The following is a 54,437-nucleotide window of genomic DNA, read 5'->3' as shown; positions in this document are numbered from 1 at the left end:
CGTCTCGCGCCCGATGCCCGACTGCTTGTAGCCGCCGAAGGCCGCATGGGCCGGATAGGCGTGGTAGCAGTTGGTCCAGACCCGGCCGGCCTTGATGCCGCGGCCCATGCGATAGCAGGTATTGGCATCGCGCGACCACACGCCGGCGCCAAGGCCGTAAAGCGTGTCGTTGGCGATCTCCAGCGCCTCGGCCTGGTCCTTGAAGGTGGTGACCGAGACCACCGGGCCGAAGATTTCCTCCTGGAAGATCCGCATCTTGTTGTTGCCGCGAAAGATCGTCGGCTCGATGTAGTAGCCGCCCGAAAGCTCGCCGCCCAGGTCGGCCGCCTTGCCGCCGGTCAGCACCTCGGCGCCTTCCTTCTTGCCGATGTCGAGATAGCTGAGGATCTTTTCCTTCTGCTCGCTCGACGCCTGCGCGCCGATCATGGTGTCGCTTTCGCGCGGATCGCCCTGCTTGATCGCCTGTACGCGCTGGACCGCGCGTTCCATGAACTTGTCATAGATCGATTCCTGGATCAGCACGCGCGACGGGCAGGTGCAGACCTCGCCCTGGTTCAGCGCGAACATGGTAAAGCCTTCCAGCGCCTTGTCGAAGAAATCGTCATCCTCGCGCGCGACATCGGCAAAGAAGATGTTCGGAGACTTGCCGCCCAGTTCCAGCGTCACCGGGATCAGGTTCTCGCTGGCATATTGCATGATCAGCCGGCCGGTCGTCGTCTCGCCGGTGAAGGCGATCTTGGCGATGCGGTTCGAGGATGCCAGCGGCTTGCCGGCTTCCAGCCCGAAGCCGTTGACGATGTTCAGCACGCCCGGCGGCAGCAGGTCGCCGATCAGGTTGGCCCAGACCATGATGCCGGCCGGGGTCTGCTCGGCCGGTTTCAGCACCACGCAGTTGCCGGCGGCGATCGCGGGGGCCAGCTTCCAGCAGGCCATCAGCAGCGGAAAGTTCCAGGGGATGATCTGGCCCACCACGCCCAGCGGCTCGTGGAAGTGATAGGCGACGGTGTCGTCGTCGATCTGGCTGATCGAGCCCTCCTGCGCCCGCAGCACGCCGGCGAAATAGCGGAAATGGTCGATGGCCAGCGGCAGGTCGGCGGCCATGGTCTCGCGGATCGGCTTGCCGTTGTCCCAGGTCTCGGCGGTGGCGAGCAGCTCCAGGTTCCGCTCCATCCGGTCGGCGATCTTCAGCATGATGTTGGCGCGCTCGGCCGGGCTGGTGGCGCCCCATTTCTCCTTGGCGGCATGGGCGGCGTCCAGCGCCAGCTCGATGTCGCCGGCCTCCGAGCGCGCGATCTGCCCGATCTCGGCGCCGGTGATCGGGGTGGTGTTGGTGAAATACCTGCCCGAGACGGGCGCCACCCATTCGCCGCCGATGAAATTGTCGTAGCGTTCCTCGAAGGGCAGCGCGTTCACGCCCCGGAAGGGATGCGTCTGGTCGTTCGGCATGATGTTCCTCCTGTCATTCCGGCTCCTCCAGCCGGTTGCACAAGAGGGTGTGCCCTGGGACCGCCTCGGGTCAACGCGGCCAGGCGCGCCGCTGCCCCGATGTGTTTCAGGGGCGAGACAGTTTGCCGGGATTTTCGTCGATGCCCAGCCGCGCCATGCGGCGATAGAGCGTCGCCCGTCCCACACCCAGCGCGCGGGCGGCGGCCGAGACATTGCCCTCGGCCCTGGCCAGCGCGCGAATCACGGCGGCGCGTTCGGCGCGCTCGAACCCGGTGGCGTCGTCCTGCCGGCCCAGCAGGTCCGAGGCCGGGCGCGGGCGCAACTGCCCCTCTTTCTCCAGGCCGAAGGCGCGGCGGGCGGCGCGGTTCGCACCGATGGCCAGGTCGTCCTTGTCCACCGCGATCAGCAGTGTGCCGTCCTCGGCTCCCTCGGCCTCGGGCGCGATGATTCGCGCGCCGGGGAACGAGACGCGGAAGAACGCCGCCTCGATGGCCCGGGCGCTATGCGCGACCTGCGCCGCGATCAGCGCGTTCAGCCGCTCGGTATGGTCGGCGCGGGCCGAACTGATGTCCAGCGCCGCAATCAGCCGCCCGTCCGGTCCCCAGATCGGCGCGTCCATGCAGGAAAGCCCGGCGTTGCGGGCATAGAAATGTTCGTCGCGGTGGATGGTGACCTGCCGCCCCTCGGCCAGGCAGGTGCCGATGCCGTTGGTGCCCTGCACCGCCTCGGACCAGTCCATGCCGCGCCACAGACCCCAGCCGCGAAAGGTGGCGGCGTCGCCCTGGCTGACGCGATGTTCCAGAACGATGCCCTGCGCGTCGGTCAGCAGCAGGTTGCAGCCGGTCGGGCAGACCAGCTGGAACAGCTGGTCCAGCTGCGGCCGGGCCACGGCGATGAAGCGGTCCATGCGCTCGACGCGCTCGGACAACTCGCGCTCGGTCAGGCGGCGCGGCTCGGGCGGCCGGGACGGGTCCAGCCCGTGCTTGAGCATCGAGCGGCGCCAGCTTGCCGCCAGCCGGGTGACGGCGCCGGGCGATTGCGAGGCCTGCACCACGCGGTCCTCGTGGCGGGCTGCGGATGGCGTTACCGGGCGGGTCTCGGGCAAGGCGTCCTCCCCTTCCTTACGCGATGGCGGGATTATTGCCCGTCCGGGCGCCGCGGGGCAAGCAATGCTTTCGTGAAGCGCCCGCAACGAAGCACCCCGGCCTTTCGGGGGCCGGGGTGCAGGGGTCGGGTGCCAGGGGTCCGGTTCCGGCGGTTCAGGGCGTGACGGCGACGGTGCCGCTGTCCGACCAGGCGCGGAACTCGGGGCGATACATGTCCTCGACGCTGGCGGCAGGATGGCGGAACTCGCCCGGCGTCACGGCGCGCACGATATAGGCCAGCCGGAACCGCTCGGCCGAGGTCCAGGTCAGCGCCGCCGCAAAACGGTCGGCGCGGAACTCGGTCATCTCGGCCGAGGTCTCGGCCTCCAGCCAGTCCAGCGCAGAGACGTCGCCGGCGCGCAGCAGGTTCGGGTTGTCGATCTCCCACCCGGCGGGCAGGGGATCGGCGATGACCAGCCGCCCGCCGCCCTCGGATTGCGGCGCGATCTCCAGCTCGACCACCATGCGCGTGCCCTGTTGCAGGCTGGCGGGGTCCAGCGCCTCGCCCTCCATGCTGTAATAGCGCCGTGCGATGGTATAGCCCTTGCCGCCGGACGCGACCGGACCCGCGGGCTTGCCGGTCGCGGTCAGCGTCACCTCCAGCGCCTGCGTGCCGGTATTGGCAAGGCTCGCATCCGCCGGCAGGCTGGCCACCGGCTGGCTCAGCGCCACGCCGTTCAGCGTCGCGGGCGGGGTCGAGGTGAACAGCGATTGTGCCGCCAGCACCGTCCAGACCGATTCCTGGGTGGACAGGCTGCGGCCGTCCTCTTCGGCCCGCGCGATGCGCTCGGCGATCCGGCTGGTCAGGTCGGTGGTGTCGACGGCCTGCGTCTTCGCCTCGGCCGCCAGTGCCAGCAGCGCGGTGGCGTTGCGCAGCTTGGTGCCGTAATCGGCGCGGAAGGCATGCGGCTCGGGCGCGTCGAGGTTCAGCAGGTTCCGCGCCTGCGTGAACATGCGATCCGCCCGGCTCTGGTCGCCATAGGAGGCCAGCGCCGCGCCCAGATGGGCCGCGCCCATCGGGGTCGAGAACGATCCCGCGGCGGTATCGGCGTAATAGCGCAGGTCGCCCACCGTCGCCGCCCGCTCTCGTGCCAGCACCGCCAGCGCATAGGCCAGCGCCGCATTTTCCTCGGCCGAGGCGGCGCCGGGTTCGGTCGCGTAATTGGCGCGGTTCCTGAGGTTGTCGATGGCCATGCGGAAGGCGGTGTCCGGCACGCGATAGCCTGCCGCCCGCGCCCGCGACAGGAAGTCGGTGACATAGGCTTCCAGCCACAGATCGCCCGAATCGGCATACCACAGCCCGAATCCGCCATTCGAGCCCTGGCGGGTCAGGATCTCGGTGATGGCCTTCTGGACCTGCTCGGCCGTGTTTTCGCTGGCCACCCCTTCGACGGCGGCAAGGCCGGGCATGTAGATCAGCGGCATGGCGCCCGAGGTCAACTGCTCGGTGCAGCCATAGGGATAGCGTGCCAGCCGCATCAGCGCGCCCGCCACGTCCAGCCGGGCATAGGGGCCGATGGCGACGGTGATCTCGGCCCCGGGCAGCATGGTTTCGGTCAGGCCGGCGGGCACGGTCAGGCTTTGCCCCGGTTCGACCACCAGCCGGTCGCGGCGCTGGATGTCGGCCTCGTTCAGCGCGACGGGAATGGCGATGTCCTTGGTCAGCGCCTGCCCGTCCGGCGTGGTCAGGGTCAGCCGCAGATTGGCCAGCCCCTCGGCATCGCCCGCCGCGACGGGCATCTGCACCTGCGCCTCGGCCTTTTCGGCCAGGGTCACGGTGTCGGCCGGCAGGCTGGTGGTCAGCGGTGCCTCGCCGCCCACCTGCTGGACCGAGAGCCGCATCTCGCCGGCCGGACCCGAGGCATGGGTCAGTCGCAGCCCGACCTGCGCCCGGTCGCCGGGCGCGAGGAAGGCTGGCGCGGTCACGGTCATCACCACCGGATCGCGCACCAGGACCGAGGCATCGGCCTGGCCCAGCCCCTTTTCGGACCAGACGACGGCCATGACCCGCACCTCGCCGTTGAAATCGCCCACCGGCACCTCGATGGTCGCGGTGCCGTCCGCGCCCACGGTCAGGGGCCCCGAGAACCAGCTCATCAGCTTTTCGGTCGGCGGCGGCGCCTCGGCATTGCCGGCAAGGCTGGCATCGCCCCCCTCGCGCAACGCGCCGTCGGGGGCGCCGGTCGGCAGGATCAGCCGCCCGTAAAGATCGCGCAGGGCGACGCCCAGCCGGCGCTGGCCGAAATAATGCTGCGAGGGGTTGGGCGGCTGGAACCGGGTCAGGTTCAGGATGCCCTGGTCGACGGCGGCGATGGTGGCATGCACCGTTTCGCCCGCCGCGCCCTCGACCTTCAGCGTCACCGGGATCGTGCCGCGCGGGCGGGTCTCGGCCGGCGCCTCGATGCTGGCGGCAAGCCTGCGGTCGCCGGGATCGACGGCGGCATGGGCCAGACCCAGCGCGCGCACCGGCTGGCGGTCGCCGGGCTGCGCCTCGCCCAGCGGGCGGATGGCGCTGACGGTGACATAGACGCCGGCGCCCCAGTCGTCGGTCACCGGCAGGTCGATCCGGATCTCGCCCGCCTTCAGTGCCACGGTCTGCATCGAGACCAGCCGGTTCGACAGCACCGAGACAAGGCCCAGCCCGTCGCTGGTCGCCTCGACCTGGACGCGCGCGGTCTCGCCGCTGCGATAGGCGGGCCGGTCCAGCGCCACCTTCAGGCGGTCGGGCGTCTGGGTCCCGGAATTCGCCACCGCGCCCCAGCCCGAGTAGAACTGCACCGAGCTTGGCCCGCCCTGGCCCGAGGCCGGCTCGGCCACCAGCTCATACTGGCCCCATTGGACCTGGACCGCGACCTCGGCCGCGACCTCGCCCGGCTCGGCCACGCCTTCGGCGATGCGGGTGCGCGAGGTGATCACCTCCCAGTTCCACTGCCCGCCCAGCGAATACCATTGGTAGTCGGTGTCGACGCGGTTCAGAACCCAGCGCAGCGGCTCGGCCGCCGGTTTCAGGTCCGGGCCGACGGCGATGAGCGCAAAGCGCGCCTCGGCGTTTTCCGAAACCGTATCGCCCTCGAACAGCGGCCTGATGCCGACGGTCGGGGCCTCGGGCATGACCACGCGGGATTCGCTGCGCTCGACCGGACGGCCGGCGCCTTCGCGGATGTCCAGCACCACCTCGGCCTCGACCGGGCGGGGGCCGAGTTCGCCGGCGGGCGGCAGTTCGATCCGCGCCTGGTAATTGCCCTGTGCGTCGGTCACCCCCGCAGGCAGGCTGTCGGTTACTGGCGCGCTGTCGTCGTCGTGCCGGCCGAAGGCATAGCCGTCGAAACCGTCCAGGCTGCGGGTGGGCGACAGGCGCAACAACCCCTCGACCGGCAGGTTCGCGGCCGGCGCGCCGAACAGCCAATGCGCCGAAAGCGACAGCTCCAGCGTGCCGCCGGCGCGCGCCGGGCCTTCGGGCAGGCGCGGGGTGAAGTCGATGCGCTCGGGCAGGAAATCCTCGACCAGCATGCGCGCGGTGGCCAGCGCCGGGCCGTCCGCCTCGGTGCGCAGCTCCATCCGCCAGGTGCCGCGCGGGGCGTTGCCGGGGATCTGCCAGTTGACCACGCTGCCGCCGGCGCCGGCATCCTGCGCGGGCAGGCGCGTCGCCTCGACCCCGTCGGGACGCAGGATCACCGCGGTCAGCGGCAGGTTTTCCAGCGCCCGGGCCTCGGCATTGCGGGCCAGCACCGTCGCGTTCACCGTCTCGCCGACGCGGTAGGCGCCGCGGTCGGTGGTCACGAACAGGTCGATGGGCGGTGCGGGGGGCTGGCCCTCGACGCCGCGGTCGGAAAGGTCGAATTCGGGGTCCGAGAGCGACAGGAAGGCCATGTCGCGGGGCGCACGCTCGGCGCCCTCGCCCTGCCATTCGGTCGCCGTGACCAGCGCCGGCGCGGCGCCTTCCTTGCCCATGGCGAGGCCCGGCGCGAAATGCGCGATGCCGTCCGCATCGGTCGCGGCCTTGGCCAGCACCTCGTTCGAGCGGCTGATCAAAGCGACCTCGGCCCCCGCCTTGGCCGAGGTGTCGGCAAGGCTGCGCACGGCGACGGTCAGCCCGTCGGCGCCCGAGAAGGTGGAGATCCCGAAATCCGAGATCACGAACCATTGCGTGGCAAGCCCGGTATCCGAGACGTTCTGGTTCTCGATGCCGGCCTCGACGATATAGATGCCGGGTTCCAGCGGGCCGGCCTCGGCGGGAATGGCGAGGCTGGTGGTCAGTTCCTGGTTCAGGGTTTCCTGCCCCATCGGCCTGGCCACCTGCGCCGAGCCCTTCCAGACCTCGCGCGCCATGCGATCGCTGAAATAATCGGCGCGCCAGCTGTCCAGCGGCGTCGCGAACATGTCCTCGGCCATGGCGCGGATCAGGTTGCGGTCGGAAATGCGCAGCAGGCGCAGGTCGATCGTGTCGGCATTGACCGTCACCATGGACAGCCGCTGGTCGCCCGAGGCCGGCAGCACATAGGCGCGGCCGGGAAAGCGGACCGAGGGCGCGCGGTCGCGGACATAGCCTTTCAGCGTCACGTCGCGGGCCAGCGTCTCGCCATCGGCGGCGGGCAGGCCGGCGCGCAGGGTCAGCTCGACATCCTGGCCATGGGTCAGGCCGGCGACGCAAAGCCGTTCGCCATCGGCCTCGACGGTCAGGTCGCGGCCGGGCAGGCGCAGGAATTGCGCATAATCGGTGCCGGAGGAGAGTTCGCGCGACATCACCGCGCAGAAGCGCGGCATCTTGCCCTCGGCTTCGACCTGGGTGTCGGTGACGCGCAGCCCGTTGCGGGCCTGCGATTCCTCGAGCGCCTGGGCGATGGCGTCGTCGCCGGGCGAAAGCCGCGCCGCCAGCCGCAGCGCCGACAGCGCGTCGCGACCGCGGTCCAGCCGCTCCCACGCCATGGCGAGCCAGGACAGCGCCCGGGCCGCCACCGCATCCTCGCCCGCCCGCAGATAGCCGTTGATCGCCATCGAAGCGATGGCGTTCGATGCCTCGCCGTCGCCCTGGTTGCTGGTATAGAGCGTCAGCCGGGCGAGATTGGTCCAGTCGGCGGGCCGGTCATAGCGTGCGACCTCGGCGGCGGTGATCCGCGCCGCCAGCGCCAGTTCGCCCGAGGCTTCGGCAGCCTGCGCGCTGCCCTGCGGATAGTCCGCGCCCAGCGGCGGGTGCAGGGCCGGAAAGGATCGGGCCAGCGATTGCGCGGCGGCCAGATCCTGCGGCGCGACGAAGGGGGCGGCCTTGGCACGGGATTCGGCGCGCAGCCGTTCCTCGGCCGTGGTCGCCACGACATGGCCCGACAGCGCGCCGGCAAAGGCGGTCGCGGAGCCCGTGCCCTCACCCTTGGGGAAGCAGGCGCGGGACCGCTGGTTGTAGGTCAGCGCGCGGCAGTCGTCATTGCCCAGGCATGCCTGCACGCAGGCTTGCAGCGTGGTGTCGAAGATCGGCCCCAGGTCGCCGCCCGGCAGGTCGGTATCGGCCTGCAGGGACAGCCGCCGTTCGGGCAGCGGTGCATCCTGTGCCAGAGCCGCGCCGGTGACGAGAAGCCCGCCCAGGGCCGCCGCGATGAAACCGTGCCAGACGGGATGTGCCATGGCCTTACTCCTATCGTGCTCGGCATAGTTGTGGCACCGGCGCGCGGGCGAGGCAATCTATTCCCATTCCAGTTGCGCATAGGCCGCGGCGGCATTGCGCGCGGTGGTGCTGCGGAAATCGGCCCAGCCTTCCGAGACCGGCTGCATCGCCGCGACGATGGCCGGGATCGCCTGCGACAGCGGCAGGCCGGCGCCGATCGCCTCGCGCGTGGCGTCGCGCAGCGCGGTCAGGTATTGGCGCTGGGGCGTGACCGCCTCGTCCCAGCTTTCCACGACCGGGCCATGGCCGGGCACGATCAGCGCCGGCTCGGGGTCGGGCGGCGCGGCGATCCAGTCGAGCCAGCCCGCAAGCGAGCCGTCGAGCGAGGGCGTCAGGCCCAGGAACACCAGGTCGCCGGTGAACAGCGTGGCGGTCTCTTCGTCCAGAACGGTCATGTCGCTGCCGGTATGGGCCGAGGCGACCGGCGTCAGCCGCAACTGCCGGTCGCCCAGCGACAGCGCCTGCGGGGAATCGACGGTCTGGTCCACCGAGGCGATCCTCGTGCCGGCAAAGGCCGCCGCGCCGATCTGGCGCGGGACCGAGGCCATCCAGCTTTCCGCCCGCCGCGCCACCGCTTCGGGCAGGCGGGCATCGGCGACGATGGTGGCGCCGGCTTCGGAAAACACCTCGGCGCCCAGGATGTGGTCGGGATGCATATGGGTCAGGATCAGGTGGCTTATCGGCCTGTCGGTCACCTGCCGGATCGCGGCGTAAAGCGCTTCGCCCTCGGCGCGGCTGCCGCCGGCGTCGATCACCGCCACCGTCTCGCCGATGACGAAGGACAGGTTGGCGATCCGCCCGCGGTTCTGCGGCGAGATCTGCGCCATCGCGCCCTGATGCACATGGACGCCCGGCGCCGCCTCCTGCACGGTCAGGGCGGGCAGTGCGGCGGTTTCGACGCAGCGCGGCCCGTCGCCGGTCAGTTGCGGATGCCGGGCCAGCCAGTCGCGGGCGACGGGCGCGGCGCGCGCCTCGCAATCCTCGCGCGTGGGGGCGTCGCCGGCAGGCAGCAGGCGGGGCTGGCAGGTGGCGGGCTGGGCCGCCAGGCAGGCGGCAAGGACCAGATGGAACATCCGCTTTCCTTTCGCGCGGCAAGGCTAACACAAGCCCGCGACCCGTGCCATCTACGACCTTTGGCGTGTTGACTGAACGCCCAAGCGGCTTAGCATCGAAACAGCCGCATTCATGCGGTGACCTTGAGGAGGAGGACTCATGGCCTGGACCAAACCCGCGCCGAAGGAAATCGCCTGCGGCATGGAAATCAACATGTATGCCCCGGCCGAGGACGAGCCGGTTCTGTTCTAACCCGCCGGCGATATTCCCCGGCCCGGTCCCCGGCAGCCGGGGGCCGGGCCTGCCGGAGCCTTTCCCATGCGTATCGTGATTCTCGGCAGCGGCGCCGGCGGTGGCGTGCCGCAGTGGAACTGTGGTTGCCGCAACTGCGAGGCCGCGCGCGCAGGACGCATTCCCGCCATGAGCCAAAGCGGGATTGCCGTCTCTGCGAATGGCCGGGACTGGGCGCTGGTCAACGCCTCGCCCGACCTGCGCCAGCAGCTGGCCGCGACGCCGGCGCTGCGGCCCGGGGGGCTGCGCGGCTCTCCGATCCGCTCGGTGCTGGTGACCAACGGCGATATCGACCATGTCGCGGGCCTGCTGACCCTGCGCGAGGGGCAGGGGTTCGACCTGTTCGCGACCCCCGCCATCCATGCCGTGCTGGCCGCCAATCCGATGCTTGCCGCGCTGGACCCCCGGTTGGTCGCCCGGCGCGAGCTGGCGCTGGAGGAAAGCTTCGAGCTGGCGCCCGGCCTTGTCGCGCGGCTTTTCGCCGTGCCGGGCAAGGTGCCGCTCTACATGGAGGGCGAGCAGGTCGAGACCGACCTGATGGGCGAGCAGACCGTGGGCGTCGAACTGGCTGCCGAGGGGCGGCGGGTCTTCTATATCCCCGGCTGCGCCTCGGTTCCCGACTGGCTGTGCGAACGGATCTCGGGCGCGGATGCGCTGCTGTTCGACGGCACGCTGTGGACGGATGACGAAATGGTCCGCGCCGGCCTTGGAGCCAAGACCGGGCGGCGCATGGGGCATGTGCCGGTATCAGGCCCCGACGGCAGCCTGGAGGGGCTGCGCGACCTGGCGCTTGGTGCCCGCATCTATGTGCATCTGAACAATTCGAACCCGCTGGTCGATCCGGCCAGCCCCGAGCGTGCGATGGCGCAGGCGGCGGGCTGGCAGATCGGCCATGACGGTATGGAGATCGCGCCATGAAACTTGCCGACCACCGCGTCCAGACCCGCGCCGAGTTCCACGAGCGCCTGAAGCGCATCGGCGCCGAGCGCTATCACGACCGCCACCCGTTCCACAAACGCCTGCATGGCGGGGAATGCACGCCCGACGAGGTGCGGGCCTGGGTCGTCAACCGCTGGCAATACCAGTCGCGCATTCCGATGAAGGACGCGGCCTTCCTGTCGCGGGTCGAGGATCCGCAGCTGCGCCGTATCTGGCGTAGCCGCATCGAGGATCACGACGGTGGCGTCGATCAGGGCGGCGGCATCCGGCGCTGGCTGGCGCTGGCCCGGGCGGTCGGCCTCGACCCCGATTACGTCGCCAGCGGCGCGGGCGTGATGCCCGCGACCCGCTTTGCCGTCGATGCCTATGTCCGCTTCGTGCGCGACATGCCGCTGCTGGATGCCGTGGCCGCCAGCCTGACCGAGATGTTCGCGCCCAGGATCCATGCCGAGCGCATCGAGGGGCTGCTGAAGCATTACGATTTCGCCGACGACGTCAGCCTCGCCTATTTCCGCAACCGGCTGAGCGAGGCGCCGAAGGATGTCGAATTCGGCCTGAACTATGTTCTGGACCGTGCCGATACGCTGGAAAGGCAGGATGCAGCGGCGGCGGCGCTGGTCTTCAAGACCGACGTGCTGTGGGCGCAGCTCGACGCGCTGTGGCACGGCTATGTGCAGGGCAACATACCCCCCGGCGCCTGGCGTCCGGGCGAGGGGCTTCTGGACGCGGCGATCCCCGAGCCGGCGCCCGAGGCCGCGGGTGCCTCATGAGCGCGGATCGCATCAGCGGGGCCGCGGTGCCCTATCTGCCGCGGGGCGTGCGGCTGCATGACGACCGCGTGCGCGGCATCCGCGTGCTGCTGGCGCCCGAGCGGGTGATCCAGCTCGACCCGGTGGGCCATGCGATCCTGTCGGAACTGGACGGCAAGCGCAGCCTGGCCGAGGTGATCGAGACGCTTTGCACCCGCTACGACGCGCCGCCCGAGCAGATCGAGGGCGACGTGCAGGAATTCCTGCGCGACCTGATGGACCGGCGCATGGTGTTCCTGGACGGTGAGGCCGGGGGGCCGGCATGAGAGACGATCCCGCCCCCCGCGACATAGACGGCAACCCGGTCCGCGTCGGCCTGCCCATGGCCATGCTGGCGGAACTGACGCATCGCTGCCCGCTGGCCTGCCCCTATTGCTCGAACCCGGTCGAGCTGACCCGCGCCAGCGCCGAGCTGAAGGCGGCGGAATGGGCCGAGGTGTTCCGGCAGGCCGCCGGCCTGGGCGTGCTGCAGGTGCATCTGTCGGGCGGCGAGCCCGCCTCGCGCCGCGACCTGGCCGAGATCGCCGCCTCGGCACGCGATGCCGGGCTTTACGTCAACCTCATCACTTCGGGGATCGGGCTGACCGAGGCGCGGCTGCGCGAACTGGACGGCGTGGTCGATCACATCCAGCTGTCCCTGCAAGGCATCGACGCCGAGATGGCCGACTGGATCAGCGGCTATGGCGGCAGCTTCGCGCGCAAGATGCAGGTGGCGCAATGGTCCCGCGCCATCGGCTTTCCGATGACGCTGAATGCGGTGGTGCATCGCCAGAACCTGGACCGGCTGCCCGAGATGATCGACCTGGCCGAAGAACTGGGCTGCCGGCGCATCGAGGTCGCGACCGTGCAGTTCCACGGCTGGGCCGACCTGAACCGCCGGCCGCTGATGCCGACCCAGGCCCAGGCGACCCGCGCACGCGAGGTGGTGGACGAGGCCCGCCGGCGCCTGCAGGGCCGCATGGTCATCGACTATGTGCCCGCCGACCATCTGGCGGCGTTCCCGAAAAGCTGCATGGGCGGCTGGGGCTCGACCGGGCTGAACGTCGCACCGGACGGCACCGTGCTGCCCTGCCATGCCGCCCAGACCATCAAGGGGCTGGCGTTCGAGAACGTGCGCGAGGTGCCGCTGGCCCGGATCTGGCACGACGGCGCGGCCTTCAACGCCTTTCGCGGCACCGGCTGGATGCCCGAGCCCTGCGCCTCTTGCGAGCGGCGCGAGATCGACTTCGGCGGCTGCCGCTGCCAGGCCATGGCGCTGGCGGGCGATGCCCGGGCCACCGATCCGGTCTGTTCGCGCTCTGGCCTGCATGCCCGGCTGCGCGCCGCGGCCGAGGCCGAGGCGGCCAGCGATTCGACCGTGCTGGTCTATCGCCGCATGACAAGGGAGAAGCGGGGATGAGACTGGCCTGCCTGCTTTTCGCATCGATGCTGGCCCCGGCGGCGCTGGCGGGCGAGGTGGCGAATCCCATGCAGCCCTCGGCCCTGTGGGACGACATGCGTTTGGCGGTGATCGGCACGGATGACGAGCCGCCGGTCGACCCGGCGATCTTCGACCTCGACGCGCCGCCGCGCGCCGACAATCCGGCGTTGGTGCCGGTGCGCATCACCCAGCCGCCCGGCGCTCCCGCGATCCGTGCGCTGGCGCTGGTGGTGGACGGCAATCCCGCGCCGGTGGCGGCCGAGTTCACATTCGGCGAGGCATTGATGCCCCTGGATTTCGAGGTTCGGGTGCGGGTGGACAGCTATTCCGACCTGCGCGCCATCGCCACGCTGGAGGATGGGCGCAAGGTCATGGCCGGGCGCTTCGTGAAAGCCTCGGGCGGCTGCGCGGCGCCAGCGGGCAAAAGCATGGACGAGGTGCGCGCCACCATGGGCGAGATGCGCTTTCGCCAGACCGAAGGGGATGGGCGCCAGGTCGGCACGCTGATGATCCGGCATCCGAATTTCTCGGGCCTGCAACGCGATCAGGTGACGCTGCTGACCATTCCCGCCGAGTTCATCCAGACGCTGGAGGTGAAGCAGGGCGAGGCGCCGCTGTTCACCATGGAGGCCGGGATCTCGATCTCCGAAGATCCGGTGTTCCGCTTTGCCCATGTGCCGGGCGAGGGGCCGGTGACGGTCCATGCCGAGGATACCGAGGGCCGGGTCTGGGATCAGTCCTTCTGAAGCCGCGCCGGATCGCCGGTCAGGTGCAGGGCGTGGGCTTTCAGCGCTGCGGCCTCGGCCGGGTCATGCGTGACCAGCACCAGCCCGGCGCCGCTGCGATCCAGCAGCGCGTCGGTCAAGGCCAGCATTCGTGCCGCCGTCCCGGCATCCAGCGAGGCAAAGGGCTCGTCCATCAGCAATATGTCCGGTCCGGCGGCAAAGGCGCGGGCCAGGGCCAGCCGCCGCTGCTGGCCCAGCGAAAGCTGGCGCGGGAATTTCGTCTCATGCCCCGCCAGTCCGACCTGCGCCAGCCAGTCGCGCGCGGTGGCCGCGTCGCGGCCGGTCGGAATGGCGATGTTGGCGATCGCATCGCGCCAGGGCAGCAGCACCGGCTCCTGGAACACCACGGCCAGGCGGTCGGCGCTGTCGAGCTGGCCGCGATACCCCGCGTCGAGACCGGCCAGGATGCGCAGCAGCGTCGATTTCCCGATGCCCGAGGGGCCGAGGATCGCCAGCCGCTCGCCCCGCGCGACCGAGAGCGTCAGTGGCCCCAGCACCTGGCGCGGGCCGAAGGACTTGGCTTCCAGTTCAAGCCGCATCCTGCCTCCAGCGGTTGGCGCGCGATTCCCAGGGCCGCAGCAGGATGAGGTCGATGGCCAGCATGACCGCGACGAAGGCCAGCGCCCAGGCCAGCACCCCCTCGACGTCGAAACTGGAAAACAGCAGGTGGATCTTGAAGCCGACGCCGTTCGAGCGGCCCAGGAACTCGACCACCAGCACGATCTTCCAGATCAGCGAGATGCCGGCCCGGGCCGAGGCGGCGACATGCGGCGCCAGTTGCGGCAGCACGACATGGCGCAGCCGCGCCCAGGGCCGCATGCGAAAGGCGCGCGCCATGTCGTCCAGGTCGGGGCGCAGCGCCCGCGTGCCCTCGCGGATCATCACCGTGACCACCGGGATCTTGTTCAGCGCCACGGCCAGGATGGCGGCGGTCTCGTTCAGCCCGATCCAGATATAGCACAGCACGATCACTACCAGCGCCGGCACGTTCAGCAGGATGATGAGGCCCGGGTTCAGCCATTGGTCGGCCCCGCGGCTGCGGCCCATCCACAGCCCCAGCGCCATGCCCGCCGCCATGGCCAGCGCAAAGCTGGCGACGACCCGGAACAGCGTCATGCCGGCGTTGAACCATAACTCTCCGCTGGCGCCCAGGCGCATGATGCGGGCGGCGACCTCCCAGGGCGCGGGCAGGGTCTGAGGCCGGTCGGTCAGTTGCGAGGCCAGCGTCCAGACCAGCAGCATGGCAAGGATCGACAGCACCCCCGGCACCAGGCCGGGTCGCAGCGAAGGGGGCTTGGGGGCTTCGGTCAAGACGGGATCACTCCGGCCACCAGAACAGGCCCTCGGGCAGTGTGGCGACGCCGCCGGTCAGTTCCTCGCCGCCAAGCTCGGCCATGGTGGCGAACATCCTTTGCGCATTGGTCGCATCGACCGGGCCGGGGGCGGGGATGCCGGCGCGCCAGCCGGCCCTCAGCGCCTGGAACTCGGCATCGTCGGCGGCCTCCATGATCGGGCGCAGCTCTTCCCAGGCGGCATCATCGCGGGCCAGCAGTTCCTTGGCGGCGCGGGATGCGCGCGCCAACCCCCCGGCCAGAGCCGGATTGGCCGCGATCCAGTCGTCGCGCAGCACATAGCCCAGAAGCGGCGTCGAGGGGTCGAGGCCCAGATCGCCGGCCGCCGTCTCGACCGACATGATCTCGCGCATGCCGCGCGCCGCCATCCTGGCCTGGAAGTGCCAGAAGTTGATCGCGGCATCGACCTCGCCGGTCTCGGCGGCGTTCAGGATCATCGGCGGGGCGCCGAAGACCTGCTGCGTCGCATCGGCCAGATCCTCGCCCAGCTTCTCGCGCGACCAGGCGCGCAGGATCAGCCAGCTTTTATCGACCGGGCCGCCGGCGATGCCGATCCTTTTGCCGCGAAGATCGGCCAGCGACTGCACGATGCTGCCGGCGGGGACCATCACGCCCCCCACGGCGGTCGAATAGGGCAGGAAGCGAAAGCCCGTGCCGCGCGCCCGCTGCTGCGCCACCCACAGCCAGTCCGAGACGATGGTGTCGACCTCTCCGCCCTGCATGGCGACCTGGGTGGCGGGATTGCCTGCCAGGATCGTCGGCACCAGCCGAAAGCCGTTCGCGGTGTCGAACCCGCGGCTGCGGATCGTCTCGATCTCCCAGTTGACGGTGCCGTTCTCCAGCGTGCCGATGCGGATCGCGGGGGCCTGGGCCGTGCCTTGCGGATGGGCGGGCAGCGCCAGCCCGGCAAGTGCCGCGGCTCCGGCCAGCAGGGTGATTCTGCGGCTGATTTTCATGGTGGCCTCCGCTTGGACCAGGTGAAAGTGACATGTGCCCGATTTTCGGCCAATACAACCGAAGTCGTAGCCGCAATCCGGGTCCGTCGTCCAACGGGCTTGCGCCGGCGGGCGGGGGTCTTAGAATGGACCCATAGAGGCCGGTGCGCCACCGCCCGGCCCACTATCGTTTCTTTGGGAGGAGAACGATGGCCTCAGCCGAAATGCAGTCGCAAGACCGCGTCGCATCGCCAAGGCTTTCCGCCGATCGCGTCCGCGAAATCCTGATCGTGGACGACCATCCGCTGATGTGCGACGCCCTGGCCCTGACGCTGAAGATCAGCTTCGGGCTCAGGAACGTGCGCACCGCCCGCAGCCTTGCCGCCGCGCAAGAGCAGATCCGAAACCAGGGCGCGCCGGATGCGGTGATCCTGGACCTGAACCTGCCCGACGCCAGGGGCGCCGAAGGGCTGGTGACGTTGCGTCGCCAGATCCCGGACGTGCCGATCACCATGATCTCGGCCGACCTGGAGAACGCCATGATCTCGGCCGCGATGGCGGCCGGGGCACAGGGATATATCAGCAAGTCGCTGGGCCGCGAGGCGCTGGTGGACAGCCTGCGCCGTATGTGGGAGGGCGAGCGGGTGACGCCCGACAGCTACCAGCCCGAACATGCCGGCGAAGAGGATGCGGCCCGGGCCGAACTGGCCCGCCGCTTCGCCACGCTGACGCCGCAGCAGATGAAGATCCTGCGGCTGATCTGCCAGGGCAAGGCGAACAAGGAGATCAGCTACGAGCTGTCCATCGCCGAGGCGACGGTCAAGACCCACATCACCGCGATCATGTCCAAGATCAACGCCCGCCGCCGCACCCAGGCGGTGCTTCTGGCCAATAGCGTCAGGCTGTTCGAACCGGCATGAGCGCGGCCTTGCCCGAACCCTGGCCCGGCGCACGGTCCGAGGCGCGGCCGGTCGTGCTGCCGCCCGCGCCCATCGCCGTCTCGGTGCCCGCCGCCGGCGCGGATACCGCCCGGCGCATCGCCGATGCCATGGCGCCCTTGCGGCCGGCGCTGGTGCTGCTGTTCGGCATGCCGACCGAGGGGCTGCCGGCATTGGGCGCTGCGCTGCGCGAGGTGCTGGGCGAGGGCTGCCGCGTCGTCGGCTGTTCCTCGGTGGGCGAGATCGGCCCCCGCGGCTATTGCGCGCAGACGGTGACGGCGCTGGGATTTCCCTCGGCCAGCTTCCGGGTCGGCGTCTGCGTGCTGCGCGACCAGGCGCTGGTGCCGGTGTCGGAATGGATGTCCACCCTGCGCCGCTTTCACGCCGATTTCCGCCCCGACCTGCGCCGCTCCAGCTTTGGCGTGCTGCTGGCCGATGCGCTGGCCCGCCAGGAGGACGTGCTGACCGCGACGCTGGATGCGGCGATCCCCGGCCTGCCGATCGTCGGCGGCTCCAGCGCCGAGGGCATGCGGTTCGGCCCGACCTGCCAGATGGTCGACGGTGCGGAGCATCCCGGTGCGGCGCTGTTTCTGCTGGTCGAGACCGATCTGGCGGCGGCCGAGGTCTCGTTCCAGCATTTCAGCCCGACCGACCGCCGTGCCGTGGTGACGGCCGCCGACCGCCACAACCGCGTCATCATGGAGCTGAACGGCGAGCCGGCGGCGCAGGAATACGCCCTGCTGGCGGGGATACCCGTCGAGGCGCTGACGCCGACGGAATTCGCCCGCCACCCGCTGCTTTTGCGCACCGGCAAGCGCCACCACGTCCGCGCCATCCGCGCGATCACGCCCGAGGGCGGCTTGCAGCTTCTTTCGGGGATCGAGGCCGGCAACATCCTGACGCTGGGCCGGGCGATGGACATGACGCGCGGCTTTGCCGAGGCTCTGGACGCGCTGCCGCGCCCGCCGCTGATGGTGCTGGGCTTCGATTGCGTGCTGCGGCGGCTGGCGCTGGAACGCGCCGGCATGGACGGGCAGATGTCCGAACTGCTGGCACGCTATCGTGTCGCAGGCTTCAATACCTATGGCGAGCAGCACAGCGGCATGCATGTGAACCAGACCTTCGTCGGCATGGCGCTGATGCCGCCCGAGCCGGGTTGAACCATGTTCCTGCGCGACGACGATCCCCCCGCCCGGCGGGTCGAAAAGCTGACGCGCATCGCCGATGTGCTGGTCGAGCGCATCGACCGGCTGGAGGAAAGCCGCGGTTCGGCCTGGTCCATGTTCCAGGCCGCCGTCGCGCTGGAGCAGGAGGTGCAGGTCCGCACCCGCGAGCTGGAGCAGGCGCTGGCCGACCTTTCCGAACGCAACCGCGAACTGGCCGTCGCCCGCGCCTCGGCCGAAGAGGCGAACCGCTCCAAGACCCGCTTCCTGCGCGCGGCGAGCCATGACCTGCTGCAGCCCCTGTCGGCGGCGAAACTGTTCCTGTCGGCGCTGAAGGACACCTCGCTCGACCCGTTGCAGCGCGAATTGACCGACCGGCTGTCGGGCGCGTTCGAATCGGTCGAGGAGTTGATGCACGCGGTGCTGGACATCTCGCGGCTGGACAGCCAGCGCATCGAGTTCCAGCGCAAGCCCGTCGATCTGGGCGGGCTGTTCCGCCGCCTCGCCATCGAATATGCCCCCATGGCCGAGGCCAAGGAGTTGCGGCTCAGCTTTGCGCCGACCACGGCGATGGTGGAAAGCGATCCGACCTTTCTGCGGCGGATCGCGCAGAACCTCGTCTCGAACGCGATCAAATACACCGATCGCGGCGGTGTGCTGGTCGGCGTGCGCAAACGCGGCGAACGGGCCTGGCTGGAGATATACGACACCGGCATCGGCATCGCCGCGCCCGACCGCGCGCGCATCTTCGACGAGTTCCAGCGCATCGGCCGCGAGGGCGGGGCGCCGGGCATGGGGCTGGGCCTTTCCATCGTGCGCCGCGCCTGCGCCAAGCTGGGCCATCCCATCGCCATGGACAGCGAGCCGGGGCGCGGCACCGTCTTTCGCGTCAGCCTGCCGCTGGTCGCGCCGGGGGGCGAGGCCGTGCGACCCGAGGGCGCCGGCCAGGGTCCGCACCTGCGCGGCCGGGTGGCGCTGGTGGTCGAGAACGACGACGCCATGCGCCGCGCCCTGCAACTGGTGTTGCGGGACAAGCTGGGCATGGTGGCCCGCGTCTCGGGCGGCATCGCCGAGGCATTGGCGCAGATGGGCGACGAGCCGCCGGACGTGGTGATCGCCGACTATAACCTCGACAACGGCGATACCGGCCTGCAGGCCATCGAGGCGCTGCGCAAGGCGGCGGGGCAGGCGGTGCCGGCCATCGTGGTCTCGGCCCGGCGCGCGCCGGAACTGGGCGGCGCCTGCCAGAAGATGGGCGTGCCTGTGCTGGAAAAGCCGGTGCGCCCCGAGGACTTGCAGGCCATGCTGCAGCAGATGCTGGCCTAAGACCAAAGCACGAAACAGCCGGCGGCGGGCTTTCGCCGTGGCCCTTGCGGGGGCAGGGTCGCAAACAGGGAGGAAGGACCGGGATGAGAATCTTGCGTGGCCTTGCGCTGATCGGATTGCTGGCCGGCCCGCTTTGGGCGGGCGAGGCGGGCGATCTGGTCTTTGCCCAGCGCGGGCCATGGGATCTGTCGCAGGGACCGCTGGTCTGGATGCTGCACCAGACCGGCCCCCAGGCCGAAGGCTTTGCGCCGCTGGGCGAGGGCACCGTTTCGCTGGGCGCGGCCACCGATGCCCCGCACGGCCAGCCGGCGCTGGAGCTGACCGAAAAGACCCCTCGGACCACACGCAAGATCGGCCCGTTTCCGGTCTCGGGCGGCGATCCGGCGCTGACCTTCTTTCTGGAAACCACCGCGCGGGACATGGCGGCGTTGACCGGGGGCAGCCCGTTCTATATCCGCAACCGGCTGAAGGATGCGCTGTTCCGCAGCGGCGAGATTCGGCATGAGGGCGAGGCGACCGTCGCCGTCTTCGTGCCCTTTGCGCAGGACGAGAATCGCGGGCGCATGGCCGGCTTCGACACGCTGGAACTGCGCTTCACCCTGGACGATCCGGGGCGGCCGATCCGCCGGATGCTGGCCGAAACCGGCCCGCTTTCGGGCGGACGGCCGGCCTATCACAGCGAAATGGTGTTGAAATGATCCGGGCAACCCTGACGGCGGCGCTCGTGCTTTCGGCCGGCATGGCCGGGGCTCAGGCGATAAACGACTATCCGACCAATGCGCGGGCCGATTACGTCTTCGTCTGCATGGCGACGAACGGCCAGACCCGCGAGATGCTGGAGCGGTGCAGCTGCGCCATCGACCAGATCGCCGAGATCCTGTCCTATGACGATTACGTCAAGGCCGAGACGGTGCTGGCCATGCGCCAGACCGCCGGCGAGCGGGCGGGCATTTTCCGTCAGGGCATCGCTGTCAACGACATCGTCGCCAATTTCCGCCGCGCCGAGGCCGAGGCCGAGATCCTCTGCTTCTGAACTGGACAATCCGCGCGCCCCGCGCTTCCTTGGCGGCAAGCTGAACAGGAGGGAAGCCATGGATCTGGGGATCAGGGGCAAGAAGGGTCTTGTCTGCGCCGCGTCGAAGGGGCTGGGCCGCGCCTGCGCCGAGGCGCTGGCCGAGGCGGGGGTCGATCTGGTGGTCAACGCCCGCGGCGCCGAGGCGCTGGAGGCCACGGCGCAGGAGATCGCGGCACGGCACGGGGTGGCGGTTACGCCGGTCGCCGCCGACATCACCACCGGGGAAGGCCGCGCTGCTGTGCTGGAGGCGTTGGGCGGCCAGGCCGACATCCTGGTCAACAATGCCGGCGGCCCGCCGCCCGGCACCTGGACCGACTGGTCGCGCGAGGATTTCATCAAGGCCATCGACGCCAACATGCTGACCGCCATCGCGCTGATGCAGGCGCTGGTGCCCGGCATGATGGAACGCGGCTGGGGCAGGGTGGTCAACATCACCTCGCAATCCGTGCGCTCGCCCATTGCGGTGCTGGGCCTGTCGAACACCGCGCGCGCCGGGTTGACCGGCTTTGTCGCCGGCATGTCGCGGCAGGTGGCGCCGCATGGCGTGGTGGTGAACAACCTCTTGCCCGGCATCCATGCCACCGACCGCGCCGTGAGCCTCGATTCGGGGGTGGCCAAGGCCGAGGGCATCGGCCTGGACGAAGCCCGCCGGCGCCGCGAGGCGACGATCCCGACCCGCAGCTATGGCCGCCCCGAGGATTTCGGCGCCGCCTGCGCCTTCCTGTGCAGCCAGCAGGCGCGGTTCATGGTCGGGCAGAATATCCTGCTGGACGGGGGCGCGCTGAACGTCTCGGTTTGAAAATCCGGGCGGCAGAAGGCCCTTGCCAGAACGCCGCCGCCCGGCTACGACAAAGGTCGGAAATCGGGAGACATTGGCGCAAGCCAGGGCCGAAGGAGCAACCGCCCCGGGAATCTCTCAGGCAAAGGGACCGTTTTCCGCCGAACGCTCTGGAGAGAGGCGGCTTGCGCCGCCCGCCGAAGGGATAACGATCTCAGGCGCCCCCGTTTCGGGGTAGGGACAGAGGGGGCATCGCAGCGGCCGGGATTGGTCCGTCCGCAGACAAGGGGGATGCCCATGGCCGAGTTTCGGCGCACGACGCTATATGACCTGCACCTCGCGCGCGGCGCGAAGATGGTGCCCTTTGCCGGCTGGGAGATGCCGGTGCAATATCCGATGGGCGTGCTGAACGAGCACCTGCATACCCGCAGCCATGCCGGGCTGTTCGATGTCAGCCACATGGGCCAGGTGATCCTGCGCGGCCCGGGTGCGGCCGAGGCGCTGGAGGGGCTGGTGCCCGCCGATATCACCGGGCTGGCCGAGGGGCGGCAACGCTACGGGCTGTTCACCAATGCCGAGGGCGGCATTCTCGACGACCTGATGATCGCCAACAAGGGCGACCACCTGCTTCTGGTGGTGAACGCCGCCTGCGCCGAGCAGGACATCGCCCATCTGCGCCAGCTGGAGGCGCAGGGCATCTTGGTCGAGCCGGTGACGGATCGCGGTCTTCTGGCGCTGCAGGGTCCCGAGGCCGAGGCGGTGCTGGCGCGGCTGGTTCCCGGCGCGCAGGCGATGAAATTCATGGACGTGGCCGAGTTCGACTGGCAGGGCGTGACGCTTTGGGTCAGCCGCTCGGGCTATACCGGCGAGGACGGATTCGAGATTTCCGTGCCCGAGGATCGGGTGGTCGCCTTCGCCGAGGCGCTGCTGGCCGAGCCCGAGGTCGCCCCCATCGGGCTGGGCGCCCGCGACAGCCTGCGGCTGGAGGCGGGGATGCCGCTTTACGGCCATGACATGGACGCCCGCACCCTGCCGGGCGAGGCCGGGCTGGGCTGGTCGATCCCCAAGGTCCGCCGTACCGGCGGCGCACGCGAGGGCGGTTTTCCCGGCGCCGACGTCATCCTGGACGAGTTGGCCGCAGGTCCTGCGCGCAGCCGGATGGGCCTGCGCCCCGAGGGCCGCGCCCCGATTCGCGAGGGGGTCGGGATCTTCGACGCGGCCGAGGGCGGCGCGGGTCTGGGCAAGGTCTGCTCGGGCGGCTTCGGCCCCTCGGTCGGCGGACCTGTCGCCATGGCGGTCCTGCCCGCGGGGCTTGCGCCCGGTGCGACGCTCTGGGCCGAGTTGCGCGGCAAGCGCATTCCGGTGACGATTACTCCGCTTCCCTTCCACAAACCGAGCTACAAGCGCTGAGAGGCCAGGCATGCTGAAATACACCGAAGACCACGAATGGCTGAAACAGGACGGCGACGAGATCGTCGTCGGCATCACCGCCCATGCCAGCGAGCAGCTGGGCGATGTCGTCTTCATCGAATTGCCCGAGGTCGGGCGCGAGGTCGAGGCGGGCGAGGAGATCGTGGTGATCGAATCGGTCAAGGCGGCCTCGGACATCGTGGCGCCGGTCGCCGGCGTGATCACCGCCGTCAACGAGGCGCTGCCCGACGCGCCCGGCGCGGTGAACGAGGATCCGATGGCGGCCTGGTTCTTTCGCATCAAGCCGGCCTCGGTCGACCTGTCCGGCTTCATGGACGAGGCGGGCTATCAGGCGCTGGTTGGCTGAAGCTGCCGGGCCTTGCGGCCCGGCGGAAGCCGGGGGCGCTTCGCCCCCCGGACCCCCCGAGGGTATTTGGAAAACGGAAAAAGACAGGGCGGGGACATTCCCGGCCCGTGCGATCCCGAAGGCAATGCTTGTGAACATTCTGACGCATCGAGGCCAGTGATGGGTAAATGGACCCCGACCGACTATAACCCCGACGATTTCGCCAATCGCCGTCACATCGGGCCTTCCCCGGCCGAGATGGCGGCAATGCTGAAGGTCGTGGGCGCCGAAACGCTGGAGGACCTGATCGGCCAGACCGTGCCGGCAAGCATCCGGCAGTCCGAATCCCTGGACTGGCCGGCGCTGTCCGAGGCGGCGCTTTTGCAGCGCATGCGCGAGGTGGCGGCGAAGAACCAGGTGATGACCAGCCTGATCGGGCAGGGCTATTACGGCACCGTGACGCCGCCGGCGATCCAGCGCAACATCCTGGAAAACCCGGCCTGGTACACCGCCTATACCCCCTATCAGCCCGAGATCGCCCAGGGCCGGCTGGAGGCGCTGCTGAACTTCCAGACCATGGTCGCCGACCTGACCGGGCTGCCGGTGGCCAATGCCAGCCTGCTGGACGAGGCGACCGCCGCAGCCGAGGCGATGGCCATGGCGCAACGCGTGGCGAAGTCCAAAGCCCGCGCGTTCTTCGTCAGCGAGAACCTGCATCCCCAGACCATCGCCGTGATCGAGACCCGCGCCGAGCCCCTGGGCATCGAGATCGTCCGCGGCTTGGAATGCGACCCCTCGCAGGTCTTCGGTGCGATCTTCCAGTATCCGGGCACTTTCGGCGAGGTTCGGGATTATGCAGCCGAGATCGCGGCTCTGCACGCGGCGGGCGCCGTGGCGATCATGGCGACCGACCTGCTGGCGCTTTGCGTGCTGAAGGAGCCGGGTGCGATGGGCGCCGACATCGCCATCGGCTCGGCGCAGCGCTTCGGCGTGCCCATGGGCTATGGCGGGCCGCATGCCGGCTTCATGGCCTGCCGCGACGAGATGAAGCGCGCCATGCCGGGCCGCATCGTCGGCGTTTCGGTCGATGCCAAGGGCAACCGGGCCTATCGGCTGTCGCTGCAGACGCGCGAACAGCATATCCGGCGCGAGAAGGCGACCTCGAACGTCTGCACCGCGCAGGCGCTTCTGGCGGTGATGGCCGGCTTTTACGCCGTGTTCCACGGGCCGGTGGGCCTGCGTGCCATCGCCCAGCGGGTGCATCTGAACGCGGCGACGCTGGCCGATGCGCTGCGTGCCGCCGGGGCCGAGGTCCAGTCCGATGCCTTTTTCGACACCATCACGGTACGGGTCGGCGTGGGGCAGGCGGGGATTCTGGCCGCCGCGCGCCATCGCGGCATCAACCTGCGCAAGGTCGGGCGCGACCGGGTCGGCATTTCGGTCGACGAGACTACCGATGCGGACGTGATCGCGCGGGTGCTGGATGCCTTCGGCATCACCGATCCGGCCGAGCCGGCCAAGGCGCCGGCCATCCCCGAGGCGCTGATCCGCGAAAGCGATTACCTGACGCACCCGGTCTTTCACATGAACCGGGCGGAATCCGAGATGATGCGCTATATGCGCCGCCTCTCGGACCGCGACCTGGCGCTGGACCGGGCGATGATCCCGCTGGGTTCCTGCACGATGAAGCTGAACGCGGCGGCCGAGATGATGCCGATCACCTGGCCCGAGTTCGGCGCGCTGCATCCCTTTGCGCCCGAGGACCAGGCCGCCGGCTATCACGAGGTCTTTGCCGACCTGACCGAAAAGCTGTGCGCGATCACCGGCTACGACGCGTTCTCGCTGCAGCCGAACAGCGGCGCGCAGGGGGAATATGCGGGGCTTCTGACCATCGCCGCCTATCACAAGTCGCGCGGCGAGGACCGCGACATCTGCCTGATCCCCGTCAGCGCGCATGGCACCAACCCGGCCAGCGCGCAGATGGCGGGCATGAAGGTCGTGGTGGTGAAATCGGCCCCGAACGGCGATATCGACCTGGAGGATTTCGCCGACAAGGCCGCGAAGGCCGGCGACAGGCTGGCGGCGGTGATGATCACCTATCCCTCGACCCATGGCGTCTTCGAGGACACCGTGCGCGAGGTCTGCCGCATCGCCCACGATCACGGCGGCCAGGTCTATATCGACGGCGCCAACATGAACGCGCTGGTCGGGCTGGTGCGGCCGGGCGAGATCGGCGGCGATGTCAGCCACCTGAACCTGCACAAGACCTTTGCCATCCCGCATGGCGGCGGCGGTCCCGGCATGGGACCGATCGGGGTCAAGGCGCACCTGGCGCCCTTCCTGCCCGCCGACCCGCGCGAGGGCTCGGGCGCGGTTTCGGCGGCGCCCTGGGGCTCGGCCTCGATCCTTCTGATCTCCTGGGCCTATATCCTGATGATGGGCGGCGCGGGGCTGACGCAGGCGACGCGCGTCGCGATCCTGAACGCGAACTATATCGCCAGCCGGCTGGCCGGGGCCTATCCGGTGCTGTTCATGGGCAATCGCGGCCGGGTGGCGCATGAATGCATCCTGGATACGCGACCTTTCCAGGAGCATGGCGTGACCGTGGACGACATCGCCAAGCGGTTGATCGACAACGGCTTCCACGCCCCGACCATGAGCTGGCCGGTCGCCGGCACGCTGATGGTCGAGCCGACCGAATCGGAGACCAAGGCCGAGATCGACCGGCTGATCACCGCCTTCCTGGCGATCCGCGACGAGATCACCGAGATCGCCGAGGGCCGGATCGGCGCCGAGGCCTCGCCCCTGCGCCACGCGCCGCACACGGTCGAGGACCTGGTCGCCGATTGGGACCGCGCCTATTCGCGCGAGCAGGGCTGCTTCCCGCCCGGGGCCTTCCGCGTGGACAAATACTGGCCGCCGGTCGGGCGCGTGGACAATGCCTATGGCGACCGCAACCTGGTCTGCACCTGTCCTCCGGTCGAGGATTATGCCGAAGCGGCCGAATGATGCACCTGCCCCCGCCTGCATGGGGCGGGGGTCTTTGCGGGGGCTTGCGAAAAGCCGCGAATGCGGCCTTGACAAGCCCCGACGCTTCGGCGAGATAGCACGCCGATGGGGCCGTAGCTCAGTTGGTAGAGCGCATCGTTCGCAATGATGAGGCCAGGGGTTCGATTCCCCTCGGCTCCACCAGGAAATCCCAAGAACTGCACTTTCAGATGCTTCGGCATGGGCTTGTCCGTGTGGCCTGAGCCCATCCAAACGCCGAGTGCCTTGTTGCCTTCTGCGTGGAATCCTAAGAGGCGCCCCGCATCGCCCGGTCGGCGCGCCGATCCGGGGCGGCCCGTCGTCGCGGCTCAGCCCACCTTGCCGGGGTCGTGGCCCAGCAGGCGCAGCGCGTTCAGCGTCACCAGCACCGTCGCTCCGGTATCGGCAAGGATCGCGATCCACAGCCCGGTGATGCCCAGCACCGAGGTCACCAGGAACACCGCCTTCAGACCCAGCGCGATGGCGACGTTCTGGCGGATGTTGCCCATCGTCGCCCGCGCCAGCCGGATCAGCGCGGGCACGTCCGCCACCCGGTCGCGCAGGATCGCCGCATCCGCCGTCTCCAGCGCCACATCCGTGCCCGAACCCATGGCGACGCCGACGCTGGCCTGTTTCAGCGCCGGCGCGTCGTTGATGCCGTCGCCGATCATCATGACTCCGCCCTGTGCAGCCATCTCGCGAATCGCCGCCAGCTTGTCGGCAGGCAACATCGCGGCCTGGAAACCGATCCCCAGCGTGCCGGCGATGGCCTGGGCGGTGCGGGGGTTGTCGCCGGTCAGCATGGTCGCCTCGATGCCCATGGCCCTTAGCTGTCGCATCGCCTCGGCTGCGTCGGGGCGCGGCTCGTCGCGCAGAGCGATCAGGCCCAGTGGCCGGTGCTCGTCAAGCACGGCGACCACCGTCATGCCCTCGGCCTCCAGCGCCTCGGCCGCGCCGGCATCGTGAAGCCCGCCCAGCGTGGCGGCATGTCGGGGCGAGACGACCCAGGCGCGGCTTTCGCCCAGCACGGCCTCGACCCCCTGGCCGGGCAGGGCGCGGGCTGCGCGGGCCGGCGGCGGCGCGATCCCCGCCTCGGCCGCCCGGTGCAGGATGGCTTGCGCGAGCGGGTGGCCGGACCCGGCCTCGACGCCGGCGGCGGTGGCCAGCAGCACGGCCTCGCCGATGCCGGGGGCGGGCAGGATACGCACCACCGCCGGCCGGCCGCGGGTCAGCGTGCCGGTCTTGTCCAGGGCGACATGGCGGATGCCGGCCGCAGCCTCGATCACCGCGCCGCCCTTCATCAGCAGGCCCCGCCGCGCCCCCGCCGACAGCGCCGAGGCGATCGAGGCCGGGACCGAGATCACCAGCGCGCAGGGACAGCCGATCAGCAGCAGCGCCAGCCCGCGATAGACCCAGGTGTCCCAATCCGCGCCGAAGCCCAGGGGCGGCACCAGCATGACCAGCGCCGCGACGGCGACCACGGCCGGCATGTACCAGCGGCTGAAACGGTCGATGAAGCGCTCGGTCGGGGCGCGGGCCTCCTCGGCCTCCTCGACCAGGCGGATGATGCGGGCGATGGTGTTGTCGGCGGGTTCCCGGGTCACGCGGATGCGCAGCGTGGCCTCGGCATTGATCGAGCCGGCAAAGACCGGCTCGCCCGGCCCGCGGGTGCGGGGCACGCTTTCGCCGGTCACCGGGCTTTCGTCCACGCCGCCGATGCCGTCGACGATCTCGCCGTCGGCGGGGATGCGGTCGCCGGGACGGACCAGCACGGTCTGGCCGATCTCCAGCCGGTCGGCGGAAATCTCGCGGGTGGCGCCGTCGATCTCCAGCAGCGCGGTCTTGGGCACCAGATCGGCCAGAGCCCTGATGCCGTCGCGGGCCTTGCCGGCGGCGACGCCCTCCAGCACCTCGCCCAGGGCGAACAGAAAGACCACCAGCGCCGCCTCTTCCGCCGCGCCGATGAACAACGCGCCGATGGCGGCCATGGTCATCAGCGCCTCGATGGTAAAGGGCTGGCCCATGCGCAGCGCGGCCCAGGCGCGCCTTGCAACCGGGGCGACACCGATCAGGCAAGCGGCGAGAAAGGCCCAATAGCCCGTCTCGGTCGAGGTCAGAAGCTCAAGGCCCCATGCCGCCGCCAGCAACACTCCGGTCAGGATCACCAGCCGGCCCTTGCCTGTCCGATACCAGCTTTCGCCCCCGGCATCATGGTCGTGGCGGGAGGGCTGCGCCGCGGCTTCGGCCGAGGGCGGCGGCGCGTCCGGCAGCACCAAGGCTTTCCTGCGCGGCGCCTGCTGCCCCTTGGGCGCAATGCCGTAGCCCAGCTTGCGCACCACGCCCTCGATCTCGTCGCGGCCGGTGGTGCCGGGCTCCAGGGTCAGCGACAGCCGCTCGGCCATCAGCGCGACGCGGACCTCGCCTACGCCGGGCAGCCGCTCGACCGCCCGTGTCACCTTGGCGCTGCAGGACGCGCAATCCATGCCCGTCACCGTCCATTCGTGCCGTTGTGCCTGTTCTGCGCTCATCACCCTTCTCCTGCCCGCGCGACGGGCCTTGTCTTCGATGATTCGGGACCCTAATTCCTCTAGCGACTAGAGCTTCAAGGGGTTTCTCATGTTCCCGATCGGCAGGCTGGCCAAGGCCACCGGCGTCAAGGTCCCGACCATCCGCTATTACGAGCAGATCGGCCTTTTGCCCGAGCCCGAGCGGACGGCGGGCAACCAGCGGCTTTACACGCAAGGCACGCTGGAGCGGCTGGCCTTCATCCGCCATGCCCGCGACCTGGGCTTTCCGCTGGAGGCGATCCGCGAGCTGCTCAGCCTGTCGGACCGTCCGGGCCAGTCCTGCGCCGCCGCCGACGAAATCGCCCGGCGCCAGCTTGCGGTGGTCGAGGCCAGGATGGCCCGGCTGGCGGCGCTGCGCGACGCATTGCAGCGCATGCTGGACCATTGCGCCAGCGGCACCATCGCCGATTGCCGGGTCATCGAGGTGCTGGGCGACCACGGGCTTTGCGCCCATGACCATGGCGCGGCCGAGGCGGGCCATCCGGCCTAGCGGCACGTCTGCCCCGGTCGCCTCTTCCCCCCGCCGCGCCGAAAGCCTAGATTGCCCCCATGCGCTGGACCTTGCCCAATTTCCTCACCGTTCTGCGACTTGCGGCCGCGCCGCTGGTTCCGCTGATGTTCTTTTTCCTCAGCCGGCCCTTTGCCGACTTCGCGGCGCTGGCGCTGTTCCTGATCGCCGCCGTGACCGATTGGTTCGACGGCTATCTGGCCCGTGCCTGGGGGCAGGAAAGCCGCTTCGGCGCCGCCATGGACCCGATTGCCGACAAGGCGATGGTCATCATCGCCGTGGTGGTCATCACCGGCTATTCGGGCATGAATCCCTGGCTGATCCTGCCCGCGACGGTGATCCTGTTCCGCGAGGTCTTCGTCTCGGGCCTGCGGGAGTTCCTGGGCGACAAGGCCCGGCTGCTGAAGGTCACGAAGCTTGCCAAGTGGAAGACCACGGCGCAGATGGTGGCCATCGCCGTGCTTTTCCTGGGCACCGGGCTGAATTATTATGAAACCGGCCACCCGCCGCTGGTGGGCGAGACCAGCCTGCCCTGGTCCGACAGCTGGTCGGATCTGGCGACGCAGGCCGGGCTGGTGCTGGTCTGGATCGCGGCGGTGCTGACCGCGATCACCGGCTGGGACTATTTCACCAAGGCCCGGCCTTTCCTGAGGGACGACCATGGCGCTTGACGTGCTTTACTTCGCCTGGCTGCGCGAACGCATCGGCCACCCGCGCGAGCGGATCGAGACCGAGGCGGCGACCGTGCGCGAACTGGTCGCGCAACTTTCCGCCATGGACGAATGGCACGCCGCGGCGCTGGCCGATCTTTCGGCGGTGCGCGTCGCGGTCGATCAGGAACTGGCCGATTTGGACGCGCCCCTGGCCGGAGTGCGCGAGGTGGCCTTCTTTCCGCCGATGACCGGGGGCTGAGATGTCGGCCCGGGTCCAGAGCGCGCCTTTCGACCTGGCCGCCGAACTGGCCGGTTTCGGCCAGGGCTCGGGGGCCGTCGTGACCTTCACCGGCCTCGTGCGCGACGAAGGCGGCCGGTTGGTGGCGCTTGAGATCGAGCATTACCCCGGCATGACCGAAAAGGCGCTGCAAGCCTATGGCGAAGAGGCGGCGCGGCGCTTCGGGCTGGACGGCTGGCGTATCCTGCATCGCCATGGCCGGCTGGCGGCGGGCGAGCCGATCATGATGGTCGCCACCGCCGCCCGCCATCGCGCGGCGGCCTTCGAGGCGGCGGAATACCTGATGGACTGGCTGAAATCCCGCGCGCCCTTCTGGAAGCGCGAGATCGGCCCGGATGGCCCCGGCGCCTGGGTCGACGCCCGCGCCGAGGATGAGGATGCGTTGTCGCGGTGGCAAGGCTGACGTTGCAATCCGGGCCTGCCGCAAGCATATAGACCGCAACCAGACCGGATGACAGCGCGGAGCCCTGAATGACTTACCTGGAGTTCGAAAAGCCCCTTGCCGATCTTGAGGGCAAGGCCGAGGAACTGCGGGCACTGGCCCGAAAGGGCGAAGGCGTCGATCTGGAGAAGGAGGCGGCGGCGCTGGACCGCAAGGCCGAGGAGATGCTGCGCGACCTCTACAAGCAGCTCGATCCCTGGCGCAAGACGCAGGTCGCCCGCCACCCGGAACGGCCGCATTGCCGCGATTACGTCGAGGCGCTTTTCACCGAATACACCCCCCTGGCCGGCGACCGTGCCTTTGGCGAGGATCATGCGGTCATGGGCGGGCTGGCGCGGTTCAAGGACCAGCCCTGCGTCGTCATCGGCCATGAAAAGGGCAACGACACCAAGTCGCGCATCTTTCACAATTTCGGCATGGCCCGGCCCGAGGGCTATCGCAAGGCGATCCGGCTGATGGATGTCGCCGACCGCTTCCGCCTGCCGGTGATCACCCTGGTCGACACGCCCGGCGCCTATCCCGGCAAGGGCGCCGAGGAACGCGGCCAATCCGAGGCCATTGCCCGCTCGACCGAGAAATGCCTGCAGATCAGCGTGCCGCTGGTCTCGGTCGTGATCGGCGAGGGCGGCTCGGGCGGGGCCGTGGCCTTTGCCACCGCGAACCGCATCGCGATGCTGGAACATTCGATCTATTCGGTGATCTCGCCCGAGGGCTGCGCCTCGATCCTGTGGAAGGATGCCGAGAAGATGCGCGAGGCGGCCCATGCGCTGAAGCTGACCGCGCAGGACCTGAAGAAGCTGGAGGTGATCGACCGCATCATTTCCGAGCCGGTGGGCGGCGCGCAACGCGCGCCCGCCGAGGCCATCGCGGCGGTGGGCGAGGCGATTGCCGCCATGCTGGGCGAGCTGGCCGGCAAGAAGCCCGCCGAACTGATCAAGGATCGCCGGCAGAAATTCCTGGCCATGGGCTCGAAGGCCTTGGGCTGAGCGCCCAGCCGCGCCCTCGCATGGGTATTTAAGAAACGGAAATAAGACGAACGACGCTGCCCGGCCCGGTTTCGCCAGGATCCGGGGCCGGGCCTTCGCGCCTTTTCTGTTGCTCGAATAACCCATGCGACGGTGCTGGCCGCGCTGCCGCATTGGTATCGTGGGGACGAAGAAGCGTCGGGCGCGCCGCGGTTTGCGTGGCGGCTCTTTCCGTTTTCCAAATACCCAAGCGACGCTTCCCACGCGCACGGCTGCAGGAGTATTTGCGGAACGGCGAAAGCGCGCGTTCAGTTGCGGGCGGCCTGGATCGAGTCCTCGAGGATGTCGAGCGCCTCGTCGAAGACCGTGTCCTGGATGGTCAGCGGCGCGAGGAAGCGGATCACGTTGCCGTGGACGCCGCAGGTCAGCAGGATCAGGTTGCGCTTGAGCGCCTCTTCCCGCACGCGGTTGGCGAAATCGGCGCTGGGCTTGTCGCTGCCGGCGGTGTTGAACTCGACCGCGTTCATGAAGCCGGGGCCGCGGATGTCGACGATCTCGGGAACAGTTTCGGCGATGCCGGCCAGGCGCTGCTTCAGCCGCTGGCCGAGGCGGGTGGCGCGTTCGCAAAGCCCTTCGTCCTCGATCACGTCCAGAACGGCATGGGCAGCGGCGACGGCCAGCGGATTGCCGGCATAGGTGCCGCCCAGTCCCCCGGGTGCGGGGCTGTCCATGACATCGGCGCGGCCGGTGACGGCACTGATCGGCAGCCCGCCGCCCAGCCCCTTGGCCATGGTGGTCAGGTCGGCCGCCACGCCGTGATGCTCCATGGCGAACAGCTTGCCGGTGCGGGCAAAGCCGGTCTGCACCTCGTCGGCGATCAGCAGGATGGAATACTGGTCGCAGATCTGGCGCAGGCGCTGCATGAAGCCCGGCGGCGCCTCGTAGAAGCCGCCCTCGCCCTGCACCGGCTCGACGATGATGGCGGCGACGCGCGAGGGGTCGATATCGGCCTTGAACAGCCGGTCGAGTGCGGCCAGCGCCTCGTCCGCCGTCACGCCGTGCAATGCGTTGGGGAAGGGCAGGTGCCAGATGTCGTTCATCATCGGCCCGAACCCGGCCTTGTAGGGCTGGACCTTGCCGGTCAGCGACATGCCCAGGAAGGTGCGGCCGTGAAAGCCGCCGGCAAAGGCGATGATGCCGGCGCGGCCGGTATGGTGGCGGGCGATCTTGACCGCGTTCTCGACCGCCTCGGCGCCGGTGGTGTAGAAGGCGGTCTTTTTCGGGCCGTTGCCGGGGACGAGCCGGTTCAGCCGTTCGGCCAGCGCGACGTAGTTCTCATAGGGCACGACCTGGTGGCAGGTATGGGTGAAGCGGTCGAGCTGCGCCTTGACTGCCTCGACGACGCGCGGATGGCGGTGGCCGGTATTGACCACGGCGATGCCGGCGGCGAAGTCGATATAGCGGTTGCCATCCTTGTCCCAGATCTCGGCATTCTCGGCGCGTTCGGCATAGATCTGCGTGGTCATGCCGACGCCGCGCGAGATGGCGGCGTTCTTGCGGTCGGTCAGGCTGGTCATCCCTGGGCCCCTTCTCGATGCGATTCGGTGCCGATGCTATACGCGGCCCGCCGATCCGAACAGGCCCGCTTGCGCGCGCCCATGCGATGCTTCAGGCTGTGGCCATGTTCCCGATCCGCGACCACAATCCCTCCGAGCGCACGCCCTATGTCACCCATGCGCTGATCGTGCTGAACGTGGCGATGTTCCTGATCACCATGCCCTGGGCGGGCGGGCAGGTCGAGTTGTGGCACCGGCTGGCGCTTTATCCCGTGGCCGTCGCGCATGGCGACTGGCTGTGGGGGTTGGCGACGCATATGTTCCTGCATGCCGGGATCCTGCATCTTGCCGGCAACATGCTGTTCCTGTGGGTCTTTGGCGACAATCTGGAGGACCAGATGGGCCGGCTCGGCTTTCTGGTCTTCTACCTCGCCTGCGGGTTGGCGGCGGCGGCGGGCCAGTTCGCCACCGACCCGATGAGCGACATCCCCATGGTCGGTGCCTCGGGCGCCATCGCCGGGGTGATGGGCGGCTATCTGTTGATGTTTCCGCGTGCGCGCGTCGACGTGATCGCCATCATCTTCGTCATCATCCGCCGCTTTACCATGCCGGCCTGGGTGCTGCTGCTGGCCTGGTTCGGCATCCAGCTTTTGTCGAGCGCCATCGTGGTCGATGACGGCGTGGCCTATGTCGCCCATGCCGCCGGTTTCCTGGCCGGGGTCGTCCTGGCTGTGCCGGTCTTTCTGCGCCGGGGCGGGCCGGGCTTCTGGTCGCGCACCCATGGCCGGCCGCCGCATGCACCGACCTATGCCCCCTCGCGCGTCCCGCGGGTGCGGCGCTAGAGCCGGCCGCGGCTCATGTGGCGCTTGCCGGCGAAGCCCGGGGCGCGGCTGACCGTGAAGCCCGCCGCCGCCAGCGCCCGCCGCACGTGGCCCGCCGCAGTATAGGTCGCGAACGTGCCGCCGGGCGTGGTATGGGCCGCCACCTCGGCCATCAGCGCCTCGCCCCAAAGCTCGGGGTTCTTGGCGGGCGAGAAACCGTCGAGGAACCAGGCATCGGCGCGGCCATCCCAGCGGGGCAGCGCCTCGCGGGCGTCGGCCTCGACGATCTCGGCCGCGACCGTGCCCAGGGTGAAGCGCCGTTGCGGCCATTCGTCGCGCAACTGCCGCGCCAGCGGTTCCAGTTCGGGAAAGGCGGCATGGGCGCGCGCAAGCTCTGCGACGCTCATCGGGAAGGCTTCGAAACTGGTGAAGCGGATCGGCACCATGGCGATTTGCGCCAGCGCCAGCAGGTTCAGCCCGGTGCCGAAGCCCAGTTCCGCGACATGAAAGCCGGGCTGCAGCCGCTGGGGCAGGTCGTTGCCGGCCAGGAAGACATGGCGCGTCTCGTCCAGCCCGCCGTTCAGGCTGAAATAGGGGTCGTCGAAACGGCGCGAGACGGGGATCGCCTCGTCGCGCCAGTCCAGATCGGCGCTGCTCTGGTCGGGCCGCTGCATTCGCGCTAACTCCTCTTTGCAGCGGCAGATGCGGCGAAAGGGACCAGATGGCAAGCGAAATCACGGTGGCGGGCGGCGGGATCTTCGGCCTTGCCTGCGCGTGGGAATTGACGCGGCGCGGCCGGAAGGTGCGGCTGTTCGAGGCGGTGCGGATCGGCGCCGGCGCCTCGGGCGGCCATGTCGGCGCGCTGGCCCCGCACGCACCGGAAAACTGGAACGCCAAGAAGCAGGTGCAGATGGACGCCCTGATCGCGGCAGCCGGCTGGTGGGCCGAGGTCGGGGCGGCGGGGGGCGTCGATCCCGGCTATGCCCGCACCGGCCGCATCCAGCCCGTGCCCGAGGGTGCCCAGGCGCGCATGGCCGAGCGCGTCGAGGCCGCCCAGGCGCATTGGCCGGCATGGGCGGGGATGGAACTGACCGATGCGCCGCTGGGGCCGCTGGTGCCGGCCTCGGCCTCGGGGCTCTGGCTGGTGGATCGGCTGACCGCGCGGATCAGCCCGCGCCGCGCCGGTGCGGCGCTGGCGGCTGCGATCCGCGCCCAAGGCGGCGAGATCGTCGAGGGGCAGGCCGCGCCCGATACGCCCGCGATCTGGGCGACCGGGGTGGCGGGGCTTGCGCCCTTCGGCGGCAATGGCATCAAGGGCCAGTCGGCGCTCCTGGCGATGGACCTGCCCGACGCGCCGCAGGCCTTTGCCGACGGCCTGCATGTCGTGCCCCATGCCGACGGGACGGTGGCCATCGGCTCGACCTCCGAGCGCGATGTGGCGGATCTGGGCACGGACGGCCAGTTGGAGGCGCTGATCGACAAGGCCCGCGCGCTTTGCCCGGTGCTGCGGGACGCGCCGGTGGTCGACCGCTGGGCCGGCATCCGGCCGCGCGCCGCATCCCGTGCGCCGCTGGTCGGCCCTTGGCCGGGACGGCCCGGCCATTACGTCGCCAACGGCGGCTTCAAGATCGGCCTGGCGATGGCGCCAGCCTGTGCCGGGATGCTGGCCGACCTGATCCTTGAGGGCCGCGATACCATCCCCCGGGACTTTCGCCCCGAACTCAGGGCAGGGGGCTGACCCCGATCACCGGCAGATGCAGATGCAAAAGCGCCGCCCAGACCAGCACGGCGGCCGCGAGGCGCGGCCATGTCGGCCGCAGCGCGACGCCCCGCCGCAGGCTGATCGCCAGGCCGAAACCCGCGTAAAGCAGCAAGAGCCCGAACAGCACGACATGCGCCAGGTCGCCGTTCGCAACCAGATGCGCCGCGCCCCACAGCGTGAAGCCGGCCATCAGCCCGGCCATGCCCCCGATGGCCGCCGCCAACACCGCCACGGGCATGGCCAGGTTGACCAGCCAGCGCATCCACGGCTCCTGCGGCCATATCTCGACAAAGGGCGCCCGGCCCGCGGCCAGGATCAGCCAGTAAAGCAGCGCCAGCGACAGCAGGCTGTAGCCGGCGATATAGCCCGCCTTGCCCAGCCGTGCGACCAGCGGCCCGCGCAGCCGCGCCGGGATGACATGCGAGCCCAGAAAGGCCGCCAGCGCCAATGCGAATTCGCCCCATTCCATGCCGAAAGCCTAGCCTTGCGCCCGTGCGACGGCAATCCGCGTTGACGCCGCGCGCTGCTGCGGCATGATGGCGCAAAACGAGGACGACATGACCCGCCTTCAGAAAGCTTTCGACGCCATCGACAAGGCCAATTCCGCCGACCCGCATCTCGGCCCCGACGGTCAGCCCGAGGCGCTGCTCTACGGCCAGCGCATGACGGCCGAGCAGCAGGCGCTTTACCCCGACGCCTCGGAGCCGCTGCGCATCGCCTGCCGCGGCCAGCATGTCGAGCGTTTCCTGCTGCCCCGCAACGCCTATCCGATGGACCGCGCCGGCTATCTGGCATGGCGCACCGAACAGGGACGGCGCCATGCCGTCCGTATCGCGGCGATCATGCGCGAGGCCGGCTATGGCGACGAGGACGTCGCCCATGCCGAAAGGATGCTGACCAAGCAGGGCATCAAGCGCGACGACGAGGTGCAGGCGCTCGAGGACGTGGCCTGCTTCACCTTCATCCGCTGGTATATGGGCCCCTTCGCCGAGGGCCGCGACGCGGAGGAATTGCAGCGCATCGTGGAAAAGACCGCGCGCAAGATGTCCGCCATGGCCCGCGTCCGGGTGCTGGAGGAATTCGCCATCCCCGAACCCTTCTCCGCCGCTTTCCGTGCATAAGGTGCTGGTCGTCGCCCATGGCCAGCCCGGCGACCCCGTCCCGCAGCAACAGGCCGTCGAGTCCCTGGCCGCCCGCGTCGACGCCTTGGTGCCGCAGGCGCTGGTCAGGGGCGCGACGCTGGCCATGCCCGGCGCGCTGGACCTCGCCGATGACGAGACGCTGATCTATCCGATGTTCATGGCGACGGGCTGGTTCACCCGCAGCGAACTGCCCAGCCGCCTGGCGCTTGCCGGTGCGCCGCAGGCCCGCATCCTGCCGCCCTTCGGAGCCGATCCCGGCCTGCCCGCGCTTTGCCTCGCCCTGGTCGCCAAGGCGGCCGAGACGCAGGGCTGGCCCCTTGCTGAAACCCGGCTGCTGGTCGCCGCCCATGGCTCCGGCCGCTCGCGCGCGCCCTCCGAGGCGGCGCGCCGGATCGCCGCCGGCCTCGCCCCCCATGTCGGCGCCGCGAGTTGCGGCTTCATCGAGGAACCGCCCCATATCGCCGAGGCCGCCCGCGACCTGCCTGCGCAGACGATCTGCCTGCCGCTTTTCGCCACCCAGGCCGATCACGTCACCGACGACCTGCCCACGGCACTTGCCGATGCAGGCTTTCGCGGCCTCGTCCTGCCTCCGGTCGGCCTTGCCCCCGAGGTTCCGGCCATGATCGCCGAAAGCATCAAGGCCGCCCTTCCCAAGCGGCCCTGAACTTCTCTGTTCTCCAAATACTCATGCGACCGCGCCATCGGCAGGGGCGCAAAAGCCAAGGGTCACATCGCCGCCAACTGCGCCAACGCCGCCCGGATGCGGGCCAGGTCGTCCTCCAGCGCGGCAAGCTTCTCGCGGGTCTCCTCGATGACCTCGGGTTCGGCATTCTCGACGAATCGGGGGTTGGCCAGCCGCCCGCGCAGGCCCGAGGCGTCCTTTTCGGTCTTGCCTGCCGCCTTCTCCAGCCGCGCGGTTTCGGCACCCACGTCGATCATCTCGCCGACCGGCAGGGCAAAGCTTGCCCCCAGTGCGGCGACCGAGATCATGCCTGGCCCCATCGCGCCGTCCTGCGGCGGGTTCACGCGCGCCAGGCGCTCGATCAGCGGGCCGTTGGCGGCAAGGGCCGCCCGGGCGGCGGCATCCGCCTGGGTCACGAGCAGGTCGGGGCGGGCGCCGGCCGGCACGCCGATCTGGGCGCGGGCCGAGCGGATGTTCTCGATGAGCGCAATCACCCAGTTCATCTGCCGGTCGGCATCCGCGTCGATCAACTCGGCGCCATAGGCGGGCCAGTCGCCATGCACCAGCATCCGCTCGCGATCCCCGGTCAGCGCCCAAAGTTCTTCGGTGACGAAGGGCATGATCGGGTGCAGCAAGGTATAGCACTGGTCCAGCACCCAGCCCATGGTGGCCTGGGTTTCCTCGCGATACTCGCCGTCGAAGAGCGGCTTCGAGAACTCGACATACCAGTCGCAGACCTTGCCCCAGACAAAGGCGTAAAGCCCCGTCGCCGCATCGTTGAAGCGGAATGTTTCCAGCGCCTCGTCGGTCGCCTGCCGGATGCGGGCAAGCTCGCCGATGATCCAGCGGTTCACCACATGCTGCGGCTCGGGTCGCGCGCCCCCGCCGCGAACGCCGTTCATCTCGGCAAAGCGGGTGGCGTTCCAGATCTTGGTGACGAAATTGCGGTTCGCCTCGACATGCTTCGGCCCCAGCTTGGGATCGCGGCCCATCGCGGCCATGCTGGTCAGGGTAAAGCGCAGCGCGTCGGCGCCATATTCGTCGATCAGGGTCAGCGGGTCGATGACGTTGCCTTTCGACTTCGACATCTTGGCGCCCTTTTCGTCGCGCACCAGCCCGTGGACATAGACGGTGCGGAAGGGCACCTGCCCGACCACGGCCAGTTGCATCATCATCATTCGGGCCACCCAGAAGAAGATGATGTCGAAGCCCGTCACCAGCACCGAGGTCGGGAAATACTTGCGCAACTCGGTCGTGTCCTCGGGCCAGCCCAGCGTCCCGATGGGCCAGAGGCCCGAGGAAAACCAGGTGTCCAGCACATCCGCGTCGCGCCAGACCGGATAGACCAGCCTGGTCGGATCCTGCGTCAGGTTGTAATCGGCCAGCCCCTGGGCAAAGGCGTCGATGGCGGCCTCGCGATCCGCGACCTCGATCACGCGGGCCATTTCCAGTGGCACTGGCAGTTGGGCGATGGAATCGCGGAACCGCTCGGCCACCTCGGCGAAACTGGCCGCCGCGTGGTGGATCTCGTCGCGATGGACCAGGCCCTCTTCCAGCAGGGCAAAGATCTCGACCTCGTCCAGAACGCCGTCGTGGTCGTCCTCGACCTGGCCTTCCAGCCGCAGGTCGAGCCCATACCAGACCGGGATCTGGTGGCCCCACCACAACTGGCGGCTGATGGTCCAGGGCTCGATGTTCTCCAGCCAGTGGAAATAGACCTTCTCATGCTGCTCGGGCAGGATCTTCGTCGCGCCGCTGCGCACCGCCTCCAGCGCCGGACCGACGATGCGGGCGGTGTCCACGAACCACTGGTCGGTCAGCATCGGCTCGATGACCACGCCGGAACGGTCGCCGAAGGGCTGCATGATCGGCTTGGCATCGACCAGCGGGCGGCGCTCCAGGTGCTCGGCGCCAGTTTCCTTGTCGATGGACTTGTGCAGATAGGTGACGGCCAGCCCTTCCTCGGTGATCGCCTCGATCACCCGCGCCCGCGCCTCGTAGCGGTCCAGGCCGCGCAGTTCCTCGGGGACCAGGTTCACGTTCGAGACGTCGCCCACATCCTCGCCCCGCGCCGCGCGGGTGGCGATCTCGGCGCTTTCCTCATAGGAAAGCCCGTCGGCGCGCATCCGCCCCTTGCCGTCCATCAGCACGTAAAGCGGGATCTCGTTGCGCATGGCGACGGCATAGTCGTTGAAGTCATGCGCGCCGGTGATCTTGACCGCGCCCGAGCCGAAATCCGGGTCGGGATATTCGTCGGTGATGATCGGGATCAGGCGGCGGTGTTCCTTGGGCCCGACCGGGATCTCGCAAAGCTTGCCGACGATGGGGGCATAGCGGGCGTCGTCCGGGTGGACCGCGACCGCGCCGTCGCCCAGCATGGTTTCGGGGCGGGTGGTGGCGATCGAGATATAGTCGCGCATCTCGCGCAGGGTGACGTTGCCGTCCGCGTCGCGCTCGACATATTCATAGGTCTCGCCGCCGGCCAGCGGATACTTGAAATGCCACATATGGCCGGGAACCTCGCGGTTCTCGACTTCGAGGTCGCTGATCGCCGTCTCGAAATGCGGGTCCCAGTTGACCAGCCGCTTGCCGCGATAGATCAGGCCCTTGTCATACATGTCCACGAAGACCTTGATGACGGCATCGTGGAAATTGCCTTCCTCGCCCGCTGGAGCGCCCGGAGCGCCTGACATGGTGAAGGCGTTGCGCGACCAGTCGCAAGAGGCGCCCAGGCGCTTCAGCTGCTCGATGATGGTATCGCCGGATTCCTGCTTCCAGGCCCAGACCTTTTGCAGGAAAGCCTCGCGGCCGATGTCGCGGCGGCCCGGCTCCTGCCGCTCGGCCATCCGGCGCTCGACCACCATCTGGGTGGCGATGCCGGCATGGTCCTGGCCCGGCTGCCACAGCGTATCGAAGCCGCGCATCCGGTGCCAGCGCACCAGGATGTCCTGCAGCGTGTTGTTCAGCGCGTGGCCGATATGCAGGCTGCCGGTCACGTTCGGGGGCGGGATCACCACCGAGAAGCTTTCCGCCCCCGGTTTCGCATTGGCGCCCGCGGCGAAGGCATTCCGTGCCGCCCATTCCCGCGCGATCCGCGCCTCGGCGGCCTGCGCGTCGAAGTTCTTTTCCATGGCCATGTCGCTTACCCCTTGCATCGCCAAGGGGATAGCGAAGCGCGGGCGAAAGGCCAAGAGGCGCCGGTTCGCGAAGCGCACCGGAATCCCCTGTTTGAAGGGAAAATGCCGGAACCATCGCGCTTTCCGGCAGCACCGTCGCGCCATCCTCCCGCATTGGAAACACTGGCCAGAGACTTTCCGAAAGCGCCGCGTCCTGGGGTTGCGACAGGTTGAACGCGGCACCGGCCCCGGAAGGCGCTACCGGCGGCCTCCGACAAGCGGATGCGAACGGGAGGCCCGAAGCGCCGGCATCACGCCGCCTGCGCGAAATGCGCGACCTGCGCCGCATGGGCGCGCTGGAAGGCCGGGCGCGCGGTCATGCGGTTCATATAGGCCACAAGGACCGGATGGGCGGCCAGTTCCCCCATGCTGTCCACGATGCGCAGCACGTCGGCCAGCAGCAGGTCGGCGATGGTGAAGCGGCCGGCGGTGACGAATTCCCGCCCCTCCAGCACCGGGACCAGTTGCACCAGGCGTTCGTGCAGGCGCGGCAGGGCCAGTTCCTCGGCCCGGGCGTCCTGGTCGAAGATCCGCGCCAGCGCCATGGCCATCACGGCCGGCTCAAGGCTGTTGAGGGCGGCGATCAGCCATTGCTGCGTTTCGGCGCGAGCCGCGCCCTCGCGCGGCATCAGCGCCTCGGAGCGCTCGCCCAGGTAAAGCAGGATGGCGCCGCTCTCGAACAGCGACAATTCGCCATCCCTCAGGATCGGCACCTGGCCGAAGGGCTGGCGCGCGAAATGCTGCGGGGTCTTTTCGCGCACGCTGGTGGTTTCGATTTCATAGGGCAGGCCGGCTTCCTCGCAGGCCCAGCGGATGCGCAGGTCGCGGACATAGCCGACGGCAAAGGGTGGCACCCAATCATAGGTCGTGATCGCATATGTCATGGCTTACTCCTGCCGAGCGAACTCGGCGTCGATTTCGATGGTGATCGGATCGGTGAAGAACGCGTTCATGCCATGGGCCTGCGGGTCGATCTCGGTCTCGGCATGGATGCCGATCAGGTCGCGGATGACCGGATTGCCGGCCTCGTCGCCGGTATAGCCCTTGCCCGCACCGATCAGGGTCACGTCGAACGTGGCGGGCTGGGTCTTGCCCAGCAGGGTGATCTGGCCCGACACCGTGCCCTGGGTCGGGCTTTCCGCGGTGAAGCTGTCGGCGATGAAGTGCGCGGTGGGGTTCGTCGCGCTGTCCAGATAGTCCGGGCCGGTCAGGATCTCGGCAAAGCCCCCGACCGGGGTCATGATCGAGGCGATCTCGACCTCGGCTTCCAGCCTGCTTTGCCCCGGGTCGTCGGGGTTCCAGTCGAGTTGGCCCGAGACGGTGCCGAAGCGGAACACGCTGACCGAAAAGCCCATATGCGGCACGCGGGCCTGCACCGCCGAATGCGCCGGATCCAGGCGATAGGCCCCGGCGCCGGCGGCATGATAGTCCTGCTGGCCGCGCGGGATGCTGTCCGGCGTCACCTCCTGGGCCGCAGCGGGTGCGGCCCAGAGAGCAAGCGCGATCAGGGATGCGCGGATCATGGCGTTTCGTCCTTGGGCCCGACGATGGCGAAATGCGCGCCTTGCGGGTCGCGCGCCACCGCGATGAAGGCAGGCCCCGGCACCTCGATCGGGCCGTGCAGAACCTCGCCGCCGCTGTCGCGGATGCGGGCGATGGCGGCATCGATGCCGTTCACGCCGAAATAGGGCAGCCAGCAAGGCACGGGCGCGTCGCCCAGGCCCATCATGCCGCCGATCTCGGTGCCCTGCCAGGCGAACAGCTGGTAGGTGCCCATCTCGCCCATGTCCATGGCGGTGGACTTCGTCCAGCCGAACAGCTCGGCATAGAAATCGAAGCCCGCGCCGGGATCGGTGGACATCAGCTCGATCCAGTTGCCGTGGCTTTCCTTGCCCTGGTTCCAGGCCCCGGATTCGACCGGGGGCTGCGGTCCATCGGCGCCGGTTGCAGGACGCCGAAGGTGGCGGCCTGCGGGTCGGTAACCACGGCGAAACGCCCGGTGCCGGGAATGTCGGCCGGCTCGCGGAACACCGAGCCGCCCAGCGTCTTGATCTTGGCTGCCGTGGCATCGGCATCGTCCACGTCGAAATAGATCATCCAGAAGGGCGGAACGCCGGCGCAATCGTCCGGCATCTCCATCAACCCGGCGATCATGTCGCCGCCATGGCTGGCCAGGTGATAGGTAAATCCCTCCATCCCGGAATCGGCGGTCGTCCAGCCAAGGACCTTGCCATAAAAGGCCTCGGCCGCGTCGAGCCCGCCCTTGGCGGTGGACAGTTCGAACCAGCAGGGTTTGCCGTGATACATGACGGCCCCCTTCAGGCTTTCTCGTCCACGATGGGTTCGAAGCCGCCCCACATCATCCGCATGCCGTCGAAGGGCATCTCTGGCGGTCCCTGCATCTCGGGGTCGGACATCATCTTTTCGAAGCCTGCATCCGCGGTTGCCTTGTCGGGCCATTCGATCCACGAGAACACGACGGTCTCGTCGTCCTTGGCCTGGGTGGACATGTAGAAGTCGTTGACCTTGCCGCGGGGCACGTCCACGCCCCAGGCCTCGACCATGCGCAGCGCGCCATAGCGCTTGAACATGGACCAGGCCCCCTGGGCCATGTCGATGTATTTCTGCTTGTTCGCCGTCGGAACCGGCAGCAGGAAACCGGAGTAGTAGGTCATCTCTCTTCCTCCTCATCGGGCGCCGCATGCGCCAATGAGTCGCAGGCTGGCAGTTGCAGTATTAAAAAGCAACTGTTAATATTGAAACATGACTGACACCGGCAAGATCTCGCGACTGCGCTATGAGGAAGGGTGCCTTGGCGCCCATGCGCTGAATTTCATCGGCGACCGTTGGGCGCTGCTCGTGGTGCGCGAATTGATGTTCGCGCCCAAGCGGTTCCAGATGATCCGCGCCGGGCTGCCCGGGGTCACGGCCAGCGTGCTGACCCAGCGCCTGACCCAGTTGGTGCAGGCGGGGGTGGTGGCGCATGACGATGTGCTGGGGGTCTATGCGCTGACCGATGCCGGCCGGGCGCTGCATCCGGTGCTGCGCGAGCTTTGCCGCTGGGCGCTGGTCATGCCCGGGCACGATCCGCGGAAATTCATCAGCATTTCCGCGCTGATGATCTCGATCTCGGCCACGGTGGACAGCGCGGCCGCCGCCGGATCACCGCTGCGTGCCGGCTTCGTCTCGGGCAAGGAGGGGTTCGAGGTCACGCTGTCTGCCCAAGGCATGCCGCAGGTCCGGGCGGCGCGGGCGCCGCAGGCGGATTTCGTGCTGGAGGGCTTGGGCAATGCGCTGGCGGCTGCGGTCTATGGCCCGGGGCCGGTAACCCTGGCCTCGGCAGGGTTGATCGGGCTGCGCGGCGACCGCAATGCCGCGCAGCAGTTCACGGCGTTCTTCCGCCTGGAGCCTCAGACCAGTTCCAGCAGCGATTCGCCCGAGGAAACCGAGCAGGCGCTGGGCGCTTCTTCGACCTGAAGCTCTTCGATGGTGCCGTCGCTGACCAGCATGGCATAGCGCTTCGAGCGGCCGTTGACCCAGCCCGCGCCCTGGATGTTCATCCCCAGCGCCTTGGTGAAGCTGCCGTCGGCATCGGCCAGCACCTCGATGCCGGCATCGGTCGCGCCGGTATCCGCCGCCCATTTCCCGGCGACGAAGGGGTCGTTCACCGTGATGCAGACCAGGCGCGAGACGCCCTTGTCGCGGAAGTTGGCCGCATTCTTCACGAAGCTGGGCATATGGGCGTTGGTGCAGGTCGGCGTATAGGCGCCGGGCACGGCGAAGATCGCCACGAGGCCCTGGGCCAGATCGGCGGCCGCCACTTCCTCGGGGCCGTTGGCGCCCAGTTTCAGCAGCGTGCCTTCGGGCAGCTTGTCGCCTTTTGCGATGGACATGCGCGGTTCCTCCGTCAATTGCATCGTTCCGGGCGCGACTATAGGCTCTGCGCCGCGGGCAAACCAGCGAGGGCGAAGAATGAACATCGTGATCCTTGGCGCGGGGCAGGCGGCGGCCTCTCTGGCGGCGAAACTGCGCGCGCTGGGGCATGATGGCGGCATCGCCATCATCGGCGACGAGCCCGCGCCGCCCTATCAGCGCCCGCCCTTGTCCAAGGCTTACCTGCTGGGCGAGATGGGGCTGGACCGGCTGACGCTGCGCGCCCCGGAATGGTGGGACGAACAGGGCATCGCCCTGCATCTGGGGGAACGCGCGACGCGCATCGACCGCGACCGCCGCGTGGTGGCGACGGGTCGCGGCGAATATCCCTATGACCAGCTTGTCCTGACGCTGGGCGCCGCGCCCCGCCGCCTGCCCGCCACGATGGGCGGCGACCTGACGGGGGTGCATGTGGTGCGCAACCTTGCCGACATCGCGGGGGTGCAGCCGGCGCTGGTCGCCGGGCGCCGTCTGGTGGTGATCGGCGGCGGCTATATCGGGCTGGAGGCCGCTGCGGTGGCCCGCAAGCTGGGGCTGGAGGTCACGCTGGTCGAGGCGGCGCCGCGCATCCTGGGCCGCGTCGCCGCGCCCGAGACCGCGGACATGATTCGCGCCCTGCACCGTGCCCATGGCGTCGGGATCGTCGAGGGCACCGGCATCGCCCGCATCACCGGGGAAACCGCTGCCGATGGCGTGGAACTGGCCGACGGCCGCCGCCTGTCGGCCGATCTGGTGATCTGCGGCATCGGCATCGCGCCCGAGACCGCGCTGGCCGAGGCGGCGGGGCTGGCAATCGACAACGGCATTGCCGTGGATGCGCTTGGCCGCACATCGGACCCGGCGATCTGGGCGGCGGGCGATTGCGCCAGCTTTCCAGTGACGGGTGGGCGGCTGCGGCTGGAAAGCGTCGGCAATGCCATCGACATGGCCGAGGCGGTGGCGGCGAACATGCTGGGCGCCGATGCCGCCTATGTGCCGAAGCCGTGGTTCTGGTCGGACCAGTTCGACGCCAAGTTGCAGATCGCCGGGCTGAACCTGGATTACGACCGGGTGGTGACCCGGCCCGCGGCGAATGGCGGCTCGGTCTGGTATTACCGCGACGGCCGGCTGATCGCGGTGGACGCGCTGAACGACGCCCGCGCCTATATGATCGGCAAGCGGCTGATCGAGGCCGGCCGCTCGCCCAGCCCCGAAGCCGTGGCCGAGGCGGTCGAGCTGAAGGCGCTGATGGCATGAGAATCGTCGGCGGCACCCTGCGCGGGCTGAAACTGGCCGAGGTCGGTGCGGGCGATCCGGCGGCGCATCTCCGCCCGACCACCGACCGGGTGCGCGAATCGATCTTCAACCTGCTCATCAACGGCACGCATGGCAATCCGGTCCCCGGCGCGCGGGTCCTGGACCTGTTCGCGGGCACTGGCGCGCTGGGGCTCGAGGCGCTGTCGCGCGGGGCTGCCCGCGTGGCCTTTGTCGATGACGGCGTGGCGGCGCGGGGGCTGTTGCGCACCAATATCGAAAAGGCCCGCGCCATGGGCGTGACCGACGTCTGGCGCCGCGACGCGACACGGCTGGGCGAGAATCGCGGCGCGCCTTACGGGCTGGTGTTCCTGGACCCGCCCTATGGCAAGGGATTGGGCGAGCGTGCGCTGGAATCGGCCCTGGCCGGCGGCTGGATCGCCCCGGGCGGCATGGTGGTCTGGGAGGAATCGGCCGCGCCCGGCCCGGTCGCCGGGCTGGAGCAGATCGACCAGCGCAGATATGGCGACACAGTTGTCACATTGTTGCGCGCCGGACACGATCAGGTGGCGCGATCCAGCTTGGTGGAGAGGTGAATCAGGCTCTCGCTTGAGCGCACGCCGGTCAATCCGCCGATCTGATCCAGCACATCGTCAAGCTGGCTGGTCGATATGGCCGCCAGTTGCAGCAAAAGGTCGACGCGCCCGCTGGTGGTATGGATGCGCTCGACCTCGGGCAGGCTGCGCAGCCGGGCCAGGATCGCCGCCTGTGCCCGCGGCTCGATGGTCAGAAGGCAGGTGGCGCGGATGCGATGCTCGCGCGCGGAATCGCCCAGCCGCAGCGTGTAACCGGCAATGGCGCCCGAGGTTTCCAGCCGCTCCAGCCGCGCCTGCACGGTCGAGCGCGCCACCTTGAGCCGCCGCGCCAGAACCGCTACGGACATGCGCGCATCCTGCGCCAGATGGGCCAGAATCCCGCGATCAAGTTCGTCCACCCGCCCACCTGTCGATTTGCCGAATTTTTCGTCATATTAACGAAGCCGCGGCCCATTTCCACCCTTTTCATTGCAGCAATCGGAACCCATAGGGCGCAGACTTGTTTCCACTCCGCACGCGCACAGGAAGGACATGCCGATGGGACTGACCGAGGGCCGCGGCCCCAAGACCGTCTGGAGCAATCCCGCCGAGATCATTCGCAGGCTGACGCCGGAAAATCCGGTGATGGTCTTTGCCCCCTCGGTCCTGCGCGCCGCCGCGCAGCGTTTCCTGCAAGGCTTTCCGGGCCTGGTCACCTATGCGGTCAAGTCCAACCCGGACGAGGCGGTGATCCGCACCCTCTCGGCCGCCGGGGTCAAGGGCTTCGACGTGGCCTCGCCCTATGAGATCGACCTGATCGGCCGGCTGGCGCCGGACGCGGCACGCCATTACCACAACCCCGTGCGTTCGCAGGCCGAGATCGCCCATGCCGTCGAGGCCGGGATCAAGTCCTGGTCGGTGGACAGCCGTTCGGAGCTGGATAAGCTTTTCGTCCGCGTGCCCGCCGAGAATTGCGAGATCTCGCCGCGCTTCAAGCTGCCGGTGCTGGGCGCGGCCTATGACTTCGGCTCGAAATTCGGCGCCTCGCCGGAACTGGCGGCGGAACTGCTGCGCGCGGTGGCGGATCGCGGCTATATCCCCTCGCTGACCTTCCACCCGGGCACGCAATGCACCGATCCGCATGCCTGGGAAAGCTACATCACAACCGCGGCCGAGATCTGCGCCATGGCCGGCGTCAAGGCGCGGCGGCTGAACGTCGGCGGCGGCTTCCCCTCGCATCGCGTGACCGGGGTCGAGCCCGACCTGACCGCGATCTTCCAGTTGATCCGCCGTGTGACCGACGAAGCCTTCGGCACCGACGCGCCGCAACTGGTCTGCGAGCCCGGGCGCGGGCTTTGCGCCGATGCCTTCGCGCTGATCACCCGCGTCAAGGCGGTGCGCGACGGCCAGAACGTGTTCCTGAACGACGGCGTCTATGGCGGGCTGTTCGAACTGCCCATCGTCGGCAACCTCGACCGGCTGCAAGTGCTGACGCCCGAGGGCACCCCGCGCGAGGACGAGCCGATGCCGCGCATCATCTTCGGCCCGACCTGCGATTCGGTGGACCGACTGCCGGGCGAACTGACCCTGCCGGCCAATATCCAGGAGGGCGACTATGTCATCTTCCACGGTGCCGGCGCCTATTCGACCGTCACCAACACCCGATTCAACGGTTTCGGGCTGATGGCACACCTGACCGTGAACGCGCTTGAATAGGCATTAATCGACGCTTCGTTTTTCCGTGCTAGCGTCGGCGTATGGAATCAACGCGTCCGCCGATATGCCAGATCGTCCTGATGGATGGCACCTTCGCCTCGCTGACCGAGGGGCGAAGGTCGTCCATCGCCCGAATCCATGCCTTGCTCTCGGGCGAATGCGGCGCGCTGCCCGCGCCTGTGCGGGTGCATTACGCCCCCGGCCAGCAATGGGATGCCTGGCGCACGCTGCCGGAACTGGCCATGGGCTCGGCGTTGGAGCGGCATATCTGCGATGCCTATGCCTGGCTTGCGCGCGAATGGCGGCCGGGCAATCCGCTGTTTTTCTTTGGCTATTCCCGTGGCGCCTTTGCGGTGCGCTCGCTTGCGGGGATGATCGGGCGGGTCGGGCTGCTGACCCATGCCCATGCCACGCGCCGCAACGTGCAGCAGGCCTGGCAGCTTTACCGACAGGGCCGCGACCGGCTGGTCGGCAGGCTGGACCCCACGCTTTGCCATCCGGTGGTGCCGATTCGCATGATCGGCGTCTTCGACACGGTGATGGCGCTGGGGATCAGGTTGCCGCTGCTCTGGATGCTGACCGAGCCGCGCTTTCGCTTCCACGACGCGCATCTGGGTGCCGAGGTCGAGCATGGCGTGCAGGCGCTGGCCCTGGACGAGACTCGCGCCGCCTTTCAGCCGCTGATCTGGGACAGCGCCTCGACGCCGGGCCGGATCGAGCAGATGTGGTTTCGCGGTTGCCACCCGGACGTGGGCGGCCAGCTTCTGGGGCTGGAATATGCCCGGCCGCTGGCCAATATCCCGCTGGTCTGGATGATGTCGCGGGCCGAAGGGTTCGGCCTGCCGCTGCCCGACGATTGGCGCAGGCATTTCGCCTGCGACGCCACCGCGCCTTCGGTCGGGTCGTGGCGCAACTGGGGCAAGGCATTCCTGGCGCGCGCGCCGCGCCTTGCCGGGGCGGACCCGTCCGAGGTGCTGCATCCTTCCGTGCCGCGGCCCTATACCGGCCCGGCACTGCTGGCCGGGGCGCTGGCCGATGCCGCCCCGCCGCGCCCGCATCGCCGGCTGGTCCGGGCGAGGCCGAAGGTGCCGGCTGCGGCGGGGTCCGCAATGGCCGCGCAGGCCGCAGCGGTCGCGCAGACCCGCACGCAGCCCGAGACGGCGGCACAACCCGGCGAGGGGCCGGATGGCTGACGCCTTGGCCCTTCCCGCCGTCCCGGTTCAGGCCACCCGCGAGAATTCGCCCTTGGGCTGGATTCCCAGCGCGGCGCAGACCTTCAGCACCAATTCGGGCTTGTTCAGCGTATAGAAATGCAGCTTGTCCACGCCGCCCTCGACCAGCCGCTCGCACAGCTTGACGCAGACATCCAGCGCCAGTTGCGCCTCGCCTTCCTTGCCGGCGGCGGCAAAGGCGTCCTCGGCCCATTGCGGGACCGAGGTGCCGCAGCGTTCGGCAAAGCGGCGGGTGCCGGCCCAGCTTTGGATCGGCAGGATGCCGGGGATGATCGGCGCATGGATCCCCGCCGCGAGGCAGGAGTCGCGAAAGCGAAAATAGGTCTCGGCGTCAAAGAAGAACTGCGTCATCGCCGAAGTCGCGCCGGCATCGACCTTGCGCTTCAGCCAGGCCACGTCGGCGGCGGTGTCGGGGCTTTCGGGGTGCGGTTCGGGATAGGCGCCGCAGCGGACGGTCATGTCGCCGCGCGCCGCGATCGCCTCGATCAACTCGACCGAATTGGCGAAACCGTCGGGATGCGGGGTAAAGCGGTCCTGCCCTTGCGGGGCATCGCCGCGCAGCGCCACGATCTCATGCACGCCGGCGGCCGCGTAATCCTGGACGATCTGCAGCGTTTCCTCGCGCGTGGCATCGACGCAGGTCAGGTGGGCGGCGACGTTCAGCCCGTAATGGCTGGCCAGCGCCGTCACCGCCTCATGCGTCAGCTGCCGGGTGGTGCCGCCCGCGCCATAGGTGACCGAGACGAAATCCGGGCCCAGGGGCGCCAGCGCGCGCGCCGTCTCCCACAGCCGGAACGACTGGTCGAGGTTCCGGGGCGGAAAGAATTCGAAGCTGATCGCGGGTGTCGTCATGGTGCCATCCTTTTGTCGCAGGCCTTGTGACATGCGCGGCGACGTGAGACAAATTCATAATCCTCAAGATTATCATGAGTTCCGATCAAGATGCACCTTGAACTTCGCCACCTGCGCAGCCTGCGCGCCATCCATGAGCAGGGGGGGTTGGCCCGCGCGGCCGAGGTGCTGAACCTGACGCAATCGGCGCTGTCGCACCAGATCAAGGCCCTGGAAGAGCAGGCCGGGGTCGAGCTTTTCCTGCGCAAGACCAAGCCCTTGCGGTTGTCGGCGGCGGGGATGCGGCTGTTGCGCACGGCCGAGCAGGTCTTGCCGCTGATCGAGGCGGCCGAGGCCGATTTCCGTGCCGTTGAGCTGGGCCGGGCCGGGCGGCTGCATGTGGCGATGGAGTGCCATCATTGCTTCGACTGGCTGCTGCCGGTGCTGGACCAGTTCCGCCGCGCCTGGCCCGAGGTCGATCTGGACATCCGCTCCAGCCTGGCGCTGAAGGCGCTGCCGGCCTTGCAGCGGGGGCAGGTGGACATGGTGATCTCCTCCGACCCCGAGGAACTGGCCGGCATCACCTTCCAGCCGCTGTTCGACTATGCCCCGACCATGGTGGTCGCCGCCGGCCATCGGCTGGCCGCCAAGGGCTATGCCGAGCCGGCCGACCTGGCGGGCGAGACGCTGATCACCTATCCGATGGACCGCGCGCGGCTGGACGTTTTCTCGCAATTCCTCGATCCGGCCGGGGTCGAGCCCGCGCATCTGCGGCAGGTCGAACAGACGGCCATCGCGCTGATGCTGATCGCATCCGGGCGCGGGGTGGCGGTGATGCCCGACTGGGTGCTGCGCGCCCAGGCCGGCAATCCCGAACTGGCGCTGCTGCCGCTGGGCCGTCAGGGCATGTTGCGCCGGCTTTACGCCGCGCTGCGGACCGAGGATCTGCAACAGCCCTATATGGCGCATGTGCTGCGCCTGGCCAGAACCGAGCCGGTCAGGATGATGCGCGCCCTGGCGCAGGGCTGACCTTTGTGCCGGAGGGCAGCGAGGACGGTCATCCTCGGGATCATGGTTAAAATAATACTCGTTCAGCCGGATCCCGAGGAGCCCTTCCCGGGCATGTGCCTTGGCCGCAAGGGCCGCGGGCCATGCCGCAAGCGGTATTCTTCATCCCGGCCGCGCATGCTGGACCAGCCGGTCCGCAGCATGTTCAAGCCGGCCTCTACGGGCGATTGTCGCGCCGTGCGGCATAACGGAACGCCCCAACTAAATCATGGCGCGTATTTTAGTCAATATGGACAATATCGAAAGCCCCGGCAAATGCGTGTATCGGCTTTTGCCGCGCGGCAGGCCCCGTGCCCGGCCAGGGGCGGATCGGCCACAGCGTCCGGCCGGGAGTGCCGGCCGGATTTGACAAACTCCGGCAATCGCTGGATGAATCCCATTCACCCCTTGCGATCAGGACCGTCATGGCCAGCCTTCCCACCGATCCCAAGCTTAGCGCCTCCGTCTCGGACGGCGTGCTGCGGCTGGCGGGCGAGTTCACCGTCTGGACGCTGGGCCAGTTGCCGCCCGAAGCGGGGACCGCAAGCCGGCTGGAGCTGTCGGGGCTGACCCGCCTCGACACCGCCGCCGCCTGGTATCTGACCGGGCGCGAACGCGAGGGGGCAAGCCTGGACGGGTTGACCGGGACGCAGGCGCAACTGCTCGACACCGTGCGGCAGGCGCTGCCGCAGCCCGAGGCCGAATCTGCGGGCCCTGCCGGCTGGCGGCTGATGCTGGAGCAGACCGGCCGCCGCATGGTCGCCGCGCTGGTGTTCCTGCGCGAGATCGCGGAATATCTGGGCCGCTTTCTGGCCGCGCTGGCGCGCGGCATCCGGCATCCCGGCGATTTCCGCTTTACCTCGCTGGTGTATCACTGCCAGGAAACCGGGCTGCGCGCCGTGCCCATCGTGGCGCTGATGTCGTTCCTGATCGGCATCGTGCTGGCCTTTCAGGGCGCGGTCCAGCTGCGCCAGTTCGGGGCCGAGGTCTTTGTCATCGACCTGATCGCCATTTCGATCCTGCGCGAACTGGGCATCCTTCTGACCGCGATCATCGTGGCGGGCCGCACCGCCTCGGCCCTGACCGCCTCGATCGGCTCGATGAAGATGAACGAGGAAATCGACGCCATGCGCACGCTGGGGCTGGACCCCGACATGGTGCTGATCCTGCCGCGCGTGCTGGCGCTGATCATCACCCTGCCGATCCTGGGCCTGATCGCCAATATCGCCGGGCTGGTCGGCGGCGCGCTGATGTCCTGGATCGAACTTGGCATCTCGCCTTCGATGTTCCGCTATCGGCTCCTGGCGGATACCAGCGTCGACCATGTCATCGTCGGCCTGTCCAAGGCGCCGGTCTTTGCGCTGATCATCGGCGTCATCGGCTGCCATGCCGGGATGAAGGTCGGCAAGGACGCGGAATCGCTGGGCGCCGAGACCTCGCGCGCCGTGGTCAACGCGATCTTTGCCGTGATCGTCGCGGATGCGCTGTTCTCGATCTTCTTCTCCGAGGTGGGGCTGTGAGCGGGAATATCATCGAGGTTCGGGGCTTGCGCACCCAGTTCGGCCGCCATGTGGTGCATGACGGGCTGGACCTCGACCTGCGGCGGGGCGAGATCCTGGGCGTGGTCGGCGGCTCGGGCACCGGGAAATCGGTGCTGTTGCGCACCATCGTCGGGCTGAACCGGCCGACCGCCGGCACGGTCCGGGTCTTCGACCAGGACGTGGGCGCGCTGACCGGCCCCGCGCGCGAGGCGCTGGAGCGGCGCTGGGGCGTGATGTTCCAGGGGGGCGCGCTGTTTTCCTCGCTGACCGTGCGCGAGAATGTCGAGGTGCCGCTGCGCGCCGTGCCGGGGCTTACGCCCGAGGCGCGGCAAGGGCTGGCGGAACTCAAGGTCTCGATGGCCGGGCTGCCGTGGAACGCGAACGACAAATATCCCTCGGACCTGTCCGGCGGCATGAGAAAGCGCGCGGGGCTGGCGCGCGCGCTGGCGCTGGACCCCGAGATCCTGTTCCTGGACGAGCCGACGGCGGGGCTTGATCCCATCGGTGCCGATGCCTTCGACCGGCTGATCGTCGAGTTGCGCAATGCGCTGGACCTCTCGGTCTTTCTGGTGACGCATGACCTCGATACGCTGCATGCCTGTTGCGACCGCATCGCGGTCCTGGCGGAAAAGAAGGTGCTGGTCAGCGGCACCATGGCCGAAATGCTTCGGGTCGATCACCCTTGGGTGCATGAATATTTCCACGGCCCGCGCGCCCGCGCCGCCATGACCACCGGCCGCGCAAAGGAGTAAGCCCATGGAGACCAAGGCCAATTACGTCCTGATCGGAGCCTTTACCATCGCGGGCTTCCTGGGGATGCTGTTGTTCCTGATGTGGTTCGCCAAGCTGCAACTGGACCGGCAATTCGCCTATTATGACATCTATTTCCCAGAGGTGTCGGGCTTGGGCGTGTCCTCGGAGGTGCTTTTCGCCGGGCTTTCCGTCGGCAAGGTCGTGGACATGCAACTGTCGCCAAGCGTGAACGGCGCGGTCCGGGTTCGGGTCGAGGTGGCCGAGGATACGCCGGTGCGCACCGATTCCCGCGCCTCGATCGAGATCCAGGGCGTCACCGGCATCGCCAATGTCGCGATCACCTCGGGCCGGCCCGATTCGCCGCTGCTGCGCGACGTGGACCCGGATTCGATCCCGGTGATCGCCGCCAACCGCTCGGCCCTGCAAACGCTGTCGGAACAGGGCCCCGAGATGCTGTCGCGGCTGAACACCGTGGCCGAGCAACTGACCAAGCTGCTGGGCGACGAAAACCAGGACCGGGTGCGCAACATTCTGGACAATGTGGAACGCTCCAGCGCCAACCTGGACAAGGCATTGGCCGATGTGACCACGGCCACCGATTCCATCGCCTCGGCGGCATCCGACATCTCGGCCTTCGGCGAACGGCTGGACGGGCTCAGCGCGGCGGCCGAGACGACGCTGGGCAATGCCGACACCGCGCTGGCCAAGTTCAACGAAAGCGCAGCCAAGGTCGATACGGCGCTGGACTCCGGCACCGCCACGCTGGACGAGGTGCGCGCCTATGTCTCGGGCGACCTGAAGACGCTGACGCAACGGCTGGACCAGACCGCCGCCACGCTGCAATCCGATCTGAACCGGCTGACCGAGCGCGCGGACCAGAGCCTCGACAGCCTGGATGCGGCGCTGGAGGTCGGGAGCCGCACGCTGGCCTCGGCCGAGCGGGCCTTCGACGGCGCCGACCGGGTCATCAACAGCAATGTCGAGCCGGTGGTGGCCGATCTGCGCGTGACGCTGGGCAAGGCGAACGAGGCCATTGACCGCGTGGTCGCCGACCTGCCCGAGATCACCGACCGCTTTCGCAATGCCGCCGACAGCGCCGATGCCGCCTTT

The 54,437-nt window shown here is 69.1% G+C and carries 53 protein-coding genes, 1 tRNA gene and 1 riboswitch (2 of these 55 only partly in view); of the genes, 34 read left to right on the top strand and 20 right to left on the bottom strand.

Translation table 11 applies throughout. The annotated features are described in order from the left end of the window. From adh to BLT64_RS05990, 4 genes are all read right to left on the bottom strand, one after another. Positions 1 to 1,446: the 5' portion of an aldehyde dehydrogenase gene (adh, locus tag BLT64_RS06005; protein ID WP_011748649.1), read on the bottom strand. 81 nt of this gene lie to the left of the window's left edge; 1,446 of the gene's 1,527 nt are visible here — the first part of the coding sequence; it begins with the start codon at positions 1,444 to 1,446; the stop codon falls past the left edge of the window. Between the two features lie 106 nt (positions 1,447 to 1,552). Next, complete coding sequence (locus BLT64_RS06000) at positions 1,553 to 2,551, bottom strand: GAF domain-containing protein (RefSeq protein WP_049792328.1); 999 nt, start codon at positions 2,549 to 2,551, stop codon at positions 1,553 to 1,555. A gap of 154 nt (positions 2,552 to 2,705) precedes the next feature. Next, the gene (locus BLT64_RS05995) at positions 2,706 to 8,207 is read right to left on the bottom strand and encodes an alpha-2-macroglobulin family protein (RefSeq protein WP_011748647.1); all 5,502 of its coding nucleotides are present in this window, start codon (positions 8,205 to 8,207) and stop codon (positions 2,706 to 2,708) included. Between the two features lie 57 nt (positions 8,208 to 8,264). Continuing rightward, a complete protein-coding gene (locus BLT64_RS05990) occupies positions 8,265 to 9,320 on the bottom strand; it encodes a quinoprotein relay system zinc metallohydrolase 2 (RefSeq protein ID WP_011748646.1) in 1,056 nt (351 codons plus the stop codon). Positions 9,321 to 9,459: 139 nt separating this feature from the next. On the opposite strand from BLT64_RS05990, the gene pqqA reads away from it, so the two are divergent. The 6 genes from pqqA to BLT64_RS05960 all read left to right on the top strand — a co-directional run bounded on the left by pqqA (position 9,460) and on the right by BLT64_RS05960 (position 13,505). Beyond that, positions 9,460 to 9,552 (top strand): pyrroloquinoline quinone precursor peptide PqqA, encoded by a 93-nt coding sequence (gene pqqA, locus BLT64_RS05985; RefSeq protein ID WP_024843519.1) that lies wholly within the window; start codon positions 9,460 to 9,462, stop codon positions 9,550 to 9,552. Between the two features lie 66 nt (positions 9,553 to 9,618). Further along, a complete protein-coding gene (gene pqqB, locus BLT64_RS05980) occupies positions 9,619 to 10,509 on the top strand; it encodes a pyrroloquinoline quinone biosynthesis protein PqqB (RefSeq protein ID WP_011748645.1) in 891 nt (296 codons plus the stop codon). After that, positions 10,506 to 11,300 carry a pyrroloquinoline-quinone synthase PqqC gene (gene pqqC / locus BLT64_RS05975; protein WP_011748644.1) on the top strand — a complete coding sequence of 265 codons (795 nt, stop codon included), beginning with the start codon at positions 10,506 to 10,508 and terminating at the stop codon, positions 11,298 to 11,300. Before pqqB ends, pqqC begins: the two co-directional genes overlap by 4 nt. Further along, a complete protein-coding gene (pqqD, locus tag BLT64_RS05970; protein WP_011748643.1) occupies positions 11,297 to 11,605 on the top strand; it encodes a pyrroloquinoline quinone biosynthesis peptide chaperone PqqD in 309 nt (102 codons plus the stop codon). Before pqqC ends, pqqD begins: the two co-directional genes overlap by 4 nt. Beyond that, entirely contained in the window at positions 11,602 to 12,738 is a 1,137-nt protein-coding gene (gene pqqE / locus BLT64_RS05965) for a pyrroloquinoline quinone biosynthesis protein PqqE (protein ID WP_011748642.1), read from the top strand. Before pqqD ends, pqqE begins: the two co-directional genes overlap by 4 nt. Then, the gene (locus tag BLT64_RS05960) at positions 12,735 to 13,505 is read left to right on the top strand and encodes a quinoprotein dehydrogenase-associated SoxYZ-like carrier (RefSeq protein ID WP_011748641.1); all 771 of its coding nucleotides are present in this window, start codon (positions 12,735 to 12,737) and stop codon (positions 13,503 to 13,505) included. Before pqqE ends, BLT64_RS05960 begins: the two co-directional genes overlap by 4 nt. Here the strand turns inward: BLT64_RS05960 and BLT64_RS05955 are convergent. From BLT64_RS05955 to BLT64_RS05945, 3 genes are read right to left on the bottom strand one after another with little or no spacing between them, the layout of a single operon-like run. Further along, positions 13,493 to 14,083, bottom strand: coding sequence for an ATP-binding cassette domain-containing protein (locus BLT64_RS05955; protein WP_011748640.1), 591 nt, complete (start codon positions 14,081 to 14,083; stop codon positions 13,493 to 13,495). The two genes, BLT64_RS05960 and BLT64_RS05955, sit on opposite strands and share 13 nt — an antisense overlap. Then, positions 14,073 to 14,855, bottom strand: a complete 783-nt coding sequence (locus BLT64_RS05950; RefSeq protein WP_011748639.1) for an ABC transporter permease — start codon at positions 14,853 to 14,855, stop codon at positions 14,073 to 14,075. Before BLT64_RS05950 ends, BLT64_RS05955 begins: the two co-directional genes overlap by 11 nt. A gap of 7 nt (positions 14,856 to 14,862) precedes the next feature. Beyond that, complete coding sequence (locus BLT64_RS05945; RefSeq protein WP_011748638.1) at positions 14,863 to 15,852, bottom strand: ABC transporter substrate-binding protein; 990 nt, start codon at positions 15,850 to 15,852, stop codon at positions 14,863 to 14,865. A 188-nt stretch (positions 15,853 to 16,040) separates the two neighbouring features. Here BLT64_RS05945 and BLT64_RS05940 point away from each other — a divergent pair, with 188 nt between their 5' ends. From BLT64_RS05940 to BLT64_RS05895, 10 genes are all read left to right on the top strand, one after another. Then, on the top strand, positions 16,041 to 16,751 hold the full coding sequence (locus BLT64_RS05940; RefSeq protein WP_011748637.1) for a response regulator transcription factor: 711 nt from the start codon (positions 16,041 to 16,043) through the stop codon (positions 16,749 to 16,751). Further along, entirely contained in the window at positions 16,748 to 17,929 is a 1,182-nt protein-coding gene (locus tag BLT64_RS05935; protein ID WP_011748636.1) for an FIST N-terminal domain-containing protein, read from the top strand. The genes BLT64_RS05940 and BLT64_RS05935 overlap by 4 nt, the downstream gene beginning before the upstream one ends. 3 nt (positions 17,930 to 17,932) lie before the next feature. Beyond that, positions 17,933 to 19,258, top strand: a complete 1,326-nt coding sequence (locus BLT64_RS05930; RefSeq protein WP_011748635.1) for an ATP-binding response regulator — start codon at positions 17,933 to 17,935, stop codon at positions 19,256 to 19,258. Positions 19,259 to 19,341: 83 nt separating this feature from the next. Further along, on the top strand, positions 19,342 to 19,956 hold the full coding sequence (locus tag BLT64_RS05925) for a hypothetical protein (protein ID WP_011748634.1): 615 nt from the start codon (positions 19,342 to 19,344) through the stop codon (positions 19,954 to 19,956). Beyond that, a complete protein-coding gene (locus BLT64_RS05920; protein ID WP_011748633.1) occupies positions 19,953 to 20,291 on the top strand; it encodes a hypothetical protein in 339 nt (112 codons plus the stop codon). The genes BLT64_RS05925 and BLT64_RS05920 overlap by 4 nt, the downstream gene beginning before the upstream one ends. Before the next feature lie 58 nt (positions 20,292 to 20,349). Beyond that, positions 20,350 to 21,132, top strand: coding sequence for an SDR family oxidoreductase (locus BLT64_RS05915; protein WP_011748632.1), 783 nt, complete (start codon positions 20,350 to 20,352; stop codon positions 21,130 to 21,132). Between the two features lie 54 nt (positions 21,133 to 21,186). Then, a riboswitch (glycine riboswitch) is annotated at positions 21,187 to 21,275 on the top strand. 133 nt (positions 21,276 to 21,408) lie between these two features. Continuing rightward, on the top strand, positions 21,409 to 22,521 hold the full coding sequence (gcvT, locus tag BLT64_RS05910; RefSeq protein WP_011748631.1) for a glycine cleavage system aminomethyltransferase GcvT: 1,113 nt from the start codon (positions 21,409 to 21,411) through the stop codon (positions 22,519 to 22,521). Between the two features lie 10 nt (positions 22,522 to 22,531). Then, positions 22,532 to 22,888, top strand: a complete 357-nt coding sequence (gene gcvH / locus BLT64_RS05905; RefSeq protein WP_011748630.1) for a glycine cleavage system protein GcvH — start codon at positions 22,532 to 22,534, stop codon at positions 22,886 to 22,888. Between the two features lie 159 nt (positions 22,889 to 23,047). Next, the gene (gene gcvP, locus BLT64_RS05900; protein WP_011748629.1) at positions 23,048 to 25,876 is read left to right on the top strand and encodes an aminomethyl-transferring glycine dehydrogenase; all 2,829 of its coding nucleotides are present in this window, start codon (positions 23,048 to 23,050) and stop codon (positions 25,874 to 25,876) included. A gap of 107 nt (positions 25,877 to 25,983) precedes the next feature. Next, a tRNA-Ala gene (locus BLT64_RS05895) sits at positions 25,984 to 26,059 on the top strand. Positions 26,060 to 26,223: 164 nt separating this feature from the next. Here the strand turns inward: BLT64_RS05895 and BLT64_RS05890 are convergent. Then, on the bottom strand, positions 26,224 to 28,422 hold the full coding sequence (locus BLT64_RS05890) for a heavy metal translocating P-type ATPase (RefSeq protein ID WP_011748628.1): 2,199 nt from the start codon (positions 28,420 to 28,422) through the stop codon (positions 26,224 to 26,226). A gap of 88 nt (positions 28,423 to 28,510) precedes the next feature. On the opposite strand from BLT64_RS05890, the gene BLT64_RS05885 reads away from it, so the two are divergent. From BLT64_RS05885 to BLT64_RS05865, 5 genes are all read left to right on the top strand, one after another. Then, on the top strand, positions 28,511 to 28,951 hold the full coding sequence (locus BLT64_RS05885) for a MerR family transcriptional regulator (RefSeq protein ID WP_011748627.1): 441 nt from the start codon (positions 28,511 to 28,513) through the stop codon (positions 28,949 to 28,951). A 59-nt stretch (positions 28,952 to 29,010) separates the two neighbouring features. Next, positions 29,011 to 29,640 carry a CDP-diacylglycerol--glycerol-3-phosphate 3-phosphatidyltransferase gene (gene pgsA, locus BLT64_RS05880; RefSeq protein ID WP_011748626.1) on the top strand — a complete coding sequence of 210 codons (630 nt, stop codon included), beginning with the start codon at positions 29,011 to 29,013 and terminating at the stop codon, positions 29,638 to 29,640. Next, on the top strand, positions 29,630 to 29,881 hold the full coding sequence (gene moaD / locus BLT64_RS05875) for a molybdopterin converting factor subunit 1 (protein ID WP_011748625.1): 252 nt from the start codon (positions 29,630 to 29,632) through the stop codon (positions 29,879 to 29,881). The genes pgsA and moaD overlap by 11 nt, the downstream gene beginning before the upstream one ends. 1 nt (position 29,882) lies before the next feature. Then, positions 29,883 to 30,323, top strand: a complete 441-nt coding sequence (locus tag BLT64_RS05870; protein WP_011748624.1) for a molybdenum cofactor biosynthesis protein MoaE — start codon at positions 29,883 to 29,885, stop codon at positions 30,321 to 30,323. A 68-nt stretch (positions 30,324 to 30,391) separates the two neighbouring features. Then, on the top strand, positions 30,392 to 31,348 hold the full coding sequence (locus tag BLT64_RS05865) for an acetyl-CoA carboxylase carboxyltransferase subunit alpha (RefSeq protein ID WP_011748623.1): 957 nt from the start codon (positions 30,392 to 30,394) through the stop codon (positions 31,346 to 31,348). A gap of 287 nt (positions 31,349 to 31,635) precedes the next feature. Here the strand turns inward: BLT64_RS05865 and BLT64_RS05860 are convergent, their stop codons facing one another. Further along, positions 31,636 to 32,904 carry a 4-aminobutyrate--2-oxoglutarate transaminase gene (locus BLT64_RS05860; RefSeq protein ID WP_011748622.1) on the bottom strand — a complete coding sequence of 423 codons (1,269 nt, stop codon included), beginning with the start codon at positions 32,902 to 32,904 and terminating at the stop codon, positions 31,636 to 31,638. 104 nt (positions 32,905 to 33,008) lie between these two features. Between BLT64_RS05860 and BLT64_RS05855 the strand changes: the two genes are divergently transcribed. Further along, complete coding sequence (locus tag BLT64_RS05855) at positions 33,009 to 33,725, top strand: rhomboid family intramembrane serine protease (protein WP_011748621.1); 717 nt, start codon at positions 33,009 to 33,011, stop codon at positions 33,723 to 33,725. Here BLT64_RS05855 and mnmC2 read toward each other — a convergent pair. Then, on the bottom strand, positions 33,722 to 34,378 hold the full coding sequence (mnmC2, locus tag BLT64_RS05850; protein WP_011748620.1) for a tRNA (5-methylaminomethyl-2-thiouridine)(34)-methyltransferase MnmC2: 657 nt from the start codon (positions 34,376 to 34,378) through the stop codon (positions 33,722 to 33,724). The genes BLT64_RS05855 and mnmC2 overlap by 4 nt on opposite strands. Before the next feature lie 47 nt (positions 34,379 to 34,425). Here mnmC2 and BLT64_RS05845 point away from each other — a divergent pair, with 47 nt between their 5' ends. Next, positions 34,426 to 35,442, top strand: a complete 1,017-nt coding sequence (locus BLT64_RS05845; RefSeq protein ID WP_011748619.1) for an NAD(P)/FAD-dependent oxidoreductase — start codon at positions 34,426 to 34,428, stop codon at positions 35,440 to 35,442. Here the strand turns inward: BLT64_RS05845 and BLT64_RS05840 are convergent. After that, complete coding sequence (locus BLT64_RS05840; RefSeq protein ID WP_011748618.1) at positions 35,426 to 35,935, bottom strand: NnrU family protein; 510 nt, start codon at positions 35,933 to 35,935, stop codon at positions 35,426 to 35,428. The two genes, BLT64_RS05845 and BLT64_RS05840, sit on opposite strands and share 17 nt — an antisense overlap. An 88-nt stretch (positions 35,936 to 36,023) precedes the next feature. On the opposite strand from BLT64_RS05840, the gene BLT64_RS05835 reads away from it, so the two are divergent. Beyond that, on the top strand, positions 36,024 to 36,587 hold the full coding sequence (locus BLT64_RS05835) for a DUF4202 domain-containing protein (protein ID WP_011748617.1): 564 nt from the start codon (positions 36,024 to 36,026) through the stop codon (positions 36,585 to 36,587). Then, complete coding sequence (locus BLT64_RS05830; RefSeq protein WP_011748616.1) at positions 36,580 to 37,272, top strand: sirohydrochlorin chelatase; 693 nt, start codon at positions 36,580 to 36,582, stop codon at positions 37,270 to 37,272. Before BLT64_RS05835 ends, BLT64_RS05830 begins: the two co-directional genes overlap by 8 nt. Before the next feature lie 62 nt (positions 37,273 to 37,334). On the opposite strand, the gene BLT64_RS05825 is transcribed toward BLT64_RS05830, so the two are convergent. From BLT64_RS05825 to BLT64_RS05805, 6 genes are all read right to left on the bottom strand, one after another. Continuing rightward, positions 37,335 to 40,427, bottom strand: coding sequence for a valine--tRNA ligase (locus BLT64_RS05825; protein WP_011748615.1), 3,093 nt, complete (start codon positions 40,425 to 40,427; stop codon positions 37,335 to 37,337). A 290-nt stretch (positions 40,428 to 40,717) separates the two neighbouring features. Then, on the bottom strand, positions 40,718 to 41,350 hold the full coding sequence (locus BLT64_RS05820; protein WP_011748614.1) for a glutathione S-transferase family protein: 633 nt from the start codon (positions 41,348 to 41,350) through the stop codon (positions 40,718 to 40,720). Positions 41,351 to 41,353: 3 nt separating this feature from the next. Beyond that, a complete protein-coding gene (locus BLT64_RS05815) occupies positions 41,354 to 41,989 on the bottom strand; it encodes a YceI family protein (RefSeq protein ID WP_011748613.1) in 636 nt (211 codons plus the stop codon). Continuing rightward, on the bottom strand, positions 41,986 to 42,327 hold the full coding sequence (locus BLT64_RS27295; RefSeq protein WP_232290460.1) for a VOC family protein: 342 nt from the start codon (positions 42,325 to 42,327) through the stop codon (positions 41,986 to 41,988). Before BLT64_RS27295 ends, BLT64_RS05815 begins: the two co-directional genes overlap by 4 nt. Next, positions 42,327 to 42,773, bottom strand: coding sequence for a VOC family protein (locus tag BLT64_RS27290; protein WP_232290459.1), 447 nt, complete (start codon positions 42,771 to 42,773; stop codon positions 42,327 to 42,329). Before BLT64_RS27290 ends, BLT64_RS27295 begins: the two co-directional genes overlap by 1 nt. Positions 42,774 to 42,784: 11 nt before the next feature. Next, positions 42,785 to 43,141: a DUF1428 domain-containing protein gene (locus BLT64_RS05805; RefSeq protein ID WP_011748611.1), complete on the bottom strand. Its 357-nt coding sequence runs from the start codon at positions 43,139 to 43,141 to the stop codon at positions 42,785 to 42,787. Positions 43,142 to 43,229: 88 nt separating this feature from the next. On the opposite strand from BLT64_RS05805, the gene BLT64_RS05800 reads away from it, so the two are divergent. After that, the gene (locus tag BLT64_RS05800) at positions 43,230 to 43,943 is read left to right on the top strand and encodes a winged helix-turn-helix transcriptional regulator (RefSeq protein ID WP_011748610.1); all 714 of its coding nucleotides are present in this window, start codon (positions 43,230 to 43,232) and stop codon (positions 43,941 to 43,943) included. Here BLT64_RS05800 and BLT64_RS05795 read toward each other — a convergent pair. After that, positions 43,877 to 44,359, bottom strand: coding sequence for a peroxiredoxin (locus BLT64_RS05795; protein ID WP_041530254.1), 483 nt, complete (start codon positions 44,357 to 44,359; stop codon positions 43,877 to 43,879). The genes BLT64_RS05800 and BLT64_RS05795 overlap by 67 nt on opposite strands. 79 nt (positions 44,360 to 44,438) lie before the next feature. Here BLT64_RS05795 and BLT64_RS05790 point away from each other — a divergent pair, with 79 nt between their 5' ends. Together BLT64_RS05790 and rsmD are read left to right on the top strand one after the other, a co-directional pair. After that, positions 44,439 to 45,635 carry an NAD(P)/FAD-dependent oxidoreductase gene (locus BLT64_RS05790; protein ID WP_011748608.1) on the top strand — a complete coding sequence of 399 codons (1,197 nt, stop codon included), beginning with the start codon at positions 44,439 to 44,441 and terminating at the stop codon, positions 45,633 to 45,635. Then, complete coding sequence (gene rsmD / locus BLT64_RS05785; RefSeq protein WP_011748607.1) at positions 45,632 to 46,228, top strand: 16S rRNA (guanine(966)-N(2))-methyltransferase RsmD; 597 nt, start codon at positions 45,632 to 45,634, stop codon at positions 46,226 to 46,228. Before BLT64_RS05790 ends, rsmD begins: the two co-directional genes overlap by 4 nt. Here the strand turns inward: rsmD and BLT64_RS05780 are convergent. After that, on the bottom strand, positions 46,195 to 46,626 hold the full coding sequence (locus BLT64_RS05780) for an Lrp/AsnC family transcriptional regulator (protein ID WP_011748606.1): 432 nt from the start codon (positions 46,624 to 46,626) through the stop codon (positions 46,195 to 46,197). The two genes, rsmD and BLT64_RS05780, sit on opposite strands and share 34 nt — an antisense overlap. 139 nt (positions 46,627 to 46,765) lie before the next feature. Between BLT64_RS05780 and BLT64_RS05775 the strand changes: the two genes are divergently transcribed. Both BLT64_RS05775 and BLT64_RS05770 read left to right on the top strand, forming a co-directional pair. Continuing rightward, positions 46,766 to 47,923 (top strand): type III PLP-dependent enzyme, encoded by a 1,158-nt coding sequence (locus tag BLT64_RS05775; protein WP_041530253.1) that lies wholly within the window; start codon positions 46,766 to 46,768, stop codon positions 47,921 to 47,923. A gap of 80 nt (positions 47,924 to 48,003) precedes the next feature. After that, a complete protein-coding gene (locus tag BLT64_RS05770) occupies positions 48,004 to 49,116 on the top strand; it encodes a T6SS phospholipase effector Tle1-like catalytic domain-containing protein (RefSeq protein ID WP_230999373.1) in 1,113 nt (370 codons plus the stop codon). A gap of 27 nt (positions 49,117 to 49,143) precedes the next feature. Here the strand turns inward: BLT64_RS05770 and metF are convergent, their stop codons facing one another. Further along, positions 49,144 to 50,007 carry a methylenetetrahydrofolate reductase [NAD(P)H] gene (gene metF, locus BLT64_RS05765; RefSeq protein ID WP_011748603.1) on the bottom strand — a complete coding sequence of 288 codons (864 nt, stop codon included), beginning with the start codon at positions 50,005 to 50,007 and terminating at the stop codon, positions 49,144 to 49,146. Positions 50,008 to 50,097: 90 nt separating this feature from the next. Here metF and BLT64_RS05760 point away from each other — a divergent pair, with 90 nt between their 5' ends. The 4 genes from BLT64_RS05760 to BLT64_RS05745 form a co-directional block, all read left to right on the top strand. Next, positions 50,098 to 51,015, top strand: a complete 918-nt coding sequence (locus BLT64_RS05760; RefSeq protein WP_011748602.1) for a LysR family transcriptional regulator — start codon at positions 50,098 to 50,100, stop codon at positions 51,013 to 51,015. Positions 51,016 to 51,458: 443 nt separating this feature from the next. Next, positions 51,459 to 52,553: an MlaE family ABC transporter permease gene (locus BLT64_RS05755; protein WP_011748601.1), complete on the top strand. Its 1,095-nt coding sequence runs from the start codon at positions 51,459 to 51,461 to the stop codon at positions 52,551 to 52,553. Further along, positions 52,550 to 53,326: an ABC transporter ATP-binding protein gene (locus BLT64_RS05750; RefSeq protein ID WP_011748600.1), complete on the top strand. Its 777-nt coding sequence runs from the start codon at positions 52,550 to 52,552 to the stop codon at positions 53,324 to 53,326. Before BLT64_RS05755 ends, BLT64_RS05750 begins: the two co-directional genes overlap by 4 nt. Positions 53,327 to 53,330: 4 nt before the next feature. Beyond that, positions 53,331 to 54,437, top strand: the 5' portion of a protein-coding gene (locus tag BLT64_RS05745) for an MlaD family protein (protein WP_011748599.1). It continues 195 nt past the right edge of the window; only the first 1,107 of its 1,302 coding nucleotides appear in the window; it begins with the start codon at positions 53,331 to 53,333; its stop codon lies off the right edge, out of view.

This window comes from Paracoccus denitrificans (genome assembly GCF_900100045.1).
Lineage (GTDB): Bacteria > Pseudomonadota > Alphaproteobacteria > Rhodobacterales > Rhodobacteraceae > Paracoccus > Paracoccus denitrificans.
Note: the sequence above shows the minus strand (reverse complement) of the source record. Positions and strands in the feature narration are given on the sequence as shown.

Bases quoted from the DNA above. Each gene is read 5' to 3' on its own strand.
- BLT64_RS05770 (WP_230999373.1), top strand. From the start codon at position 48,004: ATGGATGGCACCTTCGCCTCGCTGACCGAGGGGCGAAGGTCGTCCATC.
- BLT64_RS05990 (WP_011748646.1), bottom strand. From the start codon at position 9,320: ATGTTCCATCTGGTCCTTGCCGCCTGCCTGGCGGCCCAGCCCGCCACC.
- BLT64_RS05920 (WP_011748633.1), top strand. From the start codon at position 19,953: ATGATCCGGGCAACCCTGACGGCGGCGCTCGTGCTTTCGGCCGGCATG.
- BLT64_RS05865 (WP_011748623.1), top strand. From the start codon at position 30,392: ATGACTTACCTGGAGTTCGAAAAGCCCCTTGCCGATCTTGAGGGCAAG.
- BLT64_RS05835 (WP_011748617.1), top strand. From the start codon at position 36,024: ATGACCCGCCTTCAGAAAGCTTTCGACGCCATCGACAAGGCCAATTCC.
- BLT64_RS05885 (WP_011748627.1), top strand. From the start codon at position 28,511: ATGTTCCCGATCGGCAGGCTGGCCAAGGCCACCGGCGTCAAGGTCCCG.
- BLT64_RS05890 (WP_011748628.1), bottom strand. From the start codon at position 28,422: ATGAGCGCAGAACAGGCACAACGGCACGAATGGACGGTGACGGGCATG.
- BLT64_RS05800 (WP_011748610.1), top strand. From the start codon at position 43,230: ATGACTGACACCGGCAAGATCTCGCGACTGCGCTATGAGGAAGGGTGC.
- BLT64_RS05870 (WP_011748624.1), top strand. From the start codon at position 29,883: ATGTCGGCCCGGGTCCAGAGCGCGCCTTTCGACCTGGCCGCCGAACTG.
- BLT64_RS05925 (WP_011748634.1), top strand. From the start codon at position 19,342: ATGAGAATCTTGCGTGGCCTTGCGCTGATCGGATTGCTGGCCGGCCCG.
- BLT64_RS05930 (WP_011748635.1), top strand. From the start codon at position 17,933: ATGTTCCTGCGCGACGACGATCCCCCCGCCCGGCGGGTCGAAAAGCTG.
- mnmC2 (WP_011748620.1), bottom strand. From the start codon at position 34,378: ATGCAGCGGCCCGACCAGAGCAGCGCCGATCTGGACTGGCGCGACGAG.
- BLT64_RS05840 (WP_011748618.1), bottom strand. From the start codon at position 35,935: ATGGAATGGGGCGAATTCGCATTGGCGCTGGCGGCCTTTCTGGGCTCG.
- pqqC (WP_011748644.1), top strand. From the start codon at position 10,506: ATGAAACTTGCCGACCACCGCGTCCAGACCCGCGCCGAGTTCCACGAG.
- metF (WP_011748603.1), bottom strand. From the start codon at position 50,007: ATGACGACACCCGCGATCAGCTTCGAATTCTTTCCGCCCCGGAACCTC.
- BLT64_RS05995 (WP_011748647.1), bottom strand. From the start codon at position 8,207: ATGGCACATCCCGTCTGGCACGGTTTCATCGCGGCGGCCCTGGGCGGG.
- gcvT (WP_011748631.1), top strand. From the start codon at position 21,409: ATGGCCGAGTTTCGGCGCACGACGCTATATGACCTGCACCTCGCGCGC.
- BLT64_RS05935 (WP_011748636.1), top strand. From the start codon at position 16,748: ATGAGCGCGGCCTTGCCCGAACCCTGGCCCGGCGCACGGTCCGAGGCG.
- moaD (WP_011748625.1), top strand. From the start codon at position 29,630: ATGGCGCTTGACGTGCTTTACTTCGCCTGGCTGCGCGAACGCATCGGC.
- BLT64_RS05795 (WP_041530254.1), bottom strand. From the start codon at position 44,359: ATGTCCATCGCAAAAGGCGACAAGCTGCCCGAAGGCACGCTGCTGAAA.
- BLT64_RS05945 (WP_011748638.1), bottom strand. From the start codon at position 15,852: ATGAAAATCAGCCGCAGAATCACCCTGCTGGCCGGAGCCGCGGCACTT.
- BLT64_RS05855 (WP_011748621.1), top strand. From the start codon at position 33,009: ATGTTCCCGATCCGCGACCACAATCCCTCCGAGCGCACGCCCTATGTC.
- BLT64_RS05820 (WP_011748614.1), bottom strand. From the start codon at position 41,350: ATGACATATGCGATCACGACCTATGATTGGGTGCCACCCTTTGCCGTC.
- BLT64_RS05960 (WP_011748641.1), top strand. From the start codon at position 12,735: ATGAGACTGGCCTGCCTGCTTTTCGCATCGATGCTGGCCCCGGCGGCG.
- gcvH (WP_011748630.1), top strand. From the start codon at position 22,532: ATGCTGAAATACACCGAAGACCACGAATGGCTGAAACAGGACGGCGAC.
- gcvP (WP_011748629.1), top strand. From the start codon at position 23,048: ATGGGTAAATGGACCCCGACCGACTATAACCCCGACGATTTCGCCAAT.
- BLT64_RS05805 (WP_011748611.1), bottom strand. From the start codon at position 43,141: ATGACCTACTACTCCGGTTTCCTGCTGCCGGTTCCGACGGCGAACAAG.
- BLT64_RS05760 (WP_011748602.1), top strand. From the start codon at position 50,098: ATGCACCTTGAACTTCGCCACCTGCGCAGCCTGCGCGCCATCCATGAG.
- BLT64_RS27295 (WP_232290460.1), bottom strand. From the start codon at position 42,327: ATGTCCACCGATCCCGGCGCGGGCTTCGATTTCTATGCCGAGCTGTTC.
- BLT64_RS05955 (WP_011748640.1), bottom strand. From the start codon at position 14,083: ATGCGGCTTGAACTGGAAGCCAAGTCCTTCGGCCCGCGCCAGGTGCTG.
- BLT64_RS05940 (WP_011748637.1), top strand. From the start codon at position 16,041: ATGGCCTCAGCCGAAATGCAGTCGCAAGACCGCGTCGCATCGCCAAGG.
- pqqE (WP_011748642.1), top strand. From the start codon at position 11,602: ATGAGAGACGATCCCGCCCCCCGCGACATAGACGGCAACCCGGTCCGC.
- BLT64_RS05815 (WP_011748613.1), bottom strand. From the start codon at position 41,989: ATGATCCGCGCATCCCTGATCGCGCTTGCTCTCTGGGCCGCACCCGCT.
- BLT64_RS05755 (WP_011748601.1), top strand. From the start codon at position 51,459: ATGGCCAGCCTTCCCACCGATCCCAAGCTTAGCGCCTCCGTCTCGGAC.
- BLT64_RS05845 (WP_011748619.1), top strand. From the start codon at position 34,426: ATGGCAAGCGAAATCACGGTGGCGGGCGGCGGGATCTTCGGCCTTGCC.
- BLT64_RS05790 (WP_011748608.1), top strand. From the start codon at position 44,439: ATGAACATCGTGATCCTTGGCGCGGGGCAGGCGGCGGCCTCTCTGGCG.
- pqqB (WP_011748645.1), top strand. From the start codon at position 9,619: ATGCGTATCGTGATTCTCGGCAGCGGCGCCGGCGGTGGCGTGCCGCAG.
- pgsA (WP_011748626.1), top strand. From the start codon at position 29,011: ATGCGCTGGACCTTGCCCAATTTCCTCACCGTTCTGCGACTTGCGGCC.
- BLT64_RS05825 (WP_011748615.1), bottom strand. From the start codon at position 40,427: ATGGCCATGGAAAAGAACTTCGACGCGCAGGCCGCCGAGGCGCGGATC.
- pqqA (WP_024843519.1), top strand. From the start codon at position 9,460: ATGGCCTGGACCAAACCCGCGCCGAAGGAAATCGCCTGCGGCATGGAA.
- BLT64_RS05860 (WP_011748622.1), bottom strand. From the start codon at position 32,904: ATGACCAGCCTGACCGACCGCAAGAACGCCGCCATCTCGCGCGGCGTC.
- BLT64_RS05775 (WP_041530253.1), top strand. From the start codon at position 46,766: ATGGGACTGACCGAGGGCCGCGGCCCCAAGACCGTCTGGAGCAATCCC.
- rsmD (WP_011748607.1), top strand. From the start codon at position 45,632: ATGAGAATCGTCGGCGGCACCCTGCGCGGGCTGAAACTGGCCGAGGTC.
- BLT64_RS27290 (WP_232290459.1), bottom strand. From the start codon at position 42,773: ATGTATCACGGCAAACCCTGCTGGTTCGAACTGTCCACCGCCAAGGGC.
- pqqD (WP_011748643.1), top strand. From the start codon at position 11,297: ATGAGCGCGGATCGCATCAGCGGGGCCGCGGTGCCCTATCTGCCGCGG.
- BLT64_RS05915 (WP_011748632.1), top strand. From the start codon at position 20,350: ATGGATCTGGGGATCAGGGGCAAGAAGGGTCTTGTCTGCGCCGCGTCG.